At 62.2% G+C, this 57,671-nt stretch carries 56 protein-coding genes and 1 pseudogene (1 of these 57 running past the window's edge); 31 read left to right on the plus strand and 26 right to left on the minus strand.

All coding sequences use genetic code 11. From position 1 onward, the window contains the following. The first annotated feature begins 162 nt into the window (after nucleotides 1–162). From HY556_03045 to HY556_03055, 3 genes are all read left to right on the plus strand, one after another. The gene (locus HY556_03045) at nucleotides 163–513 is read left to right on the plus strand and encodes a hypothetical protein (protein MBI4392760.1); all 351 of its coding nucleotides are present in this window, start codon (nucleotides 163–165) and stop codon (nucleotides 511–513) included. A gap of 670 nt (nucleotides 514–1,183) precedes the next feature. Beyond that, nucleotides 1,184–1,402 carry a hypothetical protein gene (locus HY556_03050; protein MBI4392761.1) on the plus strand — a complete coding sequence of 73 codons (219 nt, stop codon included), beginning with the start codon at nucleotides 1,184–1,186 and terminating at the stop codon, nucleotides 1,400–1,402. 169 nt (nucleotides 1,403–1,571) lie between these two features. Then, entirely contained in the window at nucleotides 1,572–2,567 is a 996-nt protein-coding gene (locus HY556_03055; protein ID MBI4392762.1) for an NAD(P)/FAD-dependent oxidoreductase, read from the plus strand. A gap of 132 nt (nucleotides 2,568–2,699) precedes the next feature. On the opposite strand, the gene HY556_03060 is transcribed toward HY556_03055, so the two are convergent. The 4 genes from HY556_03060 to HY556_03075 all read right to left on the minus strand — a co-directional run bounded on the left by HY556_03060 (nucleotide 2,700) and on the right by HY556_03075 (nucleotide 4,563). Beyond that, the gene (locus HY556_03060; protein MBI4392763.1) at nucleotides 2,700–3,215 is read right to left on the minus strand and encodes a hypothetical protein; all 516 of its coding nucleotides are present in this window, start codon (nucleotides 3,213–3,215) and stop codon (nucleotides 2,700–2,702) included. 178 nt (nucleotides 3,216–3,393) lie between these two features. Next, complete coding sequence (locus tag HY556_03065; protein ID MBI4392764.1) at nucleotides 3,394–3,594, minus strand: hypothetical protein; 201 nt, start codon at nucleotides 3,592–3,594, stop codon at nucleotides 3,394–3,396. An 85-nt stretch (nucleotides 3,595–3,679) separates the two neighbouring features. Beyond that, nucleotides 3,680–3,946, minus strand: a complete 267-nt coding sequence (locus tag HY556_03070) for a hypothetical protein (GenBank protein ID MBI4392765.1) — start codon at nucleotides 3,944–3,946, stop codon at nucleotides 3,680–3,682. A 152-nt stretch (nucleotides 3,947–4,098) separates the two neighbouring features. Continuing rightward, nucleotides 4,099–4,563, minus strand: a complete 465-nt coding sequence (locus HY556_03075; protein ID MBI4392766.1) for a hypothetical protein — start codon at nucleotides 4,561–4,563, stop codon at nucleotides 4,099–4,101. Between the two features lie 272 nt (nucleotides 4,564–4,835). Between HY556_03075 and HY556_03080 the strand changes: the two genes are divergently transcribed. The 3 genes from HY556_03080 (at nucleotide 4,836) to HY556_03090 (ending at nucleotide 6,083) form a co-directional block, all read left to right on the plus strand. Then, nucleotides 4,836–5,378, plus strand: a complete 543-nt coding sequence (locus tag HY556_03080) for a hypothetical protein (GenBank protein ID MBI4392767.1) — start codon at nucleotides 4,836–4,838, stop codon at nucleotides 5,376–5,378. An 8-nt stretch (nucleotides 5,379–5,386) separates the two neighbouring features. Further along, nucleotides 5,387–5,770 (plus strand): hypothetical protein, encoded by a 384-nt coding sequence (locus HY556_03085; protein ID MBI4392768.1) that lies wholly within the window; start codon nucleotides 5,387–5,389, stop codon nucleotides 5,768–5,770. A 64-nt stretch (nucleotides 5,771–5,834) separates the two neighbouring features. Further along, on the plus strand, nucleotides 5,835–6,083 hold the full coding sequence (locus tag HY556_03090; GenBank protein ID MBI4392769.1) for a hypothetical protein: 249 nt from the start codon (nucleotides 5,835–5,837) through the stop codon (nucleotides 6,081–6,083). Between the two features lie 30 nt (nucleotides 6,084–6,113). Here the strand turns inward: HY556_03090 and HY556_03095 are convergent, their stop codons facing one another. The 3 genes from HY556_03095 to HY556_03105 all read right to left on the minus strand — a co-directional run bounded on the left by HY556_03095 (nucleotide 6,114) and on the right by HY556_03105 (nucleotide 8,605). Beyond that, a complete protein-coding gene (locus HY556_03095) occupies nucleotides 6,114–6,434 on the minus strand; it encodes a hypothetical protein (protein MBI4392770.1) in 321 nt (106 codons plus the stop codon). A gap of 108 nt (nucleotides 6,435–6,542) precedes the next feature. Then, nucleotides 6,543–8,027 (minus strand): aldehyde dehydrogenase family protein, encoded by a 1,485-nt coding sequence (locus HY556_03100; GenBank protein ID MBI4392771.1) that lies wholly within the window; start codon nucleotides 8,025–8,027, stop codon nucleotides 6,543–6,545. A 125-nt stretch (nucleotides 8,028–8,152) separates the two neighbouring features. After that, nucleotides 8,153–8,605: an SRPBCC family protein gene (locus HY556_03105; protein MBI4392772.1), complete on the minus strand. Its 453-nt coding sequence runs from the start codon at nucleotides 8,603–8,605 to the stop codon at nucleotides 8,153–8,155. A 142-nt stretch (nucleotides 8,606–8,747) separates the two neighbouring features. Between HY556_03105 and HY556_03110 the strand changes: the two genes are divergently transcribed. Genes HY556_03110 through tatC form a run of 3 tightly spaced genes read left to right on the plus strand, consistent with a single transcriptional unit; the run spans nucleotide 8,748 to nucleotide 11,517 of the window. Then, entirely contained in the window at nucleotides 8,748–9,896 is a 1,149-nt protein-coding gene (locus HY556_03110; GenBank protein ID MBI4392773.1) for a glycosyltransferase family 4 protein, read from the plus strand. Beyond that, nucleotides 9,893–10,042: a hypothetical protein gene (locus HY556_03115; protein ID MBI4392774.1), complete on the plus strand. Its 150-nt coding sequence runs from the start codon at nucleotides 9,893–9,895 to the stop codon at nucleotides 10,040–10,042. The genes HY556_03110 and HY556_03115 overlap by 4 nt, the downstream gene beginning before the upstream one ends. A gap of 38 nt (nucleotides 10,043–10,080) precedes the next feature. Next, nucleotides 10,081–11,517, plus strand: coding sequence for a twin-arginine translocase subunit TatC (tatC, locus tag HY556_03120; GenBank protein MBI4392775.1), 1,437 nt, complete (start codon nucleotides 10,081–10,083; stop codon nucleotides 11,515–11,517). A 235-nt stretch (nucleotides 11,518–11,752) separates the two neighbouring features. Here the strand turns inward: tatC and HY556_03125 are convergent, their stop codons facing one another. The 4 genes from HY556_03125 to HY556_03140 form a co-directional block, all read right to left on the minus strand. Continuing rightward, the gene (locus tag HY556_03125) at nucleotides 11,753–12,082 is read right to left on the minus strand and encodes a twin-arginine translocase TatA/TatE family subunit (protein MBI4392776.1); all 330 of its coding nucleotides are present in this window, start codon (nucleotides 12,080–12,082) and stop codon (nucleotides 11,753–11,755) included. Further along, the gene (gene mobB / locus HY556_03130) at nucleotides 12,079–12,558 is read right to left on the minus strand and encodes a molybdopterin-guanine dinucleotide biosynthesis protein B (GenBank protein MBI4392777.1); all 480 of its coding nucleotides are present in this window, start codon (nucleotides 12,556–12,558) and stop codon (nucleotides 12,079–12,081) included. The genes HY556_03125 and mobB overlap by 4 nt, the downstream gene beginning before the upstream one ends. Then, nucleotides 12,542–13,780: a molybdopterin molybdotransferase MoeA gene (locus tag HY556_03135; protein MBI4392778.1), complete on the minus strand. Its 1,239-nt coding sequence runs from the start codon at nucleotides 13,778–13,780 to the stop codon at nucleotides 12,542–12,544. The genes mobB and HY556_03135 overlap by 17 nt, the downstream gene beginning before the upstream one ends. Nucleotides 13,781–13,874: 94 nt before the next feature. Next, nucleotides 13,875–14,015, minus strand: coding sequence for a hypothetical protein (locus HY556_03140; GenBank protein MBI4392779.1), 141 nt, complete (start codon nucleotides 14,013–14,015; stop codon nucleotides 13,875–13,877). A 126-nt stretch (nucleotides 14,016–14,141) separates the two neighbouring features. On the opposite strand from HY556_03140, the gene HY556_03145 reads away from it, so the two are divergent. The 4 genes from HY556_03145 (at nucleotide 14,142) to HY556_03160 (ending at nucleotide 17,525) form a co-directional block, all read left to right on the plus strand. After that, nucleotides 14,142–14,852, plus strand: coding sequence for a hypothetical protein (locus HY556_03145; GenBank protein MBI4392780.1), 711 nt, complete (start codon nucleotides 14,142–14,144; stop codon nucleotides 14,850–14,852). A gap of 232 nt (nucleotides 14,853–15,084) precedes the next feature. Next, nucleotides 15,085–15,957 (plus strand): bifunctional 5,10-methylenetetrahydrofolate dehydrogenase/5,10-methenyltetrahydrofolate cyclohydrolase, encoded by an 873-nt coding sequence (locus HY556_03150; GenBank protein MBI4392781.1) that lies wholly within the window; start codon nucleotides 15,085–15,087, stop codon nucleotides 15,955–15,957. A gap of 93 nt (nucleotides 15,958–16,050) precedes the next feature. Beyond that, entirely contained in the window at nucleotides 16,051–16,815 is a 765-nt protein-coding gene (locus tag HY556_03155; GenBank protein MBI4392782.1) for a glucose 1-dehydrogenase, read from the plus strand. Next, nucleotides 16,812–17,525 (plus strand): 7-cyano-7-deazaguanine synthase, encoded by a 714-nt coding sequence (locus tag HY556_03160; GenBank protein MBI4392783.1) that lies wholly within the window; start codon nucleotides 16,812–16,814, stop codon nucleotides 17,523–17,525. Before HY556_03155 ends, HY556_03160 begins: the two co-directional genes overlap by 4 nt. A gap of 93 nt (nucleotides 17,526–17,618) precedes the next feature. Here HY556_03160 and HY556_03165 read toward each other — a convergent pair whose 3' ends face one another. Next, nucleotides 17,619–18,506: a hypothetical protein gene (locus tag HY556_03165; protein MBI4392784.1), complete on the minus strand. Its 888-nt coding sequence runs from the start codon at nucleotides 18,504–18,506 to the stop codon at nucleotides 17,619–17,621. A 163-nt stretch (nucleotides 18,507–18,669) separates the two neighbouring features. Here HY556_03165 and HY556_03170 point away from each other — a divergent pair, with 163 nt between their 5' ends. The 5 genes from HY556_03170 to HY556_03190 all read left to right on the plus strand — a co-directional run bounded on the left by HY556_03170 (nucleotide 18,670) and on the right by HY556_03190 (nucleotide 24,699). After that, the gene (locus tag HY556_03170) at nucleotides 18,670–19,836 is read left to right on the plus strand and encodes an NTP transferase domain-containing protein (protein MBI4392785.1); all 1,167 of its coding nucleotides are present in this window, start codon (nucleotides 18,670–18,672) and stop codon (nucleotides 19,834–19,836) included. A gap of 1 nt (nucleotide 19,837) precedes the next feature. Continuing rightward, nucleotides 19,838–21,658 carry a glutamine--fructose-6-phosphate transaminase (isomerizing) gene (gene glmS, locus HY556_03175; GenBank protein MBI4392786.1) on the plus strand — a complete coding sequence of 607 codons (1,821 nt, stop codon included), beginning with the start codon at nucleotides 19,838–19,840 and terminating at the stop codon, nucleotides 21,656–21,658. A 3-nt stretch (nucleotides 21,659–21,661) separates the two neighbouring features. After that, nucleotides 21,662–22,969, plus strand: a complete 1,308-nt coding sequence (gene glmM / locus HY556_03180; protein ID MBI4392787.1) for a phosphoglucosamine mutase — start codon at nucleotides 21,662–21,664, stop codon at nucleotides 22,967–22,969. A gap of 47 nt (nucleotides 22,970–23,016) precedes the next feature. Continuing rightward, on the plus strand, nucleotides 23,017–24,198 hold the full coding sequence (locus tag HY556_03185) for an NTP transferase domain-containing protein (GenBank protein MBI4392788.1): 1,182 nt from the start codon (nucleotides 23,017–23,019) through the stop codon (nucleotides 24,196–24,198). A 270-nt stretch (nucleotides 24,199–24,468) separates the two neighbouring features. Next, nucleotides 24,469–24,699, plus strand: coding sequence for a type II toxin-antitoxin system HicA family toxin (locus HY556_03190; GenBank protein MBI4392789.1), 231 nt, complete (start codon nucleotides 24,469–24,471; stop codon nucleotides 24,697–24,699). Between the two features lie 118 nt (nucleotides 24,700–24,817). Here the strand turns inward: HY556_03190 and HY556_03195 are convergent, their stop codons facing one another. Next, nucleotides 24,818–25,207, minus strand: coding sequence for a hypothetical protein (locus HY556_03195; protein ID MBI4392790.1), 390 nt, complete (start codon nucleotides 25,205–25,207; stop codon nucleotides 24,818–24,820). Nucleotides 25,208–25,358: 151 nt separating this feature from the next. Beyond that, nucleotides 25,359–25,661, minus strand: coding sequence for a hypothetical protein (locus HY556_03200; protein MBI4392791.1), 303 nt, complete (start codon nucleotides 25,659–25,661; stop codon nucleotides 25,359–25,361). Between the two features lie 370 nt (nucleotides 25,662–26,031). Between HY556_03200 and HY556_03205 the strand changes: the two genes are divergently transcribed. The 8 genes and pseudogenes from HY556_03205 (at nucleotide 26,032) to HY556_03240 (ending at nucleotide 33,509) form a co-directional block, all read left to right on the plus strand. After that, nucleotides 26,032–27,504, plus strand: coding sequence for a hypothetical protein (locus tag HY556_03205; GenBank protein MBI4392792.1), 1,473 nt, complete (start codon nucleotides 26,032–26,034; stop codon nucleotides 27,502–27,504). Between the two features lie 65 nt (nucleotides 27,505–27,569). Further along, entirely contained in the window at nucleotides 27,570–27,794 is a 225-nt protein-coding gene (locus HY556_03210; GenBank protein MBI4392793.1) for a hypothetical protein, read from the plus strand. 9 nt (nucleotides 27,795–27,803) lie between these two features. After that, nucleotides 27,804–28,670, plus strand: a complete 867-nt coding sequence (galU, locus tag HY556_03215; protein MBI4392794.1) for a UTP--glucose-1-phosphate uridylyltransferase GalU — start codon at nucleotides 27,804–27,806, stop codon at nucleotides 28,668–28,670. 64 nt (nucleotides 28,671–28,734) lie between these two features. Continuing rightward, nucleotides 28,735–29,664: pseudogene (locus tag HY556_03220) on the plus strand (SDR family oxidoreductase). Next, nucleotides 29,661–30,698, plus strand: a complete 1,038-nt coding sequence (locus tag HY556_03225) for a GDP-mannose 4,6-dehydratase (GenBank protein MBI4392795.1) — start codon at nucleotides 29,661–29,663, stop codon at nucleotides 30,696–30,698. Before HY556_03220 ends, HY556_03225 begins: the two are co-directional and overlap by 4 nt. Before the next feature lie 74 nt (nucleotides 30,699–30,772). After that, a complete protein-coding gene (locus HY556_03230) occupies nucleotides 30,773–31,414 on the plus strand; it encodes a transferase (GenBank protein MBI4392796.1) in 642 nt (213 codons plus the stop codon). Between the two features lie 17 nt (nucleotides 31,415–31,431). Next, nucleotides 31,432–32,508: a DegT/DnrJ/EryC1/StrS family aminotransferase gene (locus tag HY556_03235; protein MBI4392797.1), complete on the plus strand. Its 1,077-nt coding sequence runs from the start codon at nucleotides 31,432–31,434 to the stop codon at nucleotides 32,506–32,508. After that, the gene (locus HY556_03240) at nucleotides 32,505–33,509 is read left to right on the plus strand and encodes a Gfo/Idh/MocA family oxidoreductase (GenBank protein ID MBI4392798.1); all 1,005 of its coding nucleotides are present in this window, start codon (nucleotides 32,505–32,507) and stop codon (nucleotides 33,507–33,509) included. Before HY556_03235 ends, HY556_03240 begins: the two co-directional genes overlap by 4 nt. An 18-nt stretch (nucleotides 33,510–33,527) precedes the next feature. On the opposite strand, the gene HY556_03245 is transcribed toward HY556_03240, so the two are convergent. Continuing rightward, the gene (locus HY556_03245) at nucleotides 33,528–34,640 is read right to left on the minus strand and encodes an SDR family NAD(P)-dependent oxidoreductase (protein ID MBI4392799.1); all 1,113 of its coding nucleotides are present in this window, start codon (nucleotides 34,638–34,640) and stop codon (nucleotides 33,528–33,530) included. A 388-nt stretch (nucleotides 34,641–35,028) separates the two neighbouring features. Between HY556_03245 and HY556_03250 the strand changes: the two genes are divergently transcribed. From HY556_03250 to HY556_03260, 3 genes are all read left to right on the plus strand, one after another. Continuing rightward, nucleotides 35,029–35,841 carry a LamG domain-containing protein gene (locus tag HY556_03250; protein ID MBI4392800.1) on the plus strand — a complete coding sequence of 271 codons (813 nt, stop codon included), beginning with the start codon at nucleotides 35,029–35,031 and terminating at the stop codon, nucleotides 35,839–35,841. 50 nt (nucleotides 35,842–35,891) lie between these two features. Continuing rightward, complete coding sequence (locus tag HY556_03255) at nucleotides 35,892–36,701, plus strand: LamG domain-containing protein (protein MBI4392801.1); 810 nt, start codon at nucleotides 35,892–35,894, stop codon at nucleotides 36,699–36,701. Between the two features lie 537 nt (nucleotides 36,702–37,238). Next, a complete protein-coding gene (locus HY556_03260) occupies nucleotides 37,239–43,409 on the plus strand; it encodes a S8 family serine peptidase (protein ID MBI4392802.1) in 6,171 nt (2,056 codons plus the stop codon). A 227-nt stretch (nucleotides 43,410–43,636) separates the two neighbouring features. On the opposite strand, the gene HY556_03265 is transcribed toward HY556_03260, so the two are convergent. The 11 genes from HY556_03265 to HY556_03315 form a co-directional block, all read right to left on the minus strand. After that, nucleotides 43,637–44,536 carry a glycosyltransferase gene (locus HY556_03265; GenBank protein ID MBI4392803.1) on the minus strand — a complete coding sequence of 300 codons (900 nt, stop codon included), beginning with the start codon at nucleotides 44,534–44,536 and terminating at the stop codon, nucleotides 43,637–43,639. Between the two features lie 47 nt (nucleotides 44,537–44,583). Beyond that, complete coding sequence (gene asnB, locus HY556_03270) at nucleotides 44,584–46,467, minus strand: asparagine synthase (glutamine-hydrolyzing) (protein MBI4392804.1); 1,884 nt, start codon at nucleotides 46,465–46,467, stop codon at nucleotides 44,584–44,586. A gap of 14 nt (nucleotides 46,468–46,481) precedes the next feature. Continuing rightward, a complete protein-coding gene (locus HY556_03275) occupies nucleotides 46,482–47,567 on the minus strand; it encodes a glycosyltransferase family 4 protein (GenBank protein ID MBI4392805.1) in 1,086 nt (361 codons plus the stop codon). Beyond that, nucleotides 47,560–48,426: a glycosyltransferase family 2 protein gene (locus HY556_03280; protein ID MBI4392806.1), complete on the minus strand. Its 867-nt coding sequence runs from the start codon at nucleotides 48,424–48,426 to the stop codon at nucleotides 47,560–47,562. Before HY556_03280 ends, HY556_03275 begins: the two co-directional genes overlap by 8 nt. Further along, a complete protein-coding gene (locus HY556_03285) occupies nucleotides 48,423–49,634 on the minus strand; it encodes a glycosyltransferase family 4 protein (GenBank protein ID MBI4392807.1) in 1,212 nt (403 codons plus the stop codon). The genes HY556_03280 and HY556_03285 overlap by 4 nt, the downstream gene beginning before the upstream one ends. 40 nt (nucleotides 49,635–49,674) lie before the next feature. Then, a complete protein-coding gene (locus HY556_03290) occupies nucleotides 49,675–50,265 on the minus strand; it encodes a class I SAM-dependent methyltransferase (GenBank protein ID MBI4392808.1) in 591 nt (196 codons plus the stop codon). Between the two features lie 28 nt (nucleotides 50,266–50,293). Then, entirely contained in the window at nucleotides 50,294–50,872 is a 579-nt protein-coding gene (locus HY556_03295) for an HAD family hydrolase (protein MBI4392809.1), read from the minus strand. Continuing rightward, nucleotides 50,873–51,460, minus strand: a complete 588-nt coding sequence (locus tag HY556_03300; protein MBI4392810.1) for a D-sedoheptulose 7-phosphate isomerase — start codon at nucleotides 51,458–51,460, stop codon at nucleotides 50,873–50,875. Between the two features lie 174 nt (nucleotides 51,461–51,634). Further along, nucleotides 51,635–52,756, minus strand: coding sequence for a glycosyltransferase family 4 protein (locus HY556_03305; GenBank protein ID MBI4392811.1), 1,122 nt, complete (start codon nucleotides 52,754–52,756; stop codon nucleotides 51,635–51,637). Then, nucleotides 52,753–53,901, minus strand: a complete 1,149-nt coding sequence (locus tag HY556_03310; GenBank protein ID MBI4392812.1) for a glycosyltransferase family 4 protein — start codon at nucleotides 53,899–53,901, stop codon at nucleotides 52,753–52,755. The genes HY556_03305 and HY556_03310 overlap by 4 nt, the downstream gene beginning before the upstream one ends. A 55-nt stretch (nucleotides 53,902–53,956) precedes the next feature. Beyond that, on the minus strand, nucleotides 53,957–54,982 hold the full coding sequence (locus tag HY556_03315) for a glycosyltransferase (protein ID MBI4392813.1): 1,026 nt from the start codon (nucleotides 54,980–54,982) through the stop codon (nucleotides 53,957–53,959). Nucleotides 54,983–55,325: 343 nt separating this feature from the next. Here HY556_03315 and HY556_03320 point away from each other — a divergent pair, with 343 nt between their 5' ends. Further along, on the plus strand, nucleotides 55,326–56,861 hold the full coding sequence (locus HY556_03320) for a polysaccharide biosynthesis C-terminal domain-containing protein (GenBank protein MBI4392814.1): 1,536 nt from the start codon (nucleotides 55,326–55,328) through the stop codon (nucleotides 56,859–56,861). A gap of 91 nt (nucleotides 56,862–56,952) precedes the next feature. Beyond that, a protein-coding gene (locus HY556_03325; GenBank protein ID MBI4392815.1) for a glycosyltransferase crosses the window boundary here: on the plus strand, nucleotides 56,953–57,671 show its 5' portion. It continues 76 nt past the right edge of the window; 719 of the gene's 795 nt are visible here — the first part of the coding sequence; the start codon lies at nucleotides 56,953–56,955; its stop codon lies beyond the right edge, outside the window.

Here is a 57,671-nt window from a genome sequence, read left to right on the forward strand (position 1 = left end):
CGCCAACACGTTGGGATCATCGAACACGGGCTTCACCAGGACCACCGGTCGGGGGTCAGGGTCGACGGGTTTTAGCCCGTTTGCCCGGGTCGTTTTTGGAGTTACAAAAGGGGCCGGTTTAGGAAGTTACAGCACACATCACGCTTCGACGAGAACGCCTTCATGAACAAGATGAAGGCCGTCATCATGCTGGGCTTCCTCTTTCTCTTGATCGGCCTGGTCATGCAGGCCACGGCACTCTCTCTTGAGTTCAATCAATTCGCGCCCCTCCTCGATAAATACGCGGGCATCCCGAAGAACGAATTCGACAACGCGCCGCTAGGATCGGACATCTCCGACGCCAAGATCGAGATCGCCAAATTCCCCCCAAAGCTCTTCACGCTCAAACTCGTGGGGATAGGAATGATCCTTGTGGGGATATTCCTGAACCTGTTCGTCATCACGCAGGGGCTGAGGGTCATGCCGCTGAGGCTCTCGGCCGCGATTCGAGACGCGACCGGCCCGAAACCCTAGTGGAAATCCTCTACACCCGCTGGGTGGAAGGGTTGGGGCTTGGACCACGTTCCGCAATGAAATAAGGAGGTGATCCGGCAGGTCAGTCAACACGAACGCCACCCCGGGATCTCATCGCCCACGGCTCTGCGTCGCAAACATGTCGAAGTGGTTCGGCAAAAAAACCCCCCTTGATCGGCTTCACCCCGGGCACGGGGGCGCTCTGGCCGTGAGGTTGTGCGCCGTGGCTCGGGCTTGGTCCAGTTATCCGCAACCGCACGAGCTGCCCTCGGTATGTACTTCGTCGAGGTGCTGAGCGAGCTTGGAGACCTCCGAAAAGGTCTCGCCGCAGCAGTGAAGGGTCGGGGCGCGTTCGCTTGCAAGGGTCGGGATTACACGGGCCCTGGGGGCTTTTTCGCGTGTCATGAAGATAGGATTCGATTGTGACGAGACATTTCTTACGTAGAAAGGTGGGAAACGCCTTCCTACCGTTGAACCATCATTGCGAGGAGGCGTCCGGACGGTCGTGCCTGCAGCACTCGCCTATGACGATGCCCGGACGAAGGGGCCCGGGCCGTCGAATCGCCGGGCATAAGTATCCGGACGGCGGCACCCATGCGCCCGTAACATTGTACCGTTGAAGGGCATCTGTAAGGCAACGGCGCGCGCATATCGAAGTGGTGAAAACACCATGGGAATACTGGAAAACGTGTTAGGCAAGAAGGCGCAATCGTTCGACTGCGGATGCGGAGCGAGCTTCCAAACAAAGGAACAACTCTTGGCGCACGCGGGTAAGGCGCATCCGACCCCGGCGCCCACTAAGCCCGTCACCAACGACTGCGGCTGCGGCGCCAAGTTCGCGACAAAAGAGGAGCTTTTGGCGCACGCGAAGAAAACCCACCCGATGTAGGTCGCGGGCCAAGGTCCTCGAGATCTGCCGGCGGGAGCCCCCGCCGGCGGCTCCACCTTTCCAACGCCTCCATATTTTCTGACCGTCCCGGCAATTCCGGTGGAACATGGCGAATTCACAAGAACCAGAGCAAGGGAACCGTGATGAGGTAATAGTTGACGTCGCTGTGGTGGGCGCCGGCCCTGCCGGCCTTCACGCCGCGTTGAAGGCGGGTCTGCTTTCTCGAAGCGTTCTCGTCGTGGACAAGGGTCGAAAGCACAGCAGGATCGCTTTCGCACCGCGTGTGGACAACATCCCAGGCTTCCCCCGAGGCGTGAGCGGTGCTCAACTGCTGCGGCTGCAGCGCGAGCACATCAAGGAGTACGAGAAGGAACAGGGCCGCGGTTTCGTGGAGTTCCTCGAACCGGCGGAGATCGTCCGCTTGGATCGTCCATCCATAGATGTCCCTTTCGAGCTAGTCGTCCGCGACGTCAAAACGGGAATGGAAATGACTCGACGGTCCCGCGTCGTAATACTCGCCACCGGTGTGGTGGACCGCCAGCCCTACGTGGGCGAGTGGAGCGAACGCGACATCCGCCCGATCCTTCCTTACGCCAACAGGGGGATGGTGGACTATTGTCTCCTCTGCGACGGCCATCTCGTGGCCGGCAAGCGAGCGGCTGTCCTCGGCCTCGATTACAACGCCTTGGGCCTCGCCGTGAGCCTGCGCGACCAGTTCCACGCCATCCCAACGGTCGTCGGTTGCATCGCGTGCGCCCTGGGCGAGCGCCACGAGCCTTCGGCGGAGCATGAGGAGATTCGCCAGACCGCCAACGAGATCGGCATACCCATCGTCATCAAGGGCATCCGGTCGCTCGCAGGTCTCTCCGAGGGCAACCTCGGCCTCACGTTCGAGGACGGGTCCACCGCCGAATTCGACAAGGGGTTCATGAGCTTGGGCTGGTTCAAGATGAACACCGGGCTTGCGGTCGCGATGGGAGCGGCCACCGACGAGTCGGGATACGTAAAGACCACGCCGGACTGCGAAGCGCTCGGAGCCGACGGGAACGCGATCCCAGGGCTGTTCGCTATCGGCGACATACGCGCTGAAACGTGGAACCAAATCCCGATCGCCCTTGGCGATGCCGAGACGGCCGTAATCCATGCGCATATACGAAGACTTTGAGTGACATCGGCGATGTTGCGCGCGGACATCGTGCCGTAAGATCCGCCCGGAAGGTCAAGTGTGCCCTTCGAGGGCGAAGGGGCTGTGCCCCGATCCCTTGCCACGAGGAAATCAGGGCGGATGCCGCTTGAGTCAGCGCGGCGGCGAATCTCCGCCGCGCTCGTTCAACCAACCGTTCACGAGGAACGCCGTTCCGGCCGCGAGCAGGGGGACGGTCGTGGTCCAATGGATCGTGTAACTCAAAGGCGTGGCATACTCGACGACCGTTTTGGCGACTAGGGCCAGCGCCCCGATGACGAGCCCGGACGCAATCACTGAAAGGATGACGGTGCGGGGCTCGAATCGGAGATACTCGTTTCTCGGAGGGACAGGGCACGCCTCGCCGACGACCTCCGTCGCCTTCGTGCTCCGTCGGGCCAAAGCAAACGCGCCAACGGCAAGAACTAGGCCACCGACGACAAAGGTAACCGGCCCGATGCCAAAGACCAGACCGGGCAGAATGGCGGCGCCCACGAGCGAGATGAGCGCCAAGACGCAGGAGAGGCACGCGGCCGCCCCGAAGAGCATCGCCGTCGGGCCGAAGGTCCGTAGGTTGTCGATGAGTGTCAATGATAAGGAGAGGTCGAGGAGGGCCTTGATGTTTTCCACGGGCAGTCAAACCGGGGTTGCGACCGTTGGACCTGGATCGGGCGCCGAATGGCCCGCGTGGCTCGGTCAGGCCTCCGGTCTATCCGGCTACGCGTGGGCTACGTCCGGCACCTGCGCGCCGGGGAACGCAGGAAACGCGGGAAACGATCGATCGTCGCGATTGCGTCGCCAGACGCACTTATTTTCCGTGGACCCTTGCCATGTGCGCTAGATGTTCCGCTTTCGTGGAGAAAATCTGCCCGCAACAGGAGAAGGTCTCGGCCCTTCTCTCGCCGTGGACGGTCTCGCGATGCTCCACAAAATCCTCCTGCGTCTTGAAGTTCGTTCCACAGCAGGAAGCAATCGTCGTCTTTCCGGTCAGCGCGTCGATGAGTCCCATGTTGATCCCGGGTTACAAAAGGTCGCGGGGCGCGAGAAGGGCTTCGTAAGAGGGTTCCAGTGATAGTGCCACCGTTCGATGCCGGCTACTCCGCCGCGCCCAGTCTCGCTTCCACGAGGCGTAGCTTTTCTGCAATCATGTTTTCTCTCCGTCCCAACGCGACACCCGCCGGATCTTCCGCCTTAAGGCAGGACGAGCAATGGTGGGCCTTGATCACTCGTCGTATCTCGCGAAGCGCCCGCTGGAGCCTTCGCCGCTCGTGCTCGAGGACCCGGCGCGCGGAATCGTCGGGCGGCGCCATGGGCCGCTCTGGGTCCTTACGGAAAAGGCGGCGCAACACGGACAGAGGCACAAACTTCAAGTCGGCGTAGAGGGAGAAAAACGTTTCGTCGAAGCGTCCACCCGAAGGTTGGACGCGGTCCCTATTGGAGCGTCCCATGTCAGAGACTCCCCGTGCCTGAGGCTGCCCTGGACCGGGATGCCGCCCGCTCTTCGCCCGCCGCCTTAAGCCTCACGCCGGGAAACGGTTGGAGACGGCGCCGTGACCGCAAGCCCGAGGCTACCGACCGACAAGAGCACCGCTGCATAGACTAGGTGGCCCCAGAGACTCGGGACAGCCGGCCCCACATCCAGGATGGCTTCGGGCCTTCCCATGATGATCGGCATGGCGACGAGCACTCCGCCGACCCACCATAAGACGCCGTACGCGAGCGCGAGAACCGGTTTCACGGACTCGCTCGGGCCCAGCGCCTGGAGTATTTCCCCAAACACCAGTCCGACGAATCCCGCGATCGCGAGGTGAAGCGCCCACCCTGCTTCCAAACCACCCTTGATGAGCGACCCTATCATCGTGATCATTGGCGGGCCTCCGTAGATGCCGAAGACTAAACCACCCATGACGCCGGCGACCGCGAACGTCACGTCTGTCCGGATCCTATCGTCCATGCCATCCATCAGACGATCGCTCATCCTTAGTTTGGCCATGGAACCGTTTGACTTTTCCTTCCATGAACGCCCGGATTCCAACGGCTGCTGTCGAACCTAATCGGCGATCGGCGTGCAAAACAGGGTGTCGTTCGTCGAACGTCGTTGTCCGCTGGCCGTGCCTTGAGCAGGGAGGCGATTGACGTGGGTTCTCCTTCCACCCATCGTCGCCTGGCCGTTCCATCCCTTCGATCGTGCGTTGAACCGTGGGTGAGAACCCGGTAATGGCACTCGCGTCATGCCTTGGGCGGGATATCATGTTTGGAATCAAGCTTGCCGCATTGTCAGTGATAGCAGTGACCGCCATCGCGGGGTGCGTGTCGACGTCGACACCGGGAGGCGGCGCCGATCTGAAGGCCTCCCTTACGTCCCTCTACAAGGACACGCCCATCTCCACGACGAAGGACGTCTCCGCCCACAACACGCCGGCGCACACGTGGCTTCTCACGGACGACACGCACGCCGTTTTCATCCACTGGGACAACGACGACGTCTCAAAGGCCAAGAGCCCGCTCTTCATGGGGGAGGGTGTCAAAGCCAACTTCTGTTTCGGCGATGGTGGGATATCGCGCGCCCAGTACGACGACGGCTTCGTCCACTTCCATCTCACGTCGGCGGCGAACTGGGACGCAGGACACAACAATGGCGGCAAGTACGACGCGGCGGCGAGCGGCTGGTGGCTCCGGCACATCGGGGCGCAGGACACCACGATGCAGATGATGGGAGAGACGATGACGATCAAGCAGGGTGAGGTGTTCCCACTCATGCCGGCGGACGATTCGAAGGTGCCCGACTGCTAGAAGCACGGATGGCGGCGTGGATCGTTGCGGCGGCCGTGCTCCCACTGGTGGCCGGTTGCCTGACGCCCGGTGGCGGCGGAAACGAAGGGGACGGTGCTTCGGAGCCGCTTCTCGTCCACGCGTCGCAAGCGGGCGATTCGAACGTCTTCGATCCGACCACACTGAAAGTCGCGGTCGGCGACAAGGTAACGTGGGACGTCACGGGCGCCGGTCACCATACTGTCACCTTCCACACTTCCGTCGCGCCGGGCGGACCCGTCCCCGATTCCGACGACGTCGGACTCGGAAGCACGTTCGACGTCACGTTCCCAGCGGCCGGAAGCTACGAGTATTACTGCCGCTACCATTCAAACGGCAAGACCGGCATGGTGGGGACTATCGTCGTAGAGTGATCGCCGCGCCGAAGGCCCGCCGGAAACGACGAGCCGATCCCCGCGGGGGCCAGTAGGCGTCGCCATGAACGAAGATAGCTATTTGCATGTCGGGGGCCGTGCGGTCCATGGAGAAGAAATGGTCGGGCAGGCGAAGCTTCGCGACGTGAACGTGTTCTTCTGCCAGATCTGCAAACTCGCGCATGGAGACGAGGCGACGGCGGCTTCGTGCGAGAAATACTGCGGCACGCATCCGGCCTGCGCGGTCGAGATCGGGCGAAAGGCCGTTGGAGCGGTACCAGGACCGGATGAACGGTTCAAGGATTGGGCGTGACGGGCGACTCAAGGACCTTGAAAACCTGGCTCAGCCGTTCTTTGGCAGCGCCTCGGAAACGACGCGCCTTACATCCTTCTCCGTCCAGGACGGGCCCTCAAGCGCTACCTTGCCATTCACCACGAGCACTGGGGGGGTTTTCCCGGCGATGCCAGATCTCGCCGCATCCTTCGCCGCGACATGCCTGAAGACCAGGTGCTCTCCCGGAAGCGGTCGGTTGAGCGCCATGCTTACGCCGGAGGCGGCTGCTTGGCGTGCGACGTCGCCAACAGGATCGCAAAGCGCGCAGGTCTTCCCAGCGGGGTCGCCGCACGCGGGCACGGTGATGAATTCGACGGAGACGTGGGACATGTCCTGCGAAACGGCGTTTGGCGGCTTACGTCTTTCGCCCGCGCAACCGTAGCCGCCCGGATCTGGACCTTTTGGACCGGCCGCCGATGACGGGCGGGTGCCGTGCGCCTACTCCGTAATCTGCGCCTTCTGCAGCTTGTCCGAGTAATCCACGAACACCGTCTTGATCTCCGTGAACTCCTCGATCGCGGTCGTGCCGGCCTCGCGTCCGCCGTTTCCTGTGTTCTTCACACCGCCGAATGGCAAGTGTACTTCCGCGCCGATCGTGGGTGCATTGATGTACGTGATGCCGGTCTCCAAAGCCTCGATGGCCTTGAATGCCTTGTTCACGTCCTTGGTGTAGATTGAGGACGAGAGGCCGTATTCGACGTCGTTTGCGACCTTCACGGCCTCGTCGAAGTCCTTCACTTTGATGACCGACAGCACAGGCCCGAATATCTCCTCCTTGGTGACGCGCATCCCGTGCTTGGCCTCAAGGATCGTGGGCTCGATGAAGTAGCCCTTGTCGTAATCGCCGCCGGTGATCTTCTTTCCGCCGGTCACGAACTTCGCGCCCTCTTTCTTGGCGATGTCGATGTACTTGAGGACCGTCTTCTCTTGGTCGGCTCCCGAGACTGGTCCCACGTCGACTTTTGCATCTATGGGGTTTCCGATCCGAAGTTTCTTCGTCCTCGTGACGAGCCGCTCCATCACCTGGTCGTAGACGCCTTTCTCCACGATGAGCCGCGAGGTGGCCGTACAGCGTTGTCCCGCGGTGCCGAACGCCCCCCACAAGACGCCTTCGATGGCGAGGTCCACGTTCGCGTCGTTTAGGACTATCTGCGGGTTCTTGCCCCCGAGTTCGAGCTCCACCGATTTCAGGTACTTCGCGGCCCGCGTGTAGACATCACGCCCCGCGTCGCCGCCGCCGGTGAATGACACGGCCGCGACCTTGGGGTGCTCGACGATCGTGGTCCCGACGACCGAACCGCTTCCAGTTACCATGTTGAGAACACCCGGCGGAAGGCCTGCTTCGTCAAGCACTTCGACGAGTGCCGCCGCGCACCATGGGGTCTTGCTCGCCGGCTTGAAAACGGCCGTGTTCCCGGCGACGAGCGCAGCGCCGATCTTCCAGGAGGGGATCGCGACGGGGAAGTTCCACGGCGTGATGAGCCCGACCGTGCCGATCGGCCGGCGCACGGTCATGCAGAACTTGCTCCGAAGTTCCGACGTGGTGGTCTCGCCGAAGAGCCTCCTTCCCTCACCAGCGATGTATTCGAAGAAATCGATCGCTTCCTGGACGTCGCCACGCCCCTCCTTGATGGCCTTGCCCATCTCCTTTGTGACGAGTTGCCCCATCTCCTCCTTGCGCTTTCGCATGAGGCGCGCGGCCTCGAGAAGGATCTCGCCCCGCGCAGGGGCGGGCATCGACGCCCATTCCGGGAAGGCGGCTACGGCGGCCTTGATCGCCTTCTCCGTCTCCTCCTTTGTGGCCGACGGGAAGCGCGAGAGCACCTCGCCGGTGGCCGGGTTCACCGACTCGATGCGCTCCTTTGACGCTGAATCGATCCACTTGCCGCTTATGAAGAGGCCGTACTCCTTGGGCTTGACCATCAGGATCACTGGTCCGGGCACGGGGGCAAGAGTTGAAATACCTTTCCGGGGCCTGTGAAGAGGGATCGCGCGTGGCGACGGCTCCTATCGGTCCGGCGCATTTGCGCGGATGGCGCGAATCCCGCTCAGAACGTTCTTCCTGACTCAAGAAAATCCTTGAGGTTCAGGAGCGCATCGTCAAGTTCCCTGTTGTATTCGCGGACCGCCTGGTTCTCGGTGACGAGCCTGTCCATGACGCCTGGTAGCTCGAAATCAAGTCGCAGCCTGATGAGCGTTGCATCCTTCGTGGGCGAGAGATCGTAGCTTCCCGAGTATCTTTGGAAACCCCCGGAAGCTTGCACCCATCCGAGCCTCTTGTGCGGTTTCCATTCGGAGACCTCGAGGTCCCAGGATACAAGCGTCCCGCAGACCTCGCTCTCATTGTGGTAGCGGGCACCGAGACCGGTCTGGGTCGCGTCGATGGAGGCGCACTTCAAAGCTCCTGGCATCCATCGGGGCATGAAATCGAATCGGGCGAGGCAGTTCCAGGCCGTCTCGACGCCCACCTTCGCCTCGACGGATTTGTCGATCGTGACCATCGCCGGGCGATTCGGCAACTCGCTATTTAACGATTTACCGGACGCAACCCACATCGCAAGCCAGCAGGTTCATAATCGCCACTGACCTAGGGCGGACGGGCCATGCACATCGCTTCGGTGCCGCGGTAAGGAGAGGTGACCCATGCACATCGTCTCCGTGAATCCCTATTTCTTCCCATACCACGGCGGAATCGAGCGCCGGATGCACGGCATCGCCGCGCGGCTCGTCGACCGCGGGCACAAGGTGACCGTCATCACGTCCCAACTCGCGGGCACAAAACCGCGCGAGGAGATCGACGGGATCGACGTGATCCGGCTCCCCTCGAAGTTCTATTCGATATTCAACTACAACCCGCCGTACGTACGATCGAAGGGGTTGGAAAGGACGCTGGAAGAACTCCATCCGGACGTCATCGATTACCACTATCGGTGGTCACCCGGGTACACGCGCGCCGTCGCGAAGTTCATCCGACGCACTCCCGTGGTCTTCACTTACCACAACACGTACGGCGAGGGAACCGGTCTTCTCCGCTATGTGTCCCTGCTCAACGATTACCTCTTCATGCGATTCCTCAAGCGAACGCAACGCGTCGTCGCCATCAGCCAATTCATCGCCGACGACATCGTTTCCCGCGGCGTCACGCCGGAACTCGTCCGCACGGTCTACATGGCGATCGGCAATCCCCTCGATCCGTCGTCCGATTCCGCTTGGGCGGCGGTGGGACATGGCGGCGAGTACGACCCGCGGCCAGGCCCCGACGGGCGTCCGTACGCGTGTTTCGTGGGGCGCCTCGTGACGACGAAGGGCCTGCGGTACCTCATCGAGGCCGCCGCGCTCGGCGATTTCGGCGTGGACGTGAAGGTGATCGGCAAGGGCCCCGAACTTGGAAGGTTGCGCTCGCAGGCGAAACGCGCCGGCGTCGAGCGCCGGGTCCAGATGCTCGGCTATGTGGAGGAGAAGGAGAAGGAGGCGTTGCTCAGCCACGCGGCCTTCCTCGTCCACCCCGCCGTCTATGAATCGTTCGGCCTCGCGATCGCGGAAGCGATGCACCATGGCCTTCCCGTGGTCGCAACGAACGTGGGCGGGATACCCGAGGTCGTCGGCGACGGCGGCGTGTTGGTGGAACCGCGTAACCCCAGGATGCTCCACAACGCGATCAGGACGCTCGCGGCGGATCCTGACATGGGCCGCAGCCTTTCAAAGCGCGCGAAGGCACACGTGGAGCGCTTCCGCTGGGACCACCTTGTCGACGGGATGGAGAAGGTCTTCGAGGAAGTATCACGACGATGAGCAGGCTCGAAGCGGCCGTGCGCTCGATAATGGAAGACCCCGAGAAGCGGGGAAAGGCGTTCAAGCTCGCCTGGGTCCTGTCGCTCATCTTCTTGGCCTTCGGCTACTTCGTGATCTTCTACCTCCTTACGACGGGCCGCGGGTAGGACAAAAAGGCTAATGGCGGCCCGCCCATGCCGGCGACGTGAGAAACGGCGCGGTCGCGATCCTTTCGGTACTGCTGGTCCTAGGGCCTGCAACCGCATCTGCCGCCGGCTCCGACCACGCGACCATCGTCTACCAGGAGAGCGAGCGTGCGTTTCGCGTCACCGAATCGATCTCGTTCGTGTCGTGGGAGAATGCGACCGCCGCGAGCGGAAGTCTCCAGCTCGCGCTACCGGGCGGAGCGCTTGACGTCGTGGTCTCCGGCGCTCCACATCCGATCGACGCGTGGCATCGCTCTGAGGCCGCAACGATCGTGGTGTTCGTCGATGGGGGCACTTCAGGCCCTGTCGGTGAAGAGACGATCACCTTGCGCTACCTCATGGGAAGCGAGAGTTGGGACTCGCCATCTCGCCCGGGAGCGGCGACGTCGAACTACACGTTCTTCCTTTTCAAGGGTTGGAACGTCACGGTGGATGGACACGCCGTCGACGCGGTCGGGGCGCGATTCGGTCGCGACGGCTTCACGTCGTCCGTCTCCACCAGCGAAGACGATGCGACGACGATCGCCTTCTTGCCGCCGGCCGGGCGATCCCTCCTCTATTTCTACGCCGGCGCCCTCGTCGCCCTGATCGCGGTGATCGGACTCGCCGTCTCGGCCCTACGCGCGAGACGCAGCGCACCGAGGCTTGAAGGGACCCCCCTCCAGCATCTTGGCGAGCTCTCGTCGAGGCTCCGGATCGTTTTCCTCGTGTTGATAGTCTCGACCTTCGCGTTCTTCAGTTTCGGCCTCAAGGAGGCAAGCGTCGGCGATGCCGCGTATTTCTACCCCGTCCCATCGTTCACCGAGAACGTGGCGACACAGGTCTTCTCGGCGCTCGCCGGCGGACTCGTCCCCGCCGGGGTCAGCCTCATAGTCACAAGCCCGACGGACGCGGCCTTCGTTAACCTCGAGGTGGCGATCTTCCTCGGAAGTCTCACGACGCTCCCGGTCCTCTCCTTCGAGACGGCGATGTTCATCGGCCCGGCGTTACGCCGTGAGGAGCGGCGGGCTGTGTTTAGCCTCGTCCTGCCGGCGATCGTCCTGTTCACCACTGGAGCGGCGTTCGCGTACTTCGTCCTCCTCCCGTCGATGCTATCGTTACTTTACGCGTATGCGGTCCCGATCGGAGCGCTGCAGTTGCTTCGCGTCGAGGACCTCGTCTCGTTCGCGGTCACGACGATGCTCATCTTCGGACTCGCGTTCGAATTGCCATTGATCATGGCGGGCCTTTCCCGCTTCGGGATGATCGGCCATCGCACTTGGATCAAGTACTGGCGCCACGTGGTGGTCGGGATATTCGTGGCGGCCGCGATCGTGACCCCGGACCCGTCGGTCGTGAACCAAGTGCTCGTGGCCGTGCCGCTCATCGCACTCTATGGCCTCGGGATCGTGGCGGCTAGGGCCGTGTCGTCGAAAAAGGGCTCCTCGCAAAGGTGAAAGGTAGGAGGAAGCCCCGCACGGTTCTAAAGAGGTGTTGCGTTCTTTCGGTCTCCGCGAGAGGCTGCGCCTTTACGCTTCCTCTCCTGCCGGGCGCTCTCACGTCCGACACGGGGCTTCCCTCAAGTTCGGGCTTGCAGCGACCTGCTGCAGTATGTGACGAGTGGGTCTCACGCTATTTACGGGGTCTCTTGTCACCGCCGTTGGTAACCGGCAGCGTGACGAAGGGACGATCTCAACCCATCTTCTCGCGTATCTCGGCTCGAAGTGCGTCGTCCGTCTTCCCCTGGATCCCTATGCCAAGTTCGACGGCCGCGCGTCGGAGTTCGTATCCCGCCGTTGTCGCGGCCTTCGCGTGCGCGTCCCGGTAGACGTCGTGGTCGGCCGCTCGCTGTGCCTCCGATTTGTACTTCTCCATCTCTGTCTTCACCTGCGCTTGGAGGCGGCCGACGGCGCGCGCGGCCTCGGGGATGCGTTCGACTCCGAAGAACGCGATGAAGACCACGATGACGAGAAGGAGTTCCATGCCTCCGACGCCGAAGAGGGCGAGGTATGGCGATATCATCGCGGCACATTCTCCAAGATGTACGCCACGACCTTTTCCGCACCGCCCGTGTGACGTAAGACGGTGTTCGGCTCTTCCCTCGTGTCGCCGACCATCACCTTGGGATAAGGTATCTCGCGGTGGCCTTCAATGAGGATCACGTTGGGTTGCGAGACCGCGGCGAGCTCCTTCACGAGGCGGGCGATCGGCATCGGTTCCCGGCTCATGATCGTCGTCTCCGTCGGCGCCGAAGCACCGACGGCGACGGCCCCGGCGGCGGCCATCCGCCACGTGTCTTTCCCGGGCGTGTCTATGGTGAAGTTCGGGTGCGTTATGTGCTTGATGGCCGCGACGCGGAAGCCTCTCATCGTGAGTTGCGCGACGACCGCCTCGACAAGAGTCGTCTTCCCGCTTCCCGACGGTCCGTAGAAGCCGAGGATGAACGGTTCTTTTGGAACTGTCGAGCGCGCCTCGTGTCCCTCACCAGAGTTTGACAATGACTTCCTCCCCCTCCTCCACGTAATCGACGTTCTCGGGGATCTCGACATAACCGTCTGCTTCCGCCATCGATGTAAGGGCTCCGCTCTCCTTGTACGTCGTGTAGACCTTGCCGTCTCGTAGCCTCACGGTGAGGAAAACGAGCCTGCCGAGCGAAGCGGAGATGCGTTCGCCCATCCTCGCTCTCACGGTCCTCTCGACGGGAGGCGGAAGGCCTTGCATGAGACGCAAGACGGGGACGATGAAGATGTAACCGTTCGAGAGGCATGATACCGGATACCCAGGGAGGCCCACGACGAGAGTGCGCCCCACGGTGGCACAGAGGATCGGCTTACCGGGTTTGATCTGCACGCCATGGTAAAGGATTCTCCCGAGCCGCTGGACGGCGTCGACTAGAAGGTCCCTCTCGCCCACCGATGAGCCGCCCGAAAGAACGACTAAATCCGCCTCCTTCGCCGCCCGTTTCAAGCTTGCGACAAGCGTCTCCAACTTGTCGGGGACTATGGGGTACTTCTTGACGAGTGCGTCGTGCGATTCGAAGAGCGACGAAAGCGTATAACTGTTGCTGTCGTAGATCTGGCCCGGGCGGAGTCTGTCGCCAAGGTCCGCGACCTCTGTCCCTGTGGGGATCACGGCCACCGTGACGCGCCGCAGCACGTCGACCTTCGCGATGCCTAGCGACGTGAGCACGCCGACCCTCGCCGGGGTCAATTCATCGCCGGCGGAAAGGACGACCGCGCCCTTCTTCACATCCAGACCCCGTTCCGAGATGTTCGCCCCCGGGGGGACTGCGCGCTCGACTCGCACCGTACGTCCCGAAGTGTGCGTGTCCTCCACCATCACCACGGCGTCGGCGCCGGCAGCCACCATGGAGCCTGTGGCGACCTGCACGCACTCCCCCTTGTCGAGAGGGATCGCCTCGCTTGACCCGGCGTGAAGAGAGCCGATGCGGCGAAGCACCAGGGGCTTCGAGCGCGACGCCCCGAAAGTCTCGGAGGCCCTCACCGCAAAACCGTCCATCGCGGAGCGCGAGAACGGTGGCACGTCCATCGGGGCCTTTATGTCGTTGGCAAGGACGCGACCGACCGATTTCGTCGTCGATATCCTTTCGGATCCGTCGACGCGGCGAGCGTGGTCGAGCATTATGCGACGCGCTTCGGCCACGGAGATGAGTGCTTTGAAGGGGCGCATCTTGACGCCGCGGAGTTTGGCTTGGGACAACTTACCGGCCGTGGAACACTCTTTTGCCTAAAGGCTTCACCGAGGGCGCGACCACATCCCGCATCACGCGAGAGGCGCACGCTTGGCGTGGCGCCTACCCGCCGATCTTGTAAAGCCCCGTGCCGCAGACCGGGCAGATGCCCTTCGTTGCGGGCCTCCCGTTCTTCATCGTGACTTGCTGCGGGTTCTTGACTTCACGCTTTTCCTTGCATTTCACGCAGTACGCTTCGACCAAGACGCCACTTCCGGGCCGGTGTGCGCGTCGCGCGCTACTTTAGTTTTCCTTTTGTCTCGACCATTCGATGATAAATATCAACCTTGACTAGAGAGGGTTTTTGAAGGGGGCCCCTGTAAGGGAGCCGTGACCCAGACCACGAAGGCGCTCTACCGAGAGTGCCCGGACTGCAAGGAGGAGACACTCCACGAGGTCCTCAAGGGCCGCGAGACAAAGCGGGCGACCTACGTGTTCGACGGTGTCGTGCGCTGCAAGGAGTGCGGAAAGACCGGCCACCTGACGATCCGCGAGGCCGGCGACGTGGAGATCCCCACCATCGTCAGCAAGGGCTCCGCCTCCGAACGGAAGCTCATCGGTCTTGCCGGCGACGAGGTGATAGCCATCGGCGACGAGTTCGTCATCGACGGCGAGACGATCAAGGTGACAGGCATCGAGGTCGGCGCCCGACGCGTCCGATCCGCGAAGGCCTCGACCGTCGATACGCTTTGGGCGAAGAACTTCGACACGTTGAACGTCCGCTTCGCCATCAACATGGGCCACAAGACGATCAGCAAGCTCGTCGAGGCGACACCCACCGAGACGTACACGGTGGGCGACGAGTTGACTTTCGGACGATTGCGCGTGCGCATCAAGTCCATCAAGACCGAGACGAACATGCTCTACAACGGGACGGCCGAAGCCCATGAGATAAAACGCATCTACGCGGGGCCCCTCGACCTCGGGCCCGGTGGCCGCGAGCGTCTTCCGGGCGCTACGCACAGGGAGCGAGGGCCGAAGAGCTCGATCGAAAGAGCGAGGGACAAGATGGCGCGGAAGAAACGCGAAGGACGACGTTAGGGCACGGCCCGCGCTCACACGGAACCGACGACGGTGGAGATGATCCCACTGGCGATCAACGTCCAAATGACCATCGTATGCACGCCAGGGCCTTCGCCTATTTTATTTCTGTTCCTTGGATACGCCAACGCTGCGGGATGCGGACGCCACCGGGGAGTGGCAGAGGGCCCGCGGGATTACCGCTCGGTCACGAAACGTTAACTAACGCACTGCCCTTCCAAACTAGGAAGACATGGTCCTCATCCTCGACGGAAAAAAGGCCGCGGCCGAGATCCGCACCGAAGTCAAGACCGAGGTCGCGCGGCTTGGAGGATCCCATGGTCCACCGGGCCTCGTCGCGGTCATCGTCGGCGAAGACCCGGCGTCCCAGACCTACGTCAAGAACAAGGAGAAGGCCGCCACCGAGGTCGGCATGCGGCCCGAGGTCCTGCGCCTTCCTGCCTCTACATCCCAGGCTGAACTTCTTCGCGAATTGAGGGGACTCAACGAGAGGAAGGACGTGCACGGCATCCTCGTCCAGCAACCGCTTCCCGCCCAGATCGACGAGGCCACCATCGTTCGTTCAGTGGACCCGATGAAGGACGTCGATTGCTTCCACCCGGAGAATGTCGGCCTCCTCTTCCAGGGGCACCCGCGTTTCGCTCCCGCGACACCTTCGGGCGTGGTCGAACTCCTTCGACGTAACAGGATCCCAATCTCTGGCCGCGAGGTCGTGATCGTGGGCCGGAGCAACATCGTTGGGCGGCCGCTCGCAGCGCTCCTTCTCCAAAAAGGCGAGACGGCGGACGCGACCGTGACGGTCTGCCACTCGAAGACGAAGGACCTGCCACTTGTGACGAGGCGGGCGGATATCCTCGTGGCGGCCATCGGGAAGGCGCATTTCATCAAGAACGGGATGGTGGGAGAAGGCGCGGTGGTGGTCGATGTCGGCATCAACCGCGTCCCGGACGACGCGGGCGGGTCCAAGATTGTGGGCGACGTGGATTTCGACGCGGTCTCCAAGGTCGCTGCGGCGATATCCCCTGTCCCCGGAGGCGTCGGTCCGATGACGATCGCTATGCTTCTCAAGAACACGCTTCACGCGGCCAGGATGAGGTCGGGCTGAAGTGACTTCACGTCCCAATGTGGCCGGCGGTCGGCGACCAAGGGTAGGAGCCGGTGCCGCTGGAGTCGTGCCCGGATCGGGGGGTCGGCTGACGTGGGCCTTCTAGCGGACAAGGCGGCGATAATCACCGGTGGCGTCAAGGGCGCGGGCCGCGCGATCGCGGAGACCTTCGCACGCGAAGGAGCGTACGTACTTATATCTACATCAAGGGATCTGCGGGACGCCGAGGCCGCGGCCCGCAAAATCGAGAAGCTCCACGGTCGACGCGCGGTCGGCGTGAAGTGCGACGTCTCGGACGAGGGGGAAGTCGAAGCGATGGTCTCGCGGGCGGTCCAGGAATTCGGCGGCATCGACGTCCTCGTGAACAACGCCTCGTTCAGCGTGAAGGGCGGTTGGAAAGCAGGAATCGAGAACCTCGACGTGGCGGCGTGGAGGCGGGCGATAGACGTGGACCTCACGGGGACGCTGCTTTGCACGCGTAGCGCAGCACCGCACCTCAAGAAGCGCCGGGGGAGTGTGGTCAATTTCGCATCGAGCGCCGCCATCGGAGGCGACCCCGTCCTTCTCATGTACAGCGGTGCGAAGGTCGGCATGGTGGGCCTCACGCGCGCACTAGCGCGCGACATGGCGCCAGAGACGCGGGTGAACGCCATCGCCCCGGGCTCCATCGATTCCGGGTGGATCGAGGCCTGGGGCCTCACCGAAGCGGAGAAGAGGGAACTCATCGAGGAGATCCCGTTGAAACGCATCGGCACGCCGGCCGACATCGCAGAAGCCGCGCTTTTTCTCGCAAGCGGCGAATCCTCCTACATCACGGGCTACGTGCTTCGAGTCGACGGAGGAATGACGATCGGATGAACGCCATGGCTTCGACCCGTCCCGCTCGAAAAAAAGCCATCGTCCTTCTCTCCGGGGGACTTGATTCGGCGGTCGCTCTCTGGTGGGCGAAGGACCAAGGCTACGACCCCATCGCCCTTACCCTCTCGTACCATTCGAGGGCAAACCGCGAACGTGACGCGGCGCGCTCCGTCGCAAGACGCGCGGGCGGCTATCGCCATCTGGAGATCGATGTCGGGTTCCTCAGGGAAGCCGGCGATCTCGGGCCGACGGTTTCGGGAAAGCGCGACAAGACGCAGCACGGGGCGCAAGGTCAAGGCGGGGTCACGAACGGCGAGCCGACGTACATCCCGGCCCGCAACGTCATCTTCTACGGCATCGCCTCGTACTACGCCGAGGTGCTCGGCGCTCAGGCGATAATCGGCGGGCACACGAAAGGCGACGGCGCGCTCTTCCCGGACGCTGGAGCGAAGTTCTTCGACGCGCTGAACGTGGCCCTGTCGCTTGGCACCGAGGTGGGGAAGGAGGGGAAACTCGAGATCATGCAACCGCTGATTTCGCTCGACAAGGCCGGTGTAGTAAGACTCGGTGAAAGCCTCGGCGCTCCGATGGGCGCGACATGGAGCTGCCACGGAACGGGCGAACGCCCATGTGGAGAATGTCGCGGCTGTACGACGCGGGCAAGGGGTTTCCAAGAATCCGGACTTGTCGACCGCCCGCTCGAGCCGTAAGGCATTGTGGCGCGAAAGGGAACACGAGGTGAAGATGGGGTCCGGAGAACCGGTGGGGTTGTCCCCGGACCCAAGCGGTGGTTCTGTTTATCGTTACGGGAGGGCGATCCTTGACGTGACCGGATCAAGAAGGCCCTTGCTTCTCACTGACACGCCGACGTCCACGTCGATGCCGCCATCGTCAGCCGCATCGGTTTCGGCCTGGCCGCCGATCAGCGCCCGAATCGCGATCTCGACGGAATCAATCGCCTCGTCGATCTGGTCGGCCACGTGGTCGGCCGTGTGCGCCGCCTGTTCTGCCAGTACATCGTAGGCGTCGTGGGTCTCTTCGGCGGAATTCGAGATGGTGCCGGCCGCGAATTCGCTGGACCAATCCGCGGCCCCCGCAAAAGCACCGGAGAAGTGGCCGACGGCGCACGATATCTCGTCGCCGAGCTGTTCGACCGTCGAGGCCATGGCAACGCCGGCCTCGGCTGCCGCGTCCATGATGCCGCCACCCGCGTCAAGCGCGACCACGATTGCGGAACCCCCCGCGTCCATCATGACGCGCAGCGCGTCGAACCCGTGGTCGGTTTCGTTCTGTGGATCCTCGACCGCTTCGTCGACAGCGTGATACGTCTCCTCGACGTCGTCCGTGGTCTCGTTCGCCGCGTCCCGCATCGGAGGCCTGTACCCTTCCGTGTCGTTCGCATCGGTCTGATTGTGGGGCGGGGACGGCGCGGGTTCCTCGTAGCAGAGGCCTTCGATCCCCCATACGCGTCCGCCGGTGTCGCCGAGATAATGGTGGCCTGCGTCACATGCCCATCCATGGGCCCAATGATACGTGCCTGATAGGTCGTGCGAGGTATCGTTCGCGAACGCCATCGGATTGTCGCTGGCCTCGTCCACTTTCGCCAAGAGTTCGTTCGCGGGGTCATCCGCCGTCGCCAAGCCCGAGACGGCGAGGACCGCCGTCACCATCAACGCAAGCGCATTCGTCATCTGTCTTGTCCTCCAGGACTGAATCAAAGGTGCGGCGCGGGGGGTATATCCTCATTGGATGGAGGATTTGAGCATCCGGCCAGGGGCGAAGGGTGGTCGAAGGGGACTACGCGAAAGGGCGAGTACCAAGCCTTAATAAACGTAACTATCCATTGGAGCCACGATGAGGGCCATCATATTGGCGGCGGGCGAGGGGATGCGCCTTCGGCCTCTCACAAACTCCAAACCGAAGGTCATGATCCCGGTGGCGAACCGGCCTATACTCGAATACGTGGTCGAGGCCCTGGTCAAGAACAAGGTGAAGGACATCACCATAGTCGCCGGCTACCGCCGCGAGGTCGTCCAATCCTACTTCGAGGACGGCCGCCGGTTCGACTGCAAGATCAAGTACGTCTTCCAAGACTCTCCCATCGGGACCGCCCACGCCCTGTCTCTTGCATTCGACGGGCCCGGTGAATCGCTGGTCCTCGGCGGCGACAACATCATCGACGGCGACCTCGTCGGTGCAATCACCTCGGAGGGCGAGGGCCTTCGCCTCGCGATCGCCCACAGCGACAATCCGGCGAAGTACGGCGTCGTACAGCTCTCCGGCAAGTACGTGAAATCCTTGGAAGAGAAGCCGCGCGAAGCCAAGTCCGACCTCGTGAACGCGGGTGTCTACGTCATCCCGCAAGGCTTCAGGAACCTTTTGAACGAGGCCGTGAAGAACGGCGTTCACCAGCTTCCGGACGTGATCCAGGCGGCGATCGACAACGGCGAGAAGGTGATGGGTGTCAAGACCGCGGCCGGGGCATGGATGGACGCAGTCTACCCTTGGGACATCCTGAACATCAACGCCAAGATCCTCGCCCGCGAGGCGCCGGACGAGAAAAAGGGGTCGGTGATCAAGGGAAAGGCGGCGATCATCCGGCCGACGGCCGACGTGCGCGGGCCGACGATCGTCGGCGACGGTTCGATCATCGAAGCCAACACCGTCGTCTATCCGTCATCGGCCATAGGGAAGAACGTCACCATCGGCCCCGCCTGCGTCATCGAGAACAGCGTCATCATGGACGACGCCGAGATCGGGCCGGGCTCGATAATCAAGAACAGCGTCATATCGTCTGGCGTGCGGACAGGCCCGCGCTTCACGGCCATCTCGGGACTCGCCGACTTCAAGGCGCAGGACGGCTTCTACACGCTTTCCGACTTCGGATGCGTCGTCGGCGAGGACGTCGTGATCGGGGGGAACGTTTCGCTCGAACCCGGCGTCGTCGTGGGATCAAGGTCCACCATCAGGTCGAACGTGAACCTCAGCCGCTCGATCCCTGATTCTGCGAGGGTCGAATAGGATGTGCGGCATAGTGGGTTACTGCGGCGAGAAGAACGCGCCCAAGCTGCTTCTTGAAGGCCTGCGTCGCCTCGAATACCGCGGCTACGACTCGGCAGGGATCGCCATACCGCTCAAGGGGGCCTTCGAGGTCGCCCGCGAAGTGGGCCTCGTGGAGAAGCTCGCTCCGACGATCCCCTCGACAGGAAAGTCGGGTATCGGCCACACGCGCTGGGCGACACATGGCGGAGTCACGAAGAGGAACGCCCACCCGCACCTCTCCTGCGACGGAAAGGTGGCTGTGGTGCACAACGGCATCCTGTCGAACTTCCTGACGCTCAAGGAGCAACTTATCGAGGAAGGCCACATGTTCGCGTCGGAGACGGACACCGAGGTCCTCGCGCACATGTTGGAGGCCGCTTACAAGGGAAGCATCGAGGACGCGTTCTTCGCCGTGTTGAAGAAGATCCAAGGGACGTTCGCGATCGCCGTCATGCACGCCTCGGAGCCGGACAAGGTGATCGCGGCAAGATCGGGCCCACCGCTCGTCGTGGGGCTTGGCGATGGAGAGAACTTCCTCGCCTCCGACGTCACACCGCTTCTCGAGCACACGAAGAAGGTTTTCTTCCTCGACGACGGGCACGCGGTCGTGATAACGAAGCGGGCCGCGAAACTCTACGATTTCGCCCATAGGGAACTCAAGCCGAAGATCGTGGACGTCCCGTGGGACGCAAAAGACGCGGAGAAGGGCGGCTACGACCACTTCATGCTCAAAGAGATCTACGAGCAGCCCTCCGCGATCCACGACGTGCTCCTTGGCCGCGCGGACGCCACTCTCCAAGGACGGCTCGAGTTGGACGGAAACGTTACGGCGGAGGTCTTCTCCGAGATCGACCGCGTGATGATACTCGCGTGCGGCACGTCGTACCACGCGGGGCTCGTCGGCAAGCGCCTGTTCGAGGACCTCGCTGGGCTTCCGGTCGACATCGAGATCGCCTCCGAGTACCGCTACGCCGAGACGCGCCCGACCGGCCGCACGCTCGCGATCGCCATAACGCAAAGCGGCGAGACCGCCGACACGATAGCCGCCCTCCAGAAGGCAAAAAGGAACGATCACCCGACGCTGGCCATCACGAACGTGGTCGGGAGCACCATCACCCGGGTCGCCGACGCGACGTACCTGATACGGGCCGGACCCGAAGTGTCGGTGGCAGCCACGAAGAGCTTCACCAACCAGCTTGTCTCCCTCTACCTCGTGGCCGCGGCGGCGGGAGTCCGCCGCGGCAGCCTCGCGCCGGAGCGCGCGCGCACCCTCGTCAACGAACTCAAGAACCTGCCGCGGGTCGTCCAGCGAGTCATCGACAAGCGAAGCGAGATCGAGGCGCTGGCGAACAGCCTCGCCCAGGCAGACCACATCTTCTACATTGGTCGCGGGCCCGCGTATCCTGTCGCCCTCGAGGGCGCTCTCAAGATGAAGGAGATATCATACATCCACGCGGAGGGACTATCGGCCGGAGAGTTGAAGCACGGGCCGTTGGCCTTGCTTACGCCAAAGACGCCCGTCGTCGCCCTCGTTCCGCCGGGAAAAAGCTACGAGGCCATGATGGGGAACATCGCCGAGGTGCGGGCCCGCAACGCCGTCGTCCTCGCGGTCACGCAAGAAGGGGAACGCGAAGTGGAGAAGGTCGCGTCGGACCAGGTACTCATACCGAAGACCGACGAGTTGCTGTTTCCCGTTCCCGCGGCCGTCCTCATGCAGCTTCTCGCCTACTTCGCGGCCCGAAAGCGCGGCTGCGAGATCGATCGGCCCAGGAACCTCGCAAAATCGGTGACGGTGGAGTGACCGATGGGCCTCTTTGGCTCCAGCGGGATCCGCGGGAAGGTCTTCGAACGTATCACGCCCGAGCTTTCGCTCAAGGTCGGCCTGGCCGTCGGGGCCGCGCATAAGCGCGTCGTCGTGGGACGCGACACCCGGACGTCGGGACCGATGCTTGAAAACGCCCTCGTCTCCGGTCTACTTTCCGCGGGGGCGCAGGTCCGCACCTGCGGCGTCGTGACCACGCCTACGCTCGCGTACGCCGCGCGGGACTTCGACTGCGGCGTAGTCGTCACCGCGAGCCACAATCCCGGCGAGTACAACGGCATCAAGCTCTGGAATCCGGACGGCATGGCGTTCAGCGTGAAGCAACAGGAGGAGGTCGAGCGGCGCGTCGCTGGCGAACCTGCGCATGGCCCATGGCGGGACTCGCCTTCGCCGACGGATAATCCCGGCGCCGTCGAGCGGCACATGAAGGCGCTTCTCCGCGACGCCCTTTCCGCCAACGGCACCAAGGTCGTCGTCGACTCGGGGAACGGCCCCGGGGCCACGATCACGCCCGAGATGCTTCGGCGAATGGGTGCCTCGGTCGTCACTTTGAACGCGCAACTCGACGGCACGTTCCCGGCGCGAGACCCCGAACCGACTCCAGAGAACCTCAAGGACCTTTCCCTGACCGTCACCGCCTCGGGGGCAGCCCTCGGCATCGCCCACGATGGCGACGCCGACCGCATGGTGGCGGTCGACGAGACCGGGACCGTCCTCGGCGGCGACTTGACCCTCGCGCTCTTCGCCCGGTCCTTGGGGGCCCGCACCATTGTCGTGCCTATCGACACGAGCATGGCCGTGGACAGCTTCCTCAAAGGCGTGAAGGTCATCAAGGGCCGGGTGGGGGACCAGTTCATCTCCGAGGACGTCAAGGCGCACGGTGCCAGCTTCGGCGGCGAACCGTCCGGCGCTTGGATATTCCCACGCGTGAGCCTCTGCCCCGACGGGCCCCACGCCGCAAAGCGCATGGTCGAGATCGTGACTAGGGAAGGCCCGCTTTCGAAAGTCGCGGCGGAGTTTCCGAGCCTGCCGATCAAACGGCACGCGGTGAAAGTGCCCGAAGGGGACAAGGCGAAGACAATGCGGCACGTCAAGGAACTTGCCTCAAGGCTTGGCCGGACGAGCTCCATCGACGGGGTTCGTGTCGACCTCGAGGACGGGTGGCTCCTCATACGACCGAGCGGCACGGAACCGAAGATCAGGATAACCGCGGAAGCAAAGACCGAGAAGCGGATGGAGGACATCTTCACGAAAGCGTCGGATATACTTGACAAGGCGGTGAAGGCGTGAGGAAAGAAAAACGCAAGACGCGACCGGCCTCCGCCAAAGGAAGCGAACTGCGCGCCGTGATCCTTGCCGCTGGAGAGGGGAAACGCATGCGTCCGCTCACGGCCAACATGTCGAAATGCATGCTGCCGGTCGCAGGAGTCCCCATCGTTGAGCGTCTTGTTCTATCGCTGAAAAGCGCCGGTATGAGAGGCGCGACGATCGTCGTCGGCTACAAGGAGGAGCGCATCCGCGAGCACTTCGGCGATGGGAGGAAGTGGGATGTCTCCATTGATTACGTGGTACAGAAGGAGCAACTTGGAACGGGCCACGCGCTCGCCCAGATTCCCGAGACCGTGGGCCGTTTCATGGTCGCGAACGGCGACATTCTGGTAGACGCGGCGTCGGTCAAGGCGATCGCGTCGCACCCGGGATTCGCGGTCGCCGGCGTCACGGTGAAGGACCCGACGGAATACGGGACCTTTCGCCTCAGCGGCAAGACCATCCAGGAGATCGTCGAGAAGAGCACGACACCGCCGTCAAGCCACGCGAACGCGGGCCTCTACATGATCGACTCCACGGTACTCGAAGCCGCAAGAAGTCTCTCGAAGACTGAACGCGGCGAGTTCGAGATCGTGGACGCCGTGAACGCCGCCATCGCGAAAGGCGCCAGGTTCGAGATGGTGGACATGCGCGAATGGCGCGATGTGGGCCGTCCGTGGCACTTGCTCGAAGCAAACGAAGAGGCGATGCGCGAAGTCAAGACCCGACTCAATGGGACGGTCGAGAAGGGGGCGACCCTCAAGGGCGCCGTACAGGTGGGAAAGGGCGCTGTCGTGAGGGCCGGTGCTTACATCGAAGGCCCCGTGATCATCGGAGCGAACTGCACTGTAGGACCGAACTGCTACATCCGACCAGGCACCGTCCTCATGGAAGGCGCGAAGGTCGGGAACGGTTGCGAAGTCAAGAACAGCATCATAATGGCGAACGCCCACGTGAACCACCTCTCGTACGTGGGGGACAGCATCATAGGCGAGCGTGTGAACCTCGGCGCGGGGACCAAGGTCGCCAACCTCCGGCACGATGGGAAGACGATCAAAGCGAAGTGGGATGGACAAAAGTTCGACACGGGAAGACGGAAGTTCGGAGTAGTTCTGGGCGATGACGTCCACACGGGGATCAACACGAGCTTGAACGTTGGCGTGATGCTGGCGGCGAAGGCGGCGACTAGACCCGGCGACGTGGTGCTCTAGCGGCAACGTCAGCACCCAGACGCCGAAAGCGGGACAATTCTGATATACACCCCCCGACTACTCTTAGGAAAGAAATGCGATTATCCGCAGTCATCCGGAAGGAAGGTCGCCTCTTCGTGTCATGGTGCCCGGAACTGGACGTTGCCAGCCAGGGCAGGACGCGTAAGCAAGCCCTCAGCAATCTCGTTGAAGCCGTTCAGTTGTACCTGGAGGACGAGGACGCGAAAACGCCTCCGGGGAAAGCCTACCTCACGACGTTCGAGATCGAGGATGGCAAGACTTCCCGTCCTGCGAGCGCGTGGGGTTTTGGCCGCGCTGCGGCGCGCCGGGTTCGAGAGAGTCGGTCAACACTGCAGTCACGTCAGGCTCAAGGGGATCGTGCGTGGCGCGACGCGGGTTGTCGTCGTTCCGAACCATCCGGAGATCGCGCCTGGAACCCTCCTATCGATCATCCGTCAATCGGGCCTCACGCGAAAAGAGTTCGAGCGGTTGCTCCGATAGACAGGCGCCCGATCCACGTCGTTCGCGGCGACGACCTCCACACGGGGATCAACACGAGCCTCAACGTGGGAGTGATGATGGCGGCTGGGGCATCGACGAGGCCGGGCGAAGTGGTCCTCTAGGGGGCGTCCGCGGGCTTTTCCTTGCCCAGGTATTCAACGTGCGCGACCCATTCGTAACTAATGTCTCGGGCAAGGACGGTCTTGTAGCTTGCCGGGCCCCCGTACCTTCCTGGCGGCAGAATCCCCATTTCCTTTGTTTCGTTGCTGCCGAATTCCACTTTCTCGCCCATCGGACCCCACGCCAACTCAAGGCGCAAGTCACCCGTGGCCGAGAATCGCGCCACTACCGTCGCCTTCAAGTAACTGTTCGTTTCCAACGTCGACCCGTCAAAATGCGTCATTAACGCGCCTGCATCGGTCGCTAGTGCCGCCCCGCCGCTGCCCGTGAAGGATCGCGGCCTTAAGCCTGTGGCATTTTCCACGCCCGTAGTCGGAGCATTTGCCACGGACGTCGATTGCTCGCCATCGGGTTTCAATGGGGAAGGGGTCGCCTCCCCATCCGAGCCCGCCGCCCCCATGTCGGTCGCACTGGGCGTTAGACACCCGGCCAACGCTATAAACAAAACGAGGCCGTACGGGGCCAATCCAATTGATGCCCTACGGGTCGGCATTTTGTGGTTGTGTCTCCTCTAGATCAACGAGGCAAACGGCCTCCGAATCTTGGTACGCGTGTTCCCATTGGTCCCCGTCCTTCGTCGCCTCATGGGTCTGGTAGTAATTGCAGTACACCTGGCCGTTGCTTCCGTCCAGCAGATACGAGCATTTTCGACTCTCTACGACGTATGCGCGGTTCCCGTCCGGCGACTGCCAACGGTACCACTCTTCGAATGCAGTGCAGGAGGCGCCGGTCGGATCGGCACGCGCACCAGAAATTAGGACCAAGCCAATCGTCGCGGTCATGATGACACTCGTAACCAACATTTGTTGTGCCTTCAAGTTTTTCCTTGCCCCTGCGACCACAGATGGCCCGAAAGGCCACCAGGGGTTCGCGGACCTTCATACCCCCCCCCCCAGTGCTTAAACGTTATCGTTGAAAACCGACGATTCGCAGACTTTGGCGCCGTGGTCCCGCGTTAATGGCGGCAGGTCACGGGCCCCGACCAGGTCTGCTCTCGGGCACGCGCGCCGCCTTCACACCATATTCCCTCGCGAACGTTTCGCGACTTGCGCCGGGTTCCTGCGGGCGACGCGAGAAAAAGCCTATTTACGTCTCGGGCCTCTTCTCTACCAGCGGTCCGTGGTCAGGGACGCTTGCGGAGGCGAAGTAGTCTTGAGGAGAGGGGCAGGAGGCAGTGTATGGGCCGTCGCTCTTACGACGCTGCTCGTTTTTGGACCCGGCGGCCTCGCGTTCGCGCAGCCCTTTCTTCCCACGATGACAGGTCCCTCCGGTACCGAGGATCCGGTGACGGTGCCCGCCGCCTCGTCGCCGAGCGATCTTCTCCCGGTCGATCTTCCCGGCGCGTGGGTGAACCTCCGGATCCCGCCGAGTCAGAACTACTCGGGCGTCTTCTGGCCGGACGTCGCGGTCGTTTCCGGGACGGCGGTCGAGGCGGATACGAAGGTAGAGCCACACGTGGTCGCCGATCCGGGCCTCACTTTGGATCCCGGAATCACGACGACGCCCACGGTTGGCATCGATCCCGAGGTGGCGGTCGACCCCGAAGTGGCTGTAGATCCGGGCGTCACGGCGGAGCCAGAATTCAGCATCAATCAGGAAAATCCCGCATCCTCCGCGCAGGTCGTGCACGTGATCTTCACCGGATTTCTCCCCGGGGCCGGCGGGGGCCACGTCGAGCATGCGACGTATGCGGGCGGAGCGTGGGATTCGGCGGTCGTCGCGGATTGTGCACGCACGTTCACGAAAGGGAGGACGCTCGCCGTCGACGCCGACGGGGACCCGCACTTCATCTACCACGGCTCGGGCGCCTACCCGTGCGTTGCGACCGTGATGGATTGGCACCACGCGTTCCTTGAAGATGGCGTGTGGCAGGACGAGCTCATCGTCTCCTGCAGCGCCTCCACGCACGCGGACCTCATGCTCGCTCCCGACGGCGCCCTCACAGTATATGGCCGCTGCGGCTCCTCGATGGTGATGGCGTGGCGGACGCCCGCTGGTTGGGTGGACCAGAGCGCGCCGCTCAAGGCCGAGACATCGGCGGTCGTTGACGGGACCGGGCGGATCCACACCGTGGGATCGCTAAGCTCTACCCGGTTCGTGTACGGCACTTGGCTCGATGGTTCTTGGGCCCGGGACAACGTGAGTGTCAGCGGGTGCTATTTCGACTTGAGCCTCGCCCTCGACATGAAGGGCTTCCCCCATGTGGCTTGCAACAATCGGGTGAACGGCCTTCGGCACGTGTACCGGAGCGCGACGGGCTGGTTGGCGGAGACGGCCGACCCCGAGGCGCAGGTGACTTACAACCGGTTGACGCTCGACCCCGGGATCGGTATCGACCGTCGAGGCGACGTCCACATCGTCCACGAGTACAACCGGGCGTTGGAGGTCCAGGGCATCCAGCCGCCCCAGGACATACGATTCACCGACCGGTTCGCCGACGGCAGGTGGGTCGAACAATTCGCCTCGAACGGCCTCTGCCCTCAATGCCGCGACCCCCGCATGTCCCTGGACGCGCTCGGGGTGCCGCATATCGTCTACGAGAATGCCAGCGAGGGGCTGCTGTTCTATGCCAAGCGCCTCGCCGCGACGGGCGGTGAAGCGGCCTCGTCGGCCAACCAAGGTTGACGGGCCGGGGTGTAGCAATATATAAATAAACCGGCCCGCTCTCTTCGCCGCAGACGGTGTGATTCTTGGAAAGTGACGCCCCCCGAAGCTATGGAATCCTCTCGACCGGCGGCCTCCTCGTCGGAAGCGTCTTTGGAACGGTCGTCTCCATCGTGATCACGATGGTGCTGACGCGAGACGTTGAACGCCTTCTTGGCCTCACCGAGCTCCTCACCATCGTGCTTCCGGGCGCGTTGGTGGCCCTGGTGGTCGCGGCCTACTTGACCGCGCAAGCCAAGAAACAGGCGTGAGGCCGTCTCATGAAGGCCGTCATCCCCGCGGCGGGCCACGGCACCCGGTTCCTTCCAGCGACGAAGAACTCCCCGAAGGAGATGCTTCCTCTTCTTGACAAACCCGCGATCCAGTACGTCGTCGAGGAGGCCGTCCAATCGGGGATCGACGACATCCTCATCATCACGGGCCGCGGCAAACGGGCGATCGAAGACCACTTCGACCGCGCCCTCGAACTCGAACTTCTCCTCAAGGAAAAAGGCGACCACGCGAACCTGAAGATGGTGCAGGACATCGCCGACATGGCGCAGATCCACTACATACGCCAGAAGGAGCAGAAAGGCCTCGGCCACGCGATCCTCCAGGCGAAAAAGCACATCGGGAACGAGCCGTTCGCGGTGCTTCTCGGCGACGACATCGTCTTCTCGAAGAAACCCTGCACGTTGCAACTCATCGACCAGTACATGGCGAAACGATCGCCGATAATCGCCGTCGAACGGATCCCGCGCGAGCGCTCCGTGGCCTACGGCGTCGTCAAACCGGCGAAGGCCGTGTCGGACCACCTCTACCCGATAGAGGACCTCGTTGAGAAACCTAGACCCGAGGAGGCCCCGTCGGATCTTGGAATACTCGGGCGCTACGTGCTCACACCCGAGATATTCGCAGCGATCGAGGAGACGAAGCCTGGGAAGAACGGAGAGATCCAATTGACGGACGCCTTGCGGCTCCTTCGGGCCAAGCAGCCGCTCTACGCCTACGAGTTCTACGGGAAGCGTTACGATCTTGGCAACAAGATGGATTGGCTGAAGACGAACGTCGAGGTGGCCCTTATGCAGGACGAGTACAGGGAAGAGTTGAGACGGTTCCTCGGGGAGATGGTGCGTAACGAAAAGTGAAACACGGGCTTCGCACACGACGGGGAATGCCGCGGCACCGGCCGTTGGCGACGGCAAGACCGCGCTCGTCACGGGCGGGGCCGGTTTCCTAGGCTCGCACCTCGTCGATCTACTCGTGGCGAAAGGTTATCGCGTCATGGTGCTCGACAACCTCATCACTGGGGACACGTCGAACCTGGACGCGGCCCGCAATACCGGGCGCGTCGAATACGTGCGCCACGACGTCTCGCAACCGTTCTTCACCGAGAGACCCATCGACTTCGTCTACCACATGGCAAGCCCCGCAAGCCCCAAGGATTACCTCGACTGGCCGATCCCCACTTTGAAAGTCGGTGCCCTCGGGACGCACAACATGCTGGGCTTGGCTTTGAAGCATAGGGCGCGCTTTCTCATCGCGTCGACGTCCGAGGTCTACGGCGACCCGAAAGTGCACCCACAGACGGAGGACTACTGGGGGAACGTGAACCCCATCGGACCGCGTGGCGTCTACGACGAGGCGAAGCGGTTCGCGGAAGCGATGACCATGGCCTACCACACGGCCCACGGCCTTGACACGCGGATCGTCCGCATCTTCAACACGTACGGGCCGAGGATGCGCCTCGACGACGGTCGCGTGGTCCCGAACTTCATGGGGCAGGCCCTGCGCGGTGAACCGCTCACAGTCTACGGCGACGGGTCGCAGACGCGCAGTTTCTGTTACGTGTCTGACCTCGTCGACGGGCTCCACCGGCTCATGACGAGCGACCACGTGCTCCCGGTCAATATCGGTAACCCCGAGGAGATGAGGATAATCGACTTCGCCGACCTGATCATCAAAGCGACGGGCTCGAAGTCGAAGATCGTCTTCAAGGACCTCCCTGTGGACGATCCAAAGGAAAGGCGGCCTGACATCACGAAGGCAAGGACGATCCTTGGCTGGGAGCCCCGCGTCCCACTTTCGGAAGGAATCAAGGTCACGATGGAATATTTCCGAGGGAGGATTGCGAAGAAATGAAGGTCATCGTGACAGGGGGGGCCGGTTTCGTGGGGTCGCACGCAAGCGAGTGGTTCGCAAGGGCCGGCCATCACGTCGTGGCACTCGACAACCTGAGCCGCGGCCAACTTCTTCACCAGAAGGGCGACTTCAGCCACAACTGGAACCACCTGAAGAACGTGCAAGGGGTTGAACTACGCTCTTGCGACATCACCGATTGGAAATCTCTCTCCGAGGCGACGCGCGACGCCGACGTGATCATCCACACGGCGGCACAGACGGCCGTGACGGCGTCGCTTACCGACCCGCGCCGCGACTTCGAAGTGAATGCCTTCGGGTCGTTCAACGTCATGGAAGCGGCGCGCGAGAACGACGCGGGTGTAGTCTACTGTTCGACCAACAAGGTCTACGGCGACAATGTGAACAAGGTGGGTGTCGTCGATCAGGGCAAGCGTTACGCTTTCGAGCCCGCGTTCAAGCACGGGATCCCCGAGACTTTCAACACCGACCATTGCGAACACACCCCCTACGGCACCTCGAAACTCACGGGCGACCTCTACGCCCAGGACTACGCCCACACGTACGGCCTCAAGACCGGGGTCTTCAGGATGTCCTGCATCTACGGCACGCGCCAACTCGGCGTGGAAGACCAAGGATGGGTCGCGTGGTTCACGATCGCGACGCTTTCGGGAAGGCCCATCACGATCTTCGGGGACGGCAAGCAGGTGCGAGACACCCTCTTCGTCGAGGACCTTGTAGCCGCCTGGGACGCGTTTCTCAAGAGCAACAAGCGGCACGGCGTGTACAACACCGGTGGCGGCGCCGCGCACACCACGTCGCTTCTCGAGCTTCTGGACGTTCTTGAGGAGAAGACCGGGAAACGCAGCAAGCTCTCCTACGCCGATTGGCGCCCGAGCGACCAGAAAGTCTACGTCTCCGACACTAGGAAGTTGAAGGACGAACTCGGCTGGAGCCCTAAGGTGGCGCTCCCGCAGGGCCTCGACCGTATGCTCGCTTGGTTCGAAACGAACAAGAAACTGATTGGTGCGGTGTGAAGAAGAAGACCAGACCGGTGAGACGCCCGCTCAAGACGCACGCCGAGGCGACGGCTTCTCCCAGCGCTTCGTCGATGGGCAAGAACGTTAGGATCGGGAAGGGCACCGTCATCGAGGCCATGGCCGAGGTCGGCGTCCACCCGACAGGTGGGACGACTCGCACCACCATCGGCAAGGACGGCCTCATCCGGTCCCAGACGATAATCTACAAGGGGACCCGCATCGGCGACGGGTTCAAGACCGGTCACGGGGCCGTCATCCGCGAAGACAACCGCATCGGCGACGACGTCTCGATCGGCACCCACTCCATCATCGAGCGCGACACGGTCATAGAGGACGGCGCGCGCGTCCACTCCAACTGCTTCGTCCCCGAGTACGTTCTCATCAGGAGAAGAGCGTGGATCGGCCCATGCGTCGTCATGACGAACCACCTGCACCCTGGTTGTCCGCAGTTCAAACTACAAGGGAAGAAGGACCGCGACTACTGCCTGCGGGGCCCGGAGATCGGCGAGGACGCCTACGTCGGGGCGGCCGCCGTGCTCATGCCGGGGATAAAGGTCGGGAAAAGGGCGCTCATAGGTGCCGGCGCGGTCGTCACCAAGGACGTGCCCGACGATTCCGTGGTCGCAGGTAACCCCGCCAAAGTCGTCCGCCGCGTCGACGAACTCGTCTGTCCGCCCGGGCACTATGAGAGGTTGTACCAGTGGAAAAGCTGAAGATCAAACTGGCCGAGATGTTCGTCGACGACGAGACGCGCCAAGCGGCGCTTCGCGTAATCGAGAGCGGCCGCTACATCAAGGGCCCCGAGGGCGAGGCGTTCGAGAAGGAGTTCGCGGCAAAGATCGGCACGAAGCACGGGATCGCGGTCTCGTCCGGAACGGCGGCGCTCCACATCGCATACCTTGCCGCGGGGATAGGCCCCGGCGATGAGGTGATAGTCCCATCCCACTCCTTCATCGCGACCGCAGCACCCCTCATCCACATCGGGGCGGTCCCCGTGTTCGCGGACATCGATCCGGTGACTTTCACGATTCTCCCGCGGGAGTTCTCCCGCCTGAAGTCGCCTAGGACGAAGGCCGTCGTCCCTGTGCACATCTACGGGCAAAGCGCCGACATGTCGCCGATAGTCGAGGCCGCGCGGGGCCATGGGATCAGGGTCATAGAAGACGCGGCCCAGGCGCACCTTGCCGAATACGGGGGAAAACGGATCGGCACACTTGGAGACGTCGCGATCTTCAGTTTCTTCCCATCGAAGAACATGACGGTGGCCGGCGACGGCGGGATGTTGACGACGGACGACGACAGGATCGCCGCCACGTTGCGCATGCTCCGAGACGCGGGCCGTGCTCCAGGGCAGAAGTACGAGCACGAGATCCCCGGGTTCAATTACCGGTTGTCGGAGATCCAGAGTGCAATCGGCCGCGTTCAGCTCAAGCACCTCGAAGCGTGGACCGCGAAGCGCCGCGAGAACGCCGCATACCTTCAAGACGCCCTTGCCGGGACGAAGGGCGTCACCTTGCCCACGGAGCGCACCGGCTCGAAGCACGTGTGGCACCAGTTCGTTATCCGCTACCACGAGCGCGACCGCTTGTGGAAGCACCTCGAAGCGAGCGGCATCGAGGCCGGCGTCCATTACCCGATCCCCATCCACTTGCAACCCGCCTTCAAGACCCTGCCGCGGGCGAAACTTGCCGAGACGGAGAGGGCCGCCGCAGAGATACTATCCATTCCCGTCCATCAGAAACTCACGCGCGCCGATCTTGACTACATCGCGGGGGCCGTGCGCGACTTTGCCGGGGGAGCGAAGTGAGACTAGGGCTACTTGGCACCGGATACTGGGGAAAGAACCACGCCCGCGTGCTGAAGCAGCTACGTGAAGCTGGTCGGGTGTCGCAGCTCACCATCTGCGACGTCGACGAATCACGGGCCCGCCAGTACGCCAAGGAATCCGGCGCCGACTTCGTGACCGACCCGAAGCGACTCATCGGAAAAGTGGACGCCGTCGACATCTGTACGCCCACCCCCAGCCATTACCCGCTCGCCGCGGAATTCCTCGCCAACGGGACAGACGTCTTCGTGGAGAAACCCCTGACGCTCACGAGCGACGAGGGACAGCGACTGATCGCCCTCGCCAAGGAGAAAACGCGCATACTCCAGGTCGGCCACATCTTCCGCTACCACGCCGGAGTCCAAGCCATAAGGCGTCTCATCGAGACTCGCGAGCTCGGCGACGTCCGGTACATGGTGAGTAACCGTTTGAGTTTCCGGGCTCCGCGACCGGACATGGGGGTCCTACACGCGCTTGGAGTGCACGAGGTGGACTTGTTCCCATTCCTACTCGGCGTCGATTATCCGGAGACCATCTACGCTTCGCTGGGATCGTACCATTCGAAGGGGATCGAGGAGGTCGCACAACTCATCCTCGAATTCCCCGACGACGTGCGCGGTTTCAGCCTGGAAAGCTGGCTCTCACCGCTTGCCGGAAAGGACCGGAAACTCGTGGTCGTCGGAAGTCGAATGAGCGCGGAGGTCGACTATCTCAAACCGCAGGAGATGGTCATCAGCGAGTCGCACATCGAAGTCCACGGCGACGGGCCGGAGGCCCGGTTCGAGGTCGTGAACGAAGGAGGACACACGGTGCCGATACAGTACCGCGAACCGTTGGAAGTGGAACTCGAAGCGTTCCTGGACTCGGTGAAGACGAGAAAGAGGCCACTGGCGGATGGCGAATGTGGGTTACGCGCCGTCAGGATGATAGAAGCGGCGTTCGAGGCGGCGAGGGAGAAGAGGGCCGTGAACGTGAGGCCGTGATCTCCGTAACCAACCGCCTCAGAGCAGGCCGCGTTCACGCAGCTCCGCGTTCGCCTCGTCGAATTTGTCCTTAGCCTCCGCCGCTTCACCCCAGGCCACCAGTTCCCGCATGCCGTCGTCAAACGGCGTCTGCGCTTCGAAACCGAGGAGGCTTTTTGCGAGGGCTACGTCCGCAACGCAATGCCTCACATCGCCCGCGCGGTAATTGTTCTCGAAGTGCGGGGTCACCTTTGACCCATAAAGTTTGATGAGAGTCTCCGAAACACCCCTGATGGTCTGCGGGTTTCCCGTCCCGACGTTTATCGCATGATAGTCAGCGCCGCCCTTCGTGCCGGCCAAGATGTTGGCCCGCACGATGTCGCTTACATGGATGAAATCCCGCGTCTGCAAGCCGTCCTCGTAGACCACGGGCCGGTGGTTGTTCTTGATTCGTGACGAAAATATGGCGCACACGCCGGTGTACGGATTGCCCAGGCTCTGGCGTGAGCCATAGACGTTGAAATAGCGCAACGCCACTGTGGGGATCCCGTACGTCCGGCCCGCGATTAGGCAATACTCTTCCTGATCTTTCTTGGATTGCGCGTAGATCGACGTGCAGTCGAGGCGCTTGGTCTCAGGCGTGCCAATTGGGCTCAGTCGGTTTCCGCACGAAGGGCAGGGATGTTCCCATTCATGCCCCCTCATCGCGGATTCTGCCCGCAGGAGCGGCTGGGCTTTCGCGCCGCAGCCTGGGCACCGGTAAAGGCCCTCCCCGTAAATGCTCATCGAACTTGCCACGACCAGCTTCTTCAACCCGTGGTTCTTGTTCACGAGAACGTCCAGGAGGCGAGCCGTCGCCATCGTGTTGACGTCCACGTACCTCTCGATTTGGTACATTGACTGGCCAACACCCACCATCGAAGCCTGATGATACAGAACTTCGATATCCTCTAGCGCTTGCTCAATGGTCTTCCGGTCACGGACATCGCCCCAGACATATTGGGCCCGGGCGTTGAGATAATCCGGTTTCTTGGAATGGACTTGGGGCTCGAGGTTATCGAGGACTCGGACTTGGTTGCCCGCCGAGACGAGAGAGTCCACCAAGTGGCTGCCGATGAAACCGGCGCCGCCGGTGACGAGGATCTTCTTCATTTGGACCGCGCAACAATCAGCGTCTGGTAAATAAAGGGAATGCCAAATAATCCCGGCCCGCTCAATAGGAATCGATCGGCGACGTGACCATTGTGAGCTCGATGGCGTTGGTGCCGTACATACTTCGCTGGCGACGGCGGTGGCCCCGCACTTGTTGGTCGCCTCCACGGCTTTCGGCGGACACGCCACGCGATGCGCGCCCCGTCCAAGTAATGGGAGGTCGGAGTAGTAGAGGGTATTCGCCATCGGGGCCCACCGTCGTACTGGGAAAACCGGTGTTGGGAATAGACTCTCACGAAAACGCGGTGGCCTGACGCCAGGGAACCCCGGCCAATACAAGGAAGGGTTTATCCCCATGTAGATTGTCGATGAGTCGAGGGAGTGAAAGATGAGGTCCGTCACGTTTGCCGTCATGATTGCCGCGTTAATGCTAGTTCCAATAGCGCCTGCCGCGCCCACGACTGATTCCACATACTTCGCCCGCTTCACCGGCGGCGAGGTAGCCGTCTGGCAGTTCGACGTCGATGATTGGCACCCCGAATTCGGTCAGACCTGGGATTCGACCAGCAACATCAACGATCTCACCATTAGCAATGCGCCCTACGCGCCGTTCGGAGGTCGTTTCGGTGGCGCCTTCAATTTCAACGGCGTGAATTCATTCCTTTCGCGGCCGAATCCACCGTCACTAAACGGCCTGAACCAGGTGACAGTAATGGCTTGGGTGGAGCCGACCTTCACCAAGACAGCCGGCGGAGCCGGGTCTGGCATCGGAATCAGCGGTATCGTGAACAACGTCGCTGCCATTGGGACAACCGGCGGCTACGCATTGAGGATCGGTGACAACACCAGCGGCGTTCCCGAGTTCCTCGTCTACAGCAGCGCCCCCCTTGAGTACCGGCTTGTTGGCAAGACGCCTCTATCGGCCGGCGTCGCTTATCACATCGCAGGGACCTTCGACGGCAGCACAATGAGGCTCTACGTCAATGGTATGCTCGACGGGAGCCGATCAGGCACCCTGTCTTCGACGTCCGCTTCGTTCGAAATCGGCCGGGACCTCTATAGTAACAATAGGGTATTCCCCGGCGTCATCGACGAGGTTCGCGTCTACAACCGGGCGCTTTTGGCGGGCGAAATCGTGAGCCTGATGAACTGCCCATACGACAACAGCGTGGTCAGCGTCATTTCGACGCCGTCGTGTTGACGGCTGGACCAATACATAAGGCTCATGCAATGGCGGATTGAATCCCCACCATGGGAAAGTTTCACCCGTGGTTCGCGTTGCTGGCCGTCTCCGTGTTGCTGGCCGGCTGCCTCGAAGGACGAAACCAAGAGACATCACCTCAAGTCCGGTTGATCGGTTCAGAAGTCGTAATTTGGAGTTTTGACCGCACGTCGACGGACGCAACCGGCCTTGGCGATGCCTCGGGAAAGGGCATCAATCTGACGAACCACGGCGCCAACATGCTGCCCGACGGAGGCAGGTTCCGAGGCGGGGCCTCGCTTTCTGGCAAAGAGACGTGGCTCGAGGCCGAATCACACGATTTCCAGACCCTGTCGACCATCACCGCAATGGCGTGGATACTGCCCCGCACGATCAAACCGGTCGGCGGCGAACAAAGCGGCGTCGGAATCAGCGGAATCATCAATAACGTGGCGGCCAAGGATACGAAGGGCGGTTTCGCCCTTCGCATAGGGGACGCGAACCAAGGCGCCATCGAATGGCTAATATACGACGACGCGCCCCGCGAATACCGCCTCGTCGCCAATCTCACGATTACCGGTGGAGCCATGTCGCATGTTGCCGGAACGTTCGATGGGACGACCTCAAGCCTCTACGTGAATGGTCTACTCGTGGGGGCGCGCCAGGCCGCTTTGACGCCGTCCACATCGCGCTTAGAGCTTGGTCGCGACAATTACAATCCGTCACGTAACCTCGACGGGATTCTGGACGAAGTCCGAATCTTCGATCGCGCTTTAGGGCAACGGGACATCATTACGCTCATGAACTGCCCCTACGAACGCGGAATCGCAGACCCAAACACGGGATTAGCGGCCTGCTGACGTCCTGCCGCCGGACGGCCTTCCTAGGCCCACGCGCCGGGGCACAAGGCGACTTGTGACACCCGCCGGTGACAAGCATCGGCGTGGCATATGATGGTAGGCGTGGACGTTACGTCGATTCCTGATCCACCTAGAAGTCCATGAAAAGTCTTATCTTGTCATAGGCAGTGGTGTCAAGAGTCGGGTACCCAAGGGATAGGAGGCGACGTGACGCGACAGGGCCACAGGAGGAATTCGAGATCAGGCAGGGCCCTGTATTCCGTCGCGCTGGCAATCCTCTTGCTGACGCCCGTCGGCTTCTTCCCTTCGGGTGTTGCAGACGCTTCAACCGAGCCAGCTCCGGGAAGCGACAATTCTCACAATACTTCGGAGGAGAACGGCGCCGGAACGACTCCTAAGACCGATTCACCTGAGTCGCCGGCCCGAGCAGAGCCCGATTCCTCCACCTCCAGCAACGCCAATACGGCGGCGGCGCCGCGCAATGGCACCGAGTCCCTATCGGAATATGAGAACCGAACGCTGAGCGCCGAAATCGAAGTGGGTCACCGACAGGACCTGGACGGCAATTCCATCGAAGACGTCCTCGACCTCGTGATTGCGCGGTCTGGCTCGGAGGACGACCTCAAGATCATCATCGCCTTCGCCGACCAAGGTTCGGCGGCGTCGGCTCAGGGAGGCCTATTCGCCATGGGCGCCAGCGGGGTCCGTGTTTACCACCTCGCGCCGGCGGTTTCGGCAAGCATGCCCGCGTCCACGGTCCGGTTCGTGACCACGATGCCGGGTGTCGTGCTCGTGTACCACGACGCCCTGGTCCGGGCCACGCTTGACTCCTCGGGACCGGTGATCCGGGCGCCAGAGGCGCGTTCCACGTACGGCGTCAACGGTGCGGGCGTCGGAATCGCGATTGTTGATACAGGAATCGACCCGTCCCACAAGAGCTTGGATGATCAAGATGACAATCCGCAGACGACGGACCCCAAAATAGTGGGTTGGTATGATGTCATCAACGGTCGAAACACCCCGTACGATGACCACTACCACGGAACCCACGTGGCGGCGACCGCCGCTGGGACGGCGGCTGGAACGCCCTACGTGGGAATCGCGCCGGGTGCGAATCTCATAGGCGTCAAGGTACTTTCCGGATCGGGGTCCGGCTCCGAGAGCGGCGTCATCGATGGAATGGAGTGGTGCGTTGACAACAAGGATGCCTATGGCATCGACGTCATGTCGATGAGCCTCGGCGCCAATGTCAACGGCGACGGGAATTCACCACTGGAACAGGCGGCTACCAACGCCATGAACGCGGGAGTAGTGACAGTGGTCGCAGCCGGCAACAGCGGCCCGGGATCTAACACAGTCGGAGTCCCGGGCAGCGCGAGGGACATCTTGACGGTAGGCGCCGTGGATGACGGGAAGACTGTGGCGTATTTCTCGAGTCGTGGTCCGACGCGGGACGGGCGCTTAAAGCCGGAAGTCTCGGCAGTGGGCGTCGACGTCATCGCCGCGTCCGCAAACACCGGTACCGGATATCGGTCGTTGAGCGGGACGAGCATGGCGACGCCCCACGTTTCCGGGTTGGTCGCTTTGGTGCTTGAAAGAGCCGCGGGCAGCGCGGACCCAAGCGAAATTCGGGACATTCTCATGTCAACGGCCGTTGACGGCGGGGCGTCGGGACCCGACAATTCGTATGGTTATGGTGTTGTAGACTCCGTGGAAGCTGTCGGTGCGGCGATACCGCCTGCGCACGATCTCGCCGTTCGCGAGATGACCTTGCCGTCCTCGGTCGCGCCGGGCGAACAGGTTAACGCCTCCATAGTCGTTCGCAACAATGGCTTGAACGCCGAATCCGACGTAAGCGTAAGGCTCGTCGTCGATGGAGTGCTGGTGGACGATGGCATACTCTCGACCCTGGCTTCTGGTGCCTCTGAGACCGTCATCCTCTCTTGGCAATCGCCACCGACGAGCGGGACACACAACATGACTGGTGAGGTCGCTCCAGTCCCGGGCGAGTCGAACTTGGGAAACAACGCTCTCAGCAGGTCGCTCTTTGTCGGAATCCGGCTTCCCACGGCGCGGGCCCACACGAGTGCAGCGTGGAACGGCCAGTACGCCTATGTCTTCGGTGGCAACGATGGAAATTATCTTGACCAAATCGTTCGGGTCGACGTCGTCACGATGAAGGCGACGACCATGGCGGCGAAACTGCCAGCAGGGCGCGAAGGAACGAGCGCCGTGTGGACGGGAACATTCGCGTACATTTTTGGCGGCGAGAGCGGTCCATACTCCCGCTCTAGCGGAATCGTGCGTTATGATCCCGGTACCGATACCGCAAGCCTCATGCCGACGCCGCTCCCGTCGGGGAGAACGCTGACTTCCGCCGTGTGGACCGGACAGTACGTGTACATATTCGGAGGATGCACCGTGACCGTATGTCCAACCGATGAGATTCTCCGTTACGATCCAGCGACCGACGCCATTTCCGTTCTGGCGCCAAGGCTTCCCTCCGCGAGGATGGGCACCAGCGCCGTGTGGGCGGGCGGGGATGCATATGTCTTCGGAGGAGAGACCGGCCAGGCGCACTTACGACAAGTTGTAAGGTTCTCCCCTTCCACCGGCGTTGTTTCTATCATGGCCGCGAGCCTTCCGATCGGCGGGGTCGAGACGTCGGCGACATGGAGCGGGAGTCGCGCCTACGTGTTCGGCGGCCTGTATGGCACGACTTTTGGAAATCAGGTTGTCCAGTATGATCCAGTTACTGATCTTGCTACGGTTGTAAGCGAGGATATGACGCCGGCCAGATGCTGCACGAGCGCTGCGCTCACGACCAAAGGGGCGCTCGTCTTCGGGGGATTGAATGGCGTCTACCTCTCAGACATTTTCCAGTATCCGATAGGCCTACAGGCACCAACGAATTTCACGGCGACCCCTGGGCCGGGTCTTGGCGAGATCACCCTGGCATGGCAGCCACCGGTGGAGCTCGGCGCGTCGCCAGTCACCGGGTACAATGTATACCGCGGGTCATCGCCCGGCTCCGGGATGCTCCACGCGACCCTTGGCAATGTACTCGGTTTTTCGGACGCGGGCCTTCCGGACACAGCCACGTATTACTACAATGTAACGGCCATCAACTCCCAGCTCGAAGGACCGTCTTCCCCCGAAGTCTCGGCCAACACGTACCATCCAGATGCCCCGGATTCCCCCCAAAATGTGGAGGCTGAACCGGGCGCCGATCTCGGAAAGGTGGTTGTGACTTGGACCCCGCCGCAAGCCGCCGGGAAACCGCCCACGAACGGTTACCGCGTGTACCGCGGGACAACTGAATCGAACCTCGTGTATGTCGCACAAACGGGAACCGTGAGCAAATACGACGACTCAGGGTTGGCGAACGATACCAGTTACTTCTACGGTGTATCGGCCATCAATCTCGTTGGAGAAGGGGATGCCTCGGCCCCAGTCTCCGTCCAGACCTTTGCGGTCGTGCCCCCCGGCTCGCCCCAAAGTCTGGCTGCGACCGCCGGCTCCGGTCCCGGCAACATCACGCTCTCATGGGTGGCGCCGTCCCCGAACGCGGGCCCGCCTCCCACCGGCTATCGAGTATATGGGGGTAACGCGTCCGGGACGGAGGCGTTCCTGGCCCAGGTTGGACCGAACTCAATATTCGTCGAATCCGGCTTGGGAAATGGCCGGACCCGGTTCTATAAGGTTGGCGCTTCAAACTCTGTCGGGGAGGGACCGGTATCCACCGAAACGAGCGCGACAACTTTTACGGTTCCCAGCGTCCCTCGCAACTTTACCGCGTCCACGAGCACGAAGGCGGGCGAAATTGTGCTTCGGTGGGAACCGTCGGCAGATTCCGGTGGAACACAAGTCACGGGTTATCGCCTATACCGCGGAGACGTACCCGGGCAAGAGATTTTTTTGGTACAGGTGGGTAATGCGCTTGTCTACTACGATGGCGGACTCGGCGCGGGAGTGACCAAGTATTACCGCGTGTCGGCCGTCAACGTCGTGGGCGATGGCCCCATGGCGCCGACGGCAAGCGGAAGCACACTATCGACTCCGGGACCGCCTCAAAACCTCATTGCCGTAAAGGGCCCGGCCGTCGGGGACATGACTCTTACATGGCAACCGCCAGCCGCCGGCGGAGATTCCGGCATTACGAACTATCGGATCTACCGGGGGGACTCGGCGGAGTCGGCCTCCTTCCTAGCCCAGGTGGGAAACGTCGGAACATATCGCGACTCGACCGGACCCGGCGGGTTAACATTCTACCGCTTATCCGCCGTGAACCCGGCGGGCGAGGGCGAACTTGGGTCTCCCACAAGCGTTGTCGCAGACGCTGTACTGAAGACCGCGCGCGCGCATATGAGTGGCGTTTCGACGGGTCAACACGTGTACATTTTCGGCGGCCAAGATGGCTCTTACTTGAACCAGATCCTGAAATACGACCCGACGACGGACAAAGTCACAGTCATGGCTGCAACGCTTCTTTCTGGGCGAGAAGGCACGAGCGCAGTCTGGACGGGAACCTTCGCGTTTGTTTTCGGAGGCGAGAGTGGGCCATTCGCCCGCTCGGACCGCATTGTGAGATATGATCCATGGACGGACACGACGACCTTCATGAGTGCAAGGCTTCCCACGGGACGCACGCTCACCAGCGCGGTCTGGACTGGCCAATACGTGTACATTTTCGGGGGATGCACGACAAGCGTGTGCCCGGCGACCGACATCCTGAGATACGATCCAGCGGCAGACGCCGTGACCGTTATGTCGCCTCGTCTGCCCTCGGCACGGATGGGTACGAGCGCCATTTGGGACGGACAGAGCGCCTACGTCTTCGCTGGAGAAACGGGCCAAGCCCACTTGAAGCAGATTGTCAGATACACGCCGTCCACGGGCTCTGTATCTGTAATGGCAGCTACGCTTCCCATTGGGGGCGTCGAGACGTCCGCCGTTTGGAACGGGGCCAGTGCATACATCTTTGGAGGCCTCTTTGGCACGACCTTCACGAGTCAGGTCGTTCAATTTTCGCCCGCCGCGGACTCGGCCATCGTCCGGGATGAAGGGATTGGTCCACCGCGCTGCTGTGCCGGAGCCGTGCTAGTGGGCGAAACGGCAATTACGTTTGGGGGCCTGTCAACGGCTTCAACTTACCTGAAACATATTACAGAATACGAAATCACGCTCACGCCGCCACGCCAGCTCACTGCGATGCCTGGATCCGACCTGGGCAGCACCGTCCTTTCTTGGCAGGCACCGGTCGACGATGGTGGAACTCCGATAACCGGTTACCGTGTTTACCGTGGATCGGCAAGCGGCCAGGAAACATTCATCGAAGAGTTGCCGGTCGTGTTCTCGTACGCGGACGGCGGTCTGGAGAACGGGACGACCTACTACTATGTCATCCGCGCGGTCAATGCGTTGCGGGAGAGCAGCCCCTCGAACGAAGTCAACACTACGACCTACGCGGCGGTCCCTCCCCCGGCGCCCCACGGGCTCGTCGCCTCGGCAGGAATTGGTCCAGGCGCGATCACACTTCGGTGGAACCAATCGACACCGGCCGGGACCCAGCCTCCGCGCAGCTATCGCATATATGCTGGAACCGCAAGCGGCAGCGAAGACTTCTTGACGGAGATCGAAGGTGCCCAAAATTTCACGCACACCGGCCTTGGTAATGGCGTTAAGAGGTTCTATCGGGTGAGCGCCGTGAACGCGATCGGAGAGGGGGGCCTTTCCGCCGAGGCAAATGGAACCACATTCATCCCACCGTCGAAACCAGTCAATCTCGTGGCACAATTCGGCCCCGGCCCCGGCGAAATCACGCTAGACTGGCAGACCCCGTCCTCAAACGGAGGCCTTCCCGTGACGGGTTATACCGTGTACCGTGGAAACTCCAGCGCAAACAAAACCCTACTGGCCAAGGTCCCGACCGTGACGACATTCAAGGATTCCGGAAGATCGGTCCGGGACACCTATTTCTACAGTGTGACGGCGGCCAACTCTGCTGGCGAGGGCTTGAACTCCAGCGACGCTTCTGCACGGGCCCTGGGTGCGGGAAACGTCAAGACGGCCTCGAATCCTGACGGAAGCGTGACCGTATTCGATGATCGGGACTCGGATGATACCGTGGATCCGGGCGAGGAGATTGCTCGTACTCCGAGCGTAACCCCTTTCGAATCAGCTTACGCCGAGTCGTTTGACGACGGCGTCGCTGACGGTTGGACGAAGAGCGGAGGCACAACGAACCTGTGGAGAGTTCAGGCGGACTGCTCGCTCACGACCGGAGAATTCGCGCTGACGTTCAACGCCCCGTCGCCTTCGTGCGACTACGACGTGGGACACGCATCAGGGTCCGTGGGTAGCCCTATGGTGGACCTCACGGGAGCAGAGCGCGCCATCCTTACTTTCAGACACTTTTGGCAGACTGAACGTCCGACGGACGCCGGTCGGAGCGACCCGCTACGCGCCATTGACGGTTGGGACAGGATGTCAGTCGAGGCGAGCAGCGACGGCGGTGCTACGTGGACCGAGCTAAAGCGGTGGGATTCCCGAGACCCGAAACCTGGCGGGTGGACATCGGAGTCGATAGACATCGCAGGTTTCATATCTGACCAAGTATCGGTACGGTTCACCTTCGATAGCGTCGATTCAGCCTGGAATACGTATCTCGGCTGGAGCGTCGACGATGTGGCCATAATCAGGGGTTAGGCGTCTCTTTGGGCGAATCCTTGGCATCAACCTCCTTCCTTGCTCCCTCTACCTGCGTTTCCCGTGGTATGTCTACGCTTGCAGAAACGTGATCGTATCACGCTTGCCCCTCCAAGGCAGACTCTTCGTGGACGCATCCTCACTTCGTGCGACAATGACAAAGCGTTCACGCCCATTTCAGGCGCCCGGCGTGGGGTGCGAAAGACCTTTTCAAAATGGACCGCCGTCTACTTTCGGGAGATACCCATTAGCTTGACCATGTCCTGCCACCGATGCTCGAAAGTATGATTCTCTAGCACTGTCTCCCGCCCGGCCCGTGCAATCTCTCTCGCCTCCTCTGGATGGTCGAGATAGTGGCGGACCAGGGTAATGAGTTCGGCGTCCGTTTCGTAGGTCACGAGATGCTTCTTGTTCGTGAAAAGGTCGAGCAAACCGTCCACGACATCGGTGACCATCAAGGCTCCTGCAGACATTCCCTCAAAGACCCGTTGGTTCAGCACTCCCATGAGGCTGCGGTTGAATACGATTTGCGATCGACTGTACAACCTGGCCACGTCTTCGTAGAAAATACCCTGCAGAATCGTGGTTTTGAAGTTTCCCTCCAAGATCCGTGAAAGGCGAATCCGCTCATTGTACAATCCCGCCGCCATGTTCCCCACTGATGCGACCTCAAGGTCGCGCTCGCCCTGAAACATCCGGTGATACCATGGATCGAACGCCAGTGGCACCCAAGCCGATTTGTTGGCGCATTCGGCGAAGAGGCCTTGGTATTTCTTGTGAGCGTAGAACACCCAATCGTAGTCCCTGGCGTGAGTCTGGTGGTACTCGGGAAAGAGGTGCGTATCAAGGTGCCAATTGGCCGTCGGAATCCCAAGGTCGGGCACGCCGCGAAGGAAATGCTTCGGGTGGTCATTGACGGACAGAAAGAGGTCGAAATCCGCTGGCTTACAATAATTTTCCTTGAGAACCTTGCGCACGGTCTTCCGAAGCCCGAGCGGGTCTCGAAGCTCGCGGATAGAGAGTTGGCGGAGATCAAGGTGAAGCACGACATTTTCCCGGTTCATTGCGCGAAGCATGTACTGCGTGATGCTGTTGTAGCCGCCCGGACATGCAAAGATCACGCGCACTTGCGCTGGAAAACTGGCCTGCCATATCAACCTGCCCTTACGGCGGCCTACGGGAAGAGCCGTTCAAGCCCGAACTCCGGCCTTCTCACGTCTCCATCCAGGTAGAGGCCTTTCCATATCTCGAACGCCGTCATGTTCCACAAGTGGGTGTAGTCCCGTTCCCGTTTCGGCGAGGAAGCGGCCCGAAGCGTCTTCTCCACGAAAGTGTCCTTGAAATATCCGCTGCGGCTTAGTCGGGCGGGCGTGAGCACTTTCCGGGCCAGGTCCTTGAGTTCGCCTTTGAACCAGTGGTGGCTCGACATGCCGAAGACGCGCTTCGTCCGGTTCTCGACGATCTCCTTTGGAAGGAGGCGTCGCATCGCCATCCGGAGCACGTGTTTCTGGCTTCTCATCTTCACGGCCTGGGGTATCCTGAAGGAGAACTCGACCATGCGTCTATTGCAAAACGGTACGCGCCCTTCGAGCCCGCATGCCGCGGTCTCCCGGTCGACGATCTGCAACAGGTCCTCGGCCATGTAGCCGCGCATCTGGACGATCGTGTGCTGGTCGAAAAAGTCGAGGCCCTTAAGGTCGTTGAAGTATGAGCGGTATTCCTCCTCCGGCGGCGCTTGGCCTCCGAGCGCCGGCGTAAGCATCATCGCGCCTTCGCGCCGCGTGAGAGCCCCTGTCGGGGCGAACGCCATGTAGTATTTGGCGTCGTCCTCGCCGTACGCGGAAAGGGCCTTCGCACCGCGCTCCAGCTTGTCGACGCCGAGGGCCGGGAGCGCGGTCGCGATTTTCCTTATCGGGCGCGGTATCATGCGAGGGAGATGCTTGTCCTTGTATGCGCGGATCGAGCGGTCGTATCCGCCAAAGAGCTCGTCGCCGCCAAGACCGGAGTGGACGACCTTCACGTGCTTTCTTGCAAGCTTCGAAAGTAGCAGGGTCGGCTCTATGTTGCGGCGCGGCTCTTCGAGGTGCCAGATGGCCTCCGGCATGTGCTTTAACGCGTCGGAGCCGACGAAGAGCTCATGGTGTTCGCAACCGAAGTGCTCGGAGACGCGGGCGGCCTCCTTCGTCTCGTCGGTGGCTTCGCCGAATCCGACCGTGTACGTGTGGAAGCGTTCGTCGGAGAGGCTTCGCATCGTCGCCAGTAACGAAGTGGAATCCACGCCGCCGGAAAGGTAGACGCCTTGGGCCACCTCGCCTTGGAGTTCGGACTTGACTGTCTCACGGAAAATGGTCGCGAGGGCCATCGCATAGTACTCGTCGTCTTTCGAGTCCATCGGCGAGACGTCCGGCCGCCAATATTGGATGACTTTGGCGACCCCGTTCTCGAAAACGAGATAATGGGCGGGAAGGAGCTTCTTGATGCCCAAGAGCATCGTGCGCTCGCCCGGGATGAACGATTGGTTCAGGAAATCGAAGAGGGCCTGCTCGTCGATTTCCCGCGCGATGCCGGGGTATTGGAGGATGGCCTTGAGTTCGGAGCCGAAGAAGATGCGGTCCCCTTGGACGCTGTAGTGCAGGGGTTTGACGCCCATCTGGTCGCGGCCCAGGACGAGCCGGCGCTTGTTGACGTCCCATAGGGCGAACGCGAATATCCCGTTCAAGCGTTTGACGAAGTCCGGGCCCAAGAGTTCGTATCCGTGGACGATCGTCTCCGTGTCCGACCTCGTCTTGAAGCGGTGGCCGAGCTTCGAGATCTCTTCGCGTAGTTCCTGGTAGTTGTAGATCTCGCCGTTGTAAGTGACCCAGACGGAGCCGTCTTCATTGGAGATTGGCATATGGCCGCCGGCCACGTCGACGATGGAAAGGCGGCGGTTGGCAAGGCCAACTTGGGAATCCGTGTAGAAGCCCTCGTCGTCCGGCCCGCGGTGCCGTATCGAGTCGGCCATGCGCTTGAGTAGACCTTTGTCGTCGAAGCCGGCGAAACCGCAGATGCCGCACATTTACGGCTTCTCTACTATCGCTTCTCTATTAAATCTTGATATGCGGCGACGTGCTCCCTTGCGGCCTTCTCCCAGGAGAAGGTGGAAGCGCGTTCGAGGCCGCGGCGGGAAAGCTCCTTCGAACGGCCGGCATCCGAGAGCACTTCGACTATCGCCCTTGCGTATGCCGCTTCGTCCATCGCGGGGACAAGCACGCCCGCGTCCCCGACGACTTCGGGCATGGTGCATGCGTCCGACGCGATCACCGGGAGGCCGCATGCCATCGCTTCGAGCGGGGGAAGGCCGAAACCCTCGTAGAGCGTCGGGAAGACGAAGACGTCGGCGGCGTGGTACCATTCCGCAACCGCGGTGTTCGTCCCGAAGTGGCCGGCAAACGTGACCTTGGAGCCGAGGCCGAGATCCGCGACCGCCTTCTCGTTCTGGCGCCTCCACAAGTCCCTCTCCGCGTGACCTACCTTCACGAGACGCGCGTTTTTTTCCGCATCGACGACTTGGCGCATGGCCCGTAGAAGCGTCGGAAGGTTCTTTCGCGGTTGGTCGGACCCGACGAAAAGGACTATCCGTTCCTCAGGACCGATGCCGAGCTTGGTCCTGATCGTTACGCGCTCGGCTTCCGAGACGGGTCCGAACCCGGGGGGCACGCCGTAGTGGATTGTCCGGATCCGCTCAAGCGGGATCTTCGTGAATCGGGCGATCTCGGCCCGCTGGAAATCGGAGATGGTGATGACGAGGTCCGCTTTTTTCAAACCGCGGACGAAAAGCCTGGAGTCTATCATCACGGGCAATTCGTGCGGATAGTACTCCGGGTAGAACGGCAACGTGAGGTCGTGCACGGTGACGACGCTGTTCTTGAAACGGGTGAAATTAAGGAGGGAGGCGAGGTCCTGCGTCTCGAACTGCCAGATGTCGCCCTCGTTTCGCCGCTTGGCCAGTCGGCGGAGGTCCATGTACTTCGCGATGATGGCGCGCGAATGTTCGATCCGGTGATTGACGACATTGGCTATCTCCGGCAACTGCTCGTGGAACATGCGTGCGTAGCGAGACACGACACCGCCGGGCCCTTCGTAGTAGGCGAAGTTCACGGCGAGACCGCTAGACACGGGGATACCTCCGGGCCCTTTCGACGATCGAATCCACGACCTCGAAGTGCTCCCGGCCGCAGAGGCGGAAGAACTCGTCGAGGCTTCCCATGTGGGGGAGTAGGTAATCGTACGGCGTCGTGATGTTCTGGTGCGCGAGCGGGAAGTCGTAACGTTTCTTGAAGGGGAGCGTCGCTAGGGCCGCGAGGAAGGGCACGGTCGCAAGCGCCCTGCGAAAACCCGGCCGTTTTCCGCGAAGTATGTATTTGTACGTACGCCAAACGGAGAGCGCCCGGAGCCTCAAGACATCGGTGGAATACTCGTACGTCTCGAGGAACACTTTGACCGGGTCCTTTCGCCTGCTCTCGTGCTGGCGGTGCTCCATGTACATCACCGGCAGGTAGATGAGCGGCGCGACGGCCGCCAGGCGGGCGTTCATGAGCGCGTCCTCGTGGCTCACGGTCTCTGGGAAATAACCCGCCTTCTCGATCAGGTCTCGCTTCGTGATGAGAAGTGTCGCAAGAAGCGTGTAGGGGCCGACCTCACGCTCCTTCGCATGGTAGGCGTCGAGCACTTTGCCGATCACCGGGCGGAATATCTCGTCCGTGTCCACGTGATGTATCTGGTATTCGCCTCGGGCGGCCCTCGCGGCGAGCGTCCTGCCGATCCCGCGACCCCGGCGTGAATCTTTGATGAGCCGGAACCCTGGCGTCTTCGCTGCGTACTCTTCGAGAATCTCCCGGCTCCCATCGACAGACGCCTGGTCCACGATGACGAATTCGACGTCTCGCCCGGCGAACTGGGGAATGACGCTGTCTAGGCATTCTCGTAGCGTCGCGACGCTGTTCAGGTTCGTGATGCAGACGCTGTAACGCGTCACGACGACCCCTTCCCCGGAGCCGCACCGACTTTCGTGCTTGCAGACCAAAATGGGTGGCTCGCCAAGATGCGCTCCCTCATCCGCTCCCAGCAGTAGGTCTTCGCGAAAGCCATCCTGGCGGCCTTTCCCATGGAATCGAGCCGGTCGCGATCAGCCATGGAAGCGACGATTGCGTCTCGGAGCGCCGTTTCATCGTCTGGCTTCACCGGTATCCCGAACCCGGCGTCCTGGGCTATCCGCGTCATGTCGGGAAAGTCAGAATGGATCGTAGGGACACCCGCGGCCATGTAGTCGAAGAGCTTGTTCGGAGCCCGGAACCGGTAGTTCGGCCCGAGGTCAGGGACGACGATGAGGCCGAGGTCGAAAAGCGTCACGTAGTCGAAAAGCTCCTCCGTAGGCACGGGCGGCAGCGTTTCGACGCGCCCACCGACGCCCGCTTCGGCGGCCACATTCTTCAGCCGCTCCGCCTCCTTCGTCGGGCCGCCCACGATGACGAGGCGCGCTTCCGGAGGGAGGCTGGAAAGGAGGCGGATCGTGGTTTCGAGTCCGCGCTCGCCGTTCAACCCGCCGGCAAAACCTATGATGAAATCGTCATCCTTGATCCCAAGGTGGTCGGAGAGTGCTTTGACGCGCGTGGGGTCCGCGCGGACCTCGTCGATGGCTTTCGAATTGTAGGTGACGGTGACCTTGGCGCCGTCGCGTCTCAGCCTGTCCGCGATCCCTTCGGATACCGTGTAAGTGTGGGCCACACGGGGAAGAAGCCGCGTCTCAAGCGCCGCGAAGCCCTTTGCTACCAGCGGCTTCTCCTCCGCCACCATCGCCGGAAAGTCCTCATGGGAGTCGTAGAACAGGGGTACTTGCAGCTTCTTGGCGGCCCGCGTCGACGCCCAAAGGAGTTCGAGGTCGTGGCAGACGATCCCATCCGGCGCCTCCTCAAGAAGAGCCGTTTCCACGTTGTCTCGCAGTTTCATGAATGAGAGACCGCGCACGAGAACGCCGCCGGCGAGCTTGTGCCGCAAGCGCCGGATGGAGAGGCCATCCCTGGTCTCGTGGGCCGGGAGGTCCCTTTCGAAATCGATCCACGACACGACGGAGACGTCGACGCCGTGGTCTTGCAGCAATCTAGCCTGCCGGATCGCGCGTAGGTACGGCACAGGCAGGTGTTCCTGGACGAACATGTCCGTGGGGATCGCGAACGCCGCCTTCAAGCCCGTGATCTCCACCCGGTTCCGGCGCCGCTTGCCGGCATCATGGCGGCCTCGTGGCCTCGGCCTTCACGTTCGTGTACCTGCGGAGCTTCGCACCGGCGAGCACGTCGTTGATCCTCAATGCAAGATCCTCCTGCCCCAAGATGCCAAAGCCCGGGAGTCCGGCTCCGCAAAAGCCCCTGACCGCGTCCACGCGGAAGCCTGCTCCTTCGAGGACGGCGCGAACGGATCTCAAAGTGTGCGGCCGTAGATGCGTGTGGTCGTCCCAGAACCGCTTGTAATCGGGCGTCGGCGTCTCTATCCGGAGCCTTCCGCCAGGGCGAAGGACGCGCAGGAACTCCCGAGCGCCCGCGACCGGGTCCGCCAGGTGCTCCAGGACGTCGCGGGCGAGGACACCATCGAAGCGCGAATCACGGAAAGGCAGGCGCGTTGCCTCGCCCAAGACGTCCGCCTTGCCAAACGGCGAGATGTCGAGGCCGACGACTTCCGCCTTTCCGAAGGCCCCCTTCAGGAGGTTGTTCCCGCATCCGACGTCTAGAACGCGCGACGTGCCCTGGAAGAGACGCTTGTACTCCGAGAGGAGCGACGTGTGGACGAGGCTGCGGTCATGGAAATAACCCGTGGAGGCCAAGGCGGTCGGCGTGAAAAACGCCTTTTCGCTATTGACCTTTCCGTTTGACGTCCTCGACTATCCACCGTGCCGCTTCCTTCAAGTCCTTGGCGACGAAATCCGGCGGCCGCGTGAGGCGGGGGCTTTCGACCTCATCGGCGTGTTTTTCGATGGGGACCATGACCGTTCGGGCCCCGACGACGGTCCCAAGCTCGACGTCGAACCACCGGTCCCCGATGACGTAGCAACGTCGGGGGTCGATGCCGTGGTCGTCTGCCGCCTTCTCGATCATGCCGGGTTGTGGCTTTCTGCATTTACACATGTCTTCGGGACCGTGCGGGCAGTAGTATACGGCAAGAAGCGATGCTCCAGCGGCTGCGAGCATGCGTTCCATCTTCGCGTTGATCCGGTGAAGGTCGCTTTCGGTGAAATACCCGCGGGCGACGCCGGACTGGTTCGTGATGACGACCAATTCCAACCCCGCTGCCTTGAGCACTGCAAGCGCCTCGGCCGCCCCTTCGATGAGCTCGAAATCCTCTGGCCGCGCGCAATATGGGCCGTCCTTCGCGATCGTGTTGTCACGGTCGACGAAGACGACGCGGCGGCCGGCGACGCTTTTTCCGTTCATTCAGCGCGTTTTCCCTTTTCCGAAGAGTTCCCGTTCCGCGATCGCGCAGATGATGTGTCCGACCGTGATGTGCGCCTCTTGGATCCGCGGCGTGTTCTCGGACGGGACGCGGATCGATATGTCGCAGATCGATGGGAGTTTGCCGCCCTTGCCGCACATCCCCACGGTGGTCGCCCCGAGCTCCTTCCCCTTCTCGATGGCGCGCAGGATGTTCGGCGAGTTCCCGCTCGTGCTGATGCCGATGACGACGTCGCCCGGGCCGACGAGGCCTTCGAGCTGGCGTGAGAAGATCTCGTCGTAACTGAAGTCGTTGCCGATGGCCGTCAAAGCGCTCGTGTTGACGGTCAGGGCGATGCCGGGAAGGCCCGGTCTGTCGCGGATGTTGAATTTCCCGGATAGCTCTGCGGCGATGTGCTGTGCGTCCGCGGCGCTGCCGCCGTTGCCGAAGATGACCATTTTCTTCCCGCCTCGAAGCGCGTTGGTAAGCGCGGAGGCGGCCTTCGCGATGTCCCCGACGTGTTCTTTCAACAGTTCCTTGGCCCGGATGCTTTCGTCGATATCCGAGAGTATCTCTTTCTCGTGGGGCATACTGGTCGAGTGTCAGAGAACGAGGCGTTTATTTCAACTTTTGCGGGCGGGACGACGCAAGAGGGGAGCCTGAACGGTGGGAGGGACCGCTCGTCCTTCGGTGGCCGCCGAGGGCGTCGCCCGGAGCACGGCGACGCCTGCGTTTCCCGCGGTCGGCCCGTCACAGACGGGTATTCAACGCCGGGCGGCCGCGTCCTTGAGCGCCCTTTCGAGACGATCCGTCAACGGCTCCCACTTGAATTCCAACGCCCGACGTCGGGCCGCGTCTCCCATCCGGCGGCGTTCGGACTCGTCCGCGAGGAGTCTGTCGAGGATTATTGCGAGCTTGCGGACGTCGCCGAATGGATGGAGAAGCCCCGTGCGCCCTTCCTCGACGAGATACGGAACGCCACCTACATGGGAGGCCACCACCGGTTTCCCTTGCGCCCAGGCCTCAAGGAATACGACACCAAGGGCCTCGAACTGGCTTGGAAGGGCGAGAAGATCACAACCCGCAAGGGCGGCGCGCTTCTCCTGCTCGGCGACCGGCCCCGTGACGACCATGCGCGCCGTGAGGGAAAGGGACGAAGCGCGCTGCTTCAATGCCTCCAACGCGCCACCGTCCGGCCCCATGAAGACCAAGGAGACGTCCGGATGGCGCGCGGCCACTTGTGAGAAGGCGAGTAGGAGATGATCGGGTGCTTTCTCCGGGTGCAGACGAGCGAGGAAAAGGACGAAGCGCCCGAGCCCGTGCTTTTTCTTGAATGCCGCGGCGTCCCCGGCTTCGAACGCTTGATCGTCGAGGCCGCTCGGTATCTCTTCGAAAGGCGTCCTCACATGCCTCGAATCGAGCCACGCCTTCTCATCGCCCGTCATTCCGATGATCTTCCTGGCACGTTGAAGCGTCTGGGTCCCGTAGAGCCGATCGTACGCCCGTCTCAGGGTCTGGCGGGCGACGCCTGTGGTAGTCAGGGTGAGCCCGTGCGGCGTGATCACGTACGGGACGCGCGTGCGGCGCGCCAAGAGGTCCCCGGAAAGGTGAGGGTAGCCCTGGAGGTCGAGAAGGTCGCCGTCGACCTTTTTCGGTGCGTAATCGATGAGGAAATAACCGAGCCGCCAACGGGGCTTGTGCCGGACGATCTGGATCCCCCGTAATTTGTCGGTCGCCGGGAGGCGCTCGCCCTTCGGCGTCACGGCGGCCGTGTGGACGGTGATCTCATGGCCGCGCTCGACGAGGCGCGAGCCCATTTCGCGGATCCGCGTCTCGACGCCACCGGTCACGGGATGGAAATAGGAGACGAGTGTGTGTATCTTCATTCCATGACCTTCTCGTACTCTTCGATCGAATTCCAGGCGATCTCTTTCCATTCGAAGTGCTTCGCGCGTTCCAAGCCTTTCTGTATCCGCGGAAGCGCCGCCTCGACATCTACGAAGTGGCGCTCCATGGCGCGTGCAAGAGACGATGGGTCACCGTCCACGAGGACGGCGCAGTCGTCGACCACGTGCCGTATGCCGCCTACCTCGACTGTGATTATTGGAAGGCCTGACGCCATGGCCTCGACCAACACTATCCCGAACGATTCGTAGCGTGGAGCATGCACCATCAGGTCCGCGCTCCGGTAGGCGGCTAGGAGATCGTTTTGCGAGAGGCCGCCTGTGAAGTTGACGCGCTCGCGAACTTTGAGATCCATCGCGAGGCGCTCGAGGGTCCGCCGAAATCCACCGTCCGGGCCCGCGATGACGAGCCTCGCGCCGGCTGGAAGATCTGCCTCCGCAAAGGCGCGGATGACCCTGTCCTGCCCTTTCACTTCTTGGAGACGGCCTGCGCTCAGGATCATGGGGCCTTCGATGCCAAGACTCTCCTTGAACCTCTTCCCCGTGTCCTTTCGATCGAAATCTTCAAGGTCGACCCCATTGGGGATTACTGCGGTGCGGCGGGCCCCGAGGCGGCGCCAGCCATCGGCCGTTTCCTGGGTCACGCCGACGCCCAATGCTATCCGTGACGCGGTCTCCCGCCCGCGCGACATGTCGTAGAGGCTTTTCAGCGGTCCGAATAACCCGCGGCCCCGGACGAAACCATGGGAAGTGGCGACGACCTTCACGCCGGAGCGGTCGCCCCAGCGCGCGAGGAGGTCCGTGTGTGCGTAACCATAGCCGTGCGCGTGGACGACCTCGGGCTCGAACTCCTTGACGGCGGCGATGAGGCCTTTCATTATGGAGCCGTACCCCCAAATGGGAAGCCCGGTCCCGCGCGTCTCAAGCCTCTTCACTTCGAGGCCTTCCACCGTCTCGTCGCCAGGAAGGGTCGAGTCCTCCTTTCTTGGGACCTCCGTCACGAGCTTCGTGGTGACGACGGCGACGTCGTGGCCCAAGCGCGCCTGATGCAACGAGAGGTTGTAGACATGCGTTTCGCCCCCTCCCGTGGCGGGAGGATAGCGTATCGCGACGTGGACGATCCTCACGGCTCGCCCACCCCGTCCTCGCCCGCAAAGCGGGCTCCGGCCACGTGGACGATCCTCACGGCGGCCTCATCCCCAAGACACCCGCTGGAAAATTGATGGCCCACGCGAGTTGCCACGCGAGGTAGAAGACCGGGATCGTGAGCATCAGGACGATGTTCCGCTTCACTATCGCGCACTTTGCCGCGTAGGCAAGGAGGAAAGCGACGACCAAGACGATGACGCCCGCGAGCGCAAGTGCCGCCGCATCCGACACGTAGGCACCAGCCAGGAGGACGAGGAACGTGATGGCCGCCACCGCCGGCAACCACTGCTTCACGCCGGCCATCTTCGGTTGCTTCCGATTGGCGACCGCCTGCCAATACGCATACCGGGCCTGCTGGAGGTAGAATGCCGGGAGGCTGTCGCGGTGGTGGTGAAGGACCACGGCAGCCGGGTTGTAGGCGGCCTTGTGACCGGCGTTGAGAAGCCTCCGGTTGAGCTCCGGGTCCTCCGTCACGACAAGCTCCTCGTCGAAGAGTCCCACGGCGAGAAGCGCCTCCCGGCGGAACATGCTGTTCCTGGTGACGTTCGTGTAGATGTTCTCTCCGCTCACGAACTTCTTCCTGTACCGGTTGGGCCGCAAGAGATGCACTTCGTCCAATGTGGGACCGTGGACCGGTAGACAGGACACCGTCCGCACCGTGAGGCCACGGGTAGCGGTGTTGTTCGGGCCGCCGACGGCCGCTATCCCTTCGCCCCACGTGAAGCCGCGTAAGAGTTCTCGGACCCAATCGCGCGACACTTCCATGTCGGCGTCCGTTATCGCCACGAAAGTGCCTTTCGCGTTGCGGATGCCCTCGTTTCGCCCGACCCCGATGGTGCCGATCTTCTGGAGCGTCCTAATCTCCGGCGCCTGCGTCCTCTTCGCGTATTCTTGGAGCGTTTCCCACGTCCCGTCCGTGCTGAACGCGTCCACGACGATTATCTCGTAAAGGTCGCGCGGGTAGTCCATGGCAAGAAGCGAATCCATGCAGCGGCGTATCGTCGCGCCGGCGTTCTTCACCGTGATGACCACGGAGACAAAGGGTTCGATCCCCGCCACGGCGCCTAAGCCCCGGCGATACCCTTAACTCTTGCTGAACGGGAAGGAACTCACTCCTACCGGGACCGGGGCCGATCCAAGGGCGCTTCGAGGATAGACGGGACCGACAGGCGGTGAGACCCACCCCGACGAGAGACCCTCGCTGGCGTCGGGTACGCGCGTCCAGACCGGACTTGCGACATCGACCCATGCGGGACTCGGAACGGAAACCCTTATACAACGCAGGAAGGTCGGCGACCAGCGGCACGCCAGCGGACCAAGGACGTCGAGACACCTGATCGCACGGAAAACAAGCCTGATAGTCCTCAATAACCTCATCGGCGCCGTCACCGGCTACGTCGCGTTGAAACTCGTCGCCCTCTACATGGGTCGGGACGTGTTAGGCGAGTGGGGCTACGCCATGGGGATCGTCGGCCTCTTCGTCATAATCTCCGAGCTCGGTTTCTCGCAAGCGCACGTGAAGAAGATCTCCGAGGGCCGAGACCCCGCCGTGTGCCTCGGGACGTATCTTGCCGTCAAGGTCGGCCTCACGCTCCTTATGCTCCTCCTCACCGGAGCCTACCTCTTCGTGCAGGTCGTGGTCCTCGACAAGCCTTTCGTCTCGACGACCACAGGTACCGTCGTGATAGTCCTGCTTTACTACACGTTCACGAGCCTTCGGGCGATAGGCGGAGTGACGTTCGATGCAAAACGAGAGACCGCGAAGTCGCAACTCGTCGTCGTCGCCGAGCACTTCGTCCGCCTCCCGCTCACCGCTGTCGTGACGCTCGCCTTCGCCGCTTCCGCCTTCGGGACTGGCCCGCTTGCCTCCTACTACGAAGCGAATTCGCCCGAGTTGTTCCGGACCATCGCCGCCAACGGCGCCGAGTTCCTGGCCTTGACATACACGGGCGCTGCGCTCGCTTCCTTGCTCGTCGCTGCTTTGCTTCTCCGCGGAGAGCGGATCGCCCGCCCGGACACGGGGCTTCTGCGCGAGTACAGCCGCTTTGCGTGGCCCATATTCCTCGGCGGGATACTCGCAACGCTCTCCGGAAACGTCGACAAGGTGGCGCTCGGCTTCTTCTGGTCGGAGACCGAGGTCGGTAATTACACGGGCGTCCAGCGCATCTCCTCGCTCATCAACATGGTGCCGACCGCGGTGGGGATACTCCTCTTCCCGACCCTCTCGGACTTGCACTCCAGGAACGAACTTGACGGAGTATCGAAGGTGACGGGACAGGCGCTTCGGTACATCTCGATGCTTCTTTTCCCAGTGTGCGTGTTCACCATCGCGTTCGCGGTGCCCGTCATCCACGTGCTCCTATCGGACGAATTCCTCGCGGCCGCGCCGACCCTCGCTCTTCTCACGCTCTACGTGCTCATATTCTCCCTCTCCTACCCGTACGAGAACCTGCTCTTCGGCGCGAACAAGCCGCATCTTGCCGTCATGGCTGGAGCAACGATATTCACGACGAACATCGTCCTCAACCTCCTCTTCATCCCCTCGAGCCTCTTCGGGTACCCGTTGCCCGGGCTCAAGGACGTAGGCGCGGCCCTTGCGACCGTCGTGTCGATGGCCGTCGGGTTCCTGGTGCTTCGAAGGGCGGCCACCACGGTCACGCGCTTTCCATCGGAGCGGTTCATGTTCAGCCACCTCTCGGCAAGCGTCATCATGGTGATCCCGCTCTTCTACTTCGCCCAATTCGTAGGCGGCGACGCGCGCTTCTTCACACTCATACTACTTGCCCTCGTCGGCGGCGTCATTTACGTCGTCACGTTGCGGCTTCTCGGCGCGTTGACCGACGAGGACATCGCCTTCTTCAAGGCCCTCATGAGCCCGGGCGCCGCCGCCGACTACATGCGCGACGAATTGACCTCGAAACGCAAGGGACCGGATTGAACCCGCGGTTGACCGCCCCGCCTCTCCTTTATGAGACAGCGGAGTTTATATCGGCGATGCCGTTTAAGGCGCGATATTCTTGGCGGCGGACCTGATCAGCATAGTGATTACGGTCCGCAACGAAGAGCACCACATCGCCGACCTTCTCGACAGTCTCGTCGTACAGGAACCGCCCGTCGAGATAATCGTCGTCGACTCGGAAAGCGACGACAGGACCCGGGTCTTGACGCGCGAATACTGCGACAAGTATGACTTTGTGCAACTTCACCGGCGGGGCGGCACGCGCGGGAAGTCCCGGAACTTCGGTGTCGCCCAAGCGAAAGGCAAGTACGTCGCCTTCATCGACGGCGACTGCATCGCCAACCCCTTCTGGATAAAAGAGCTACGCGAAGAGCTTCAGAAAGCAGACGTCGTCGCTGGAAAGACGATCCAGATAGGTTACCGTCCCTTCGAGTCGCTCCACCGTGTGGAGCTCTACAAGCGCGGCTACGACGTGACTTTCCCGAGTTGTAACCTCGCTTACCGGCGCGACCTCTTCGAGAAGCTCGAGGGTTTCGACGACTGGTTCCGGACAGCCGAGGACATCGACCTCAATATCCGCGCGGTGGACGCCGGCGCCAAGGTGATCTTCAACGAGCGGGCCATCGTCTACCACAGAGCACGGGACACCATCCCGGGCTTTCTCAAGCAAGCCCTCTGGAACGGCTTTGGCCGCAAGCAACTCACGTTGAAGCACGGACGCCTCTGGTCGCAGTACTCCTTCAAGAAGATGCTCACGAGCCAACTCACGTTCTGGGGTATTACGAGGCT

This window comes from Euryarchaeota archaeon, from assembly GCA_016207515.1.
Lineage (GTDB): Archaea > Thermoplasmatota > SW-10-69-26 > JACQPN01 > JACQPN01 > JACQPN01.

Bases quoted from the DNA above. Each gene is read 5' to 3' on its own strand.
- HY556_03045 (MBI4392760.1), top strand. From the start codon at position 163: ATGAACAAGATGAAGGCCGTCATCATGCTGGGCTTCCTCTTTCTCTTG.
- HY556_03050 (MBI4392761.1), top strand. From the start codon at position 1,184: ATGGGAATACTGGAAAACGTGTTAGGCAAGAAGGCGCAATCGTTCGAC.
- HY556_03065 (MBI4392764.1), bottom strand. From the start codon at position 3,594: ATGGGACTCATCGACGCGCTGACCGGAAAGACGACGATTGCTTCCTGC.
- HY556_03075 (MBI4392766.1), bottom strand. From the start codon at position 4,563: ATGAGCGATCGTCTGATGGATGGCATGGACGATAGGATCCGGACAGAC.
- HY556_03080 (MBI4392767.1), top strand. From the start codon at position 4,836: ATGTTTGGAATCAAGCTTGCCGCATTGTCAGTGATAGCAGTGACCGCC.
- HY556_03085 (MBI4392768.1), top strand. From the start codon at position 5,387: ATGGCGGCGTGGATCGTTGCGGCGGCCGTGCTCCCACTGGTGGCCGGT.
- HY556_03090 (MBI4392769.1), top strand. From the start codon at position 5,835: ATGAACGAAGATAGCTATTTGCATGTCGGGGGCCGTGCGGTCCATGGA.
- HY556_03095 (MBI4392770.1), bottom strand. From the start codon at position 6,434: ATGTCCCACGTCTCCGTCGAATTCATCACCGTGCCCGCGTGCGGCGAC.
- HY556_03100 (MBI4392771.1), bottom strand. From the start codon at position 8,027: ATGGTCAAGCCCAAGGAGTACGGCCTCTTCATAAGCGGCAAGTGGATC.
- HY556_03105 (MBI4392772.1), bottom strand. From the start codon at position 8,605: ATGGTCACGATCGACAAATCCGTCGAGGCGAAGGTGGGCGTCGAGACG.
- HY556_03110 (MBI4392773.1), top strand. From the start codon at position 8,748: ATGCACATCGTCTCCGTGAATCCCTATTTCTTCCCATACCACGGCGGA.
- HY556_03115 (MBI4392774.1), top strand. From the start codon at position 9,893: ATGAGCAGGCTCGAAGCGGCCGTGCGCTCGATAATGGAAGACCCCGAG.
- HY556_03125 (MBI4392776.1), bottom strand. From the start codon at position 12,082: ATGATATCGCCATACCTCGCCCTCTTCGGCGTCGGAGGCATGGAACTC.
- HY556_03150 (MBI4392781.1), top strand. From the start codon at position 15,085: ATGGTCCTCATCCTCGACGGAAAAAAGGCCGCGGCCGAGATCCGCACC.
- HY556_03160 (MBI4392783.1), top strand. From the start codon at position 16,812: ATGAACGCCATGGCTTCGACCCGTCCCGCTCGAAAAAAAGCCATCGTC.
- HY556_03165 (MBI4392784.1), bottom strand. From the start codon at position 18,506: ATGACGAATGCGCTTGCGTTGATGGTGACGGCGGTCCTCGCCGTCTCG.
- HY556_03170 (MBI4392785.1), top strand. From the start codon at position 18,670: ATGAGGGCCATCATATTGGCGGCGGGCGAGGGGATGCGCCTTCGGCCT.
- glmS (MBI4392786.1), top strand. From the start codon at position 19,838: ATGTGCGGCATAGTGGGTTACTGCGGCGAGAAGAACGCGCCCAAGCTG.
- glmM (MBI4392787.1), top strand. From the start codon at position 21,662: ATGGGCCTCTTTGGCTCCAGCGGGATCCGCGGGAAGGTCTTCGAACGT.
- HY556_03190 (MBI4392789.1), top strand. From the start codon at position 24,469: ATGGCAAGACTTCCCGTCCTGCGAGCGCGTGGGGTTTTGGCCGCGCTG.
- HY556_03200 (MBI4392791.1), bottom strand. From the start codon at position 25,661: ATGACCGCGACGATTGGCTTGGTCCTAATTTCTGGTGCGCGTGCCGAT.
- galU (MBI4392794.1), top strand. From the start codon at position 27,804: ATGAAGGCCGTCATCCCCGCGGCGGGCCACGGCACCCGGTTCCTTCCA.
- HY556_03225 (MBI4392795.1), top strand. From the start codon at position 29,661: ATGAAGGTCATCGTGACAGGGGGGGCCGGTTTCGTGGGGTCGCACGCA.
- HY556_03230 (MBI4392796.1), top strand. From the start codon at position 30,773: ATGGGCAAGAACGTTAGGATCGGGAAGGGCACCGTCATCGAGGCCATG.
- HY556_03235 (MBI4392797.1), top strand. From the start codon at position 31,432: ATGTTCGTCGACGACGAGACGCGCCAAGCGGCGCTTCGCGTAATCGAG.
- HY556_03245 (MBI4392799.1), bottom strand. From the start codon at position 34,640: ATGAAGAAGATCCTCGTCACCGGCGGCGCCGGTTTCATCGGCAGCCAC.
- HY556_03250 (MBI4392800.1), top strand. From the start codon at position 35,029: ATGAGGTCCGTCACGTTTGCCGTCATGATTGCCGCGTTAATGCTAGTT.
- HY556_03255 (MBI4392801.1), top strand. From the start codon at position 35,892: ATGGGAAAGTTTCACCCGTGGTTCGCGTTGCTGGCCGTCTCCGTGTTG.
- asnB (MBI4392804.1), bottom strand. From the start codon at position 46,467: ATGTGCGGCATCTGCGGTTTCGCCGGCTTCGACGACAAAGGTCTACTC.
- HY556_03295 (MBI4392809.1), bottom strand. From the start codon at position 50,872: ATGAACGGAAAAAGCGTCGCCGGCCGCCGCGTCGTCTTCGTCGACCGT.
- HY556_03300 (MBI4392810.1), bottom strand. From the start codon at position 51,460: ATGCCCCACGAGAAAGAGATACTCTCGGATATCGACGAAAGCATCCGG.
- HY556_03305 (MBI4392811.1), bottom strand. From the start codon at position 52,756: ATGAAGATACACACACTCGTCTCCTATTTCCATCCCGTGACCGGTGGC.